Origin of the sequence: Streptomyces sp. NPDC057010 (assembly GCF_042673805.1) — a bacterium.
Classification (GTDB): domain Bacteria; phylum Actinomycetota; class Actinomycetes; order Streptomycetales; family Streptomycetaceae; genus Streptomyces.
Window position 1 is genome coordinate 1 of sequence record NZ_JBHUSC010000026.1, and the last position, 53,924, is coordinate 53,924.

Sequence of the window (53,924 nt, forward strand, 5' to 3'; positions counted from 1 at the left end):
GCCCCGGCCCGCCGGACGGGTGCATTCGGTGTGTGCGCCGCCGACATGCGACGATGTGCGGCATGTCGCAGCCGCCCCCCAACCGGAGCTCGGCGTCTCCTCCGCCCGCGCGCCCGGACGCCTCCATGTCGCTGCTGACGCACGTGATGGACCACAGTCTCGACGAGGGCTACGCGGAGGCCTCGGCCCGGCGCGAGGCGGAGGGTACGGCGGGGCTGCCCCGCACCCTCAAGGCCAAGCTGGCGCTCGCCGCCGGGCTCGTGCTCGCCGCCATGGTCGTCACGCTCGGCGCCGCCGAGGCGCGGATAGCCGCGCCGGTGCTGGCCAAGGAGCGTCAGGAACTGATCGACCGCGTGGAGCGGGCCGACGAGCACGCGAAGACCCTGGAACGGGACATCGAGCACCTGCGGACGGACGTCGCCGACCGCCAGCGGGCCGCGCTCAAGCAGCCCGGCGGGGGACAGGGTGAGCTCGTGGCGCTGCTGGCCGGTGCCACGGAGGTCCGCGGGCCGGGGATCAAGCTCGTCGTGGACGACGCGAAGGGGTCCTCCTCGGGCGGTGGTGGCGGTCCGCGCGAGAGCGCGGGATTCTCGGACACCGGCCGGCTCCGCGACCGCGACATGCAGAAGATCGTCAACGGGCTGTGGCAGTCCGGGGCGGAGGCCGTCTCGATCAACGGGCAGCGGCTGACGGCGCTGTCGGCGATCCGGGCCGCCGGTGACGCGATACTGGTCGACAACAGGCCGCTGGTGCCGCCGTACGAGGTGCTGGCGGTGGGGGACAAGAAGCGGCTCGGCACGGCGTTCCAGGATTCGGCGGACGGCCAGTACCTGCACGTTCTCCAGGAGAGCTACGGGATCCGCTACACCCTGTCCGCCGCGGACGAGGTGCGGCTGCCGGCCGCGTCGAGCCTGACCGTACGTACAGCTACAGCAGCAGAGCAGCAGAAGGGTGCATCGTGATCGCGGTACTGGGCCTCGTGGTCGGAGTGGTGGTCGGACTTCTGGTCCGGCCCGAAGTGCCGGCCGTGGTGGAGCCTTATCTGCCGATCGCCGTGGTGGCGGCGCTGGACGCGGTGTTCGGCGGTCTGCGCGCGATGCTGGACGGCATCTTCGTGGACAAGGTCTTCGTGGTGTCGTTCCTGTCGAACGTGGTCGTGGCCGCACTGATCGTCTTCCTCGGCGACAAGCTGGGCGTGGGCTCGCAGCTCTCCACGGGCGTGGTCGTGGTCCTCGGCATCCGCATCTTCTCCAACGCCGCGGCCATCCGTCGGCACGTGTTCCGGGCGTGAGGCCGATGAGTACGAGCGATACCCCGCCCGAGCGTCCGGAGCGTCCCGAGGGATCGGAAGGTCCCGGGGCGGCGATTCCGCCGGTCCCGCCTGTTCCCGCCCTTCCCGCGGGGCCGTCCGCCGACGTCCCGCCGGCCGGGCCCGAGCAGACCGGCCGGCAGCGGCTCGCGGCCGGGCTGTGGCCGCCGCGGGTGAGCCGGGCCCAACTGATCGTCGCGGTGCTGCTGTTCGTCCTGGGCCTGGGTCTGGCCATCCAGGTGCGGTCGAACAGCGACTCCAGCGCGCTGCGGGGAGCCCGTCAGGAGGACCTCGTACGGATCCTCGACGAGCTCGACGGGCGGACCAAGCGCCTGGAGGACGAGAAGCAGAAGCTGGAGGACCAGCGCAAGGAGCTGGAGAGCAGCTCCAACCAGGCCGAGGAGGCCCGCAGGCAGACCGTGGAGAAGGAGCGCCAACTCGGCATCCTGGCCGGTACGGTGGCAGCGCAGGGCCCGGGCATCACGTTGAGGATCACCGATCCCAAGGGTCAGGTGCGGTCCGACCAGCTGCTGGACACGCTCCAGGAGCTGCGGGCGGCCGGGGCCGAGGCGATCCAGATCAACGGCGTGCGCATCGTGGCGGGCTCGTACTTCTCGGACGAGAGCGGTGGGGTCGGAATCGACGGTAGGAAGATCACACAGCCCTACGAGTTCCGGGTGATCGGCAAGGCCCAGGATCTGGAGCCCGCGCTCAACATCCCCGGCGGTGTCGTGCAGACGCTGGAGAAGGAACAGGCGACCGTCGCCGTCACACGGTCGGCGAAGATCGTTGTGGATGCCTTGCGGGCTGCGAAGCAGCCTGACTACGCTCGGTCGTCATCGTGAGGAAGCGGAGCGGAGAGTGGACCGGCTCACGCGGGAGGATGCCTGCGGGGGGTCGGCGCACCGAAGTCGCGGTGCGTGGTGGAAACTGTCTGGTGGTTACGGACGTTGTGAGAATGTCCGGGTCGGCAGGTTGTGCATTCGGAGTTCGTCCTGCCCCACGGGCGGGTCTGTTTCGGTCAAGGGGAATCGCCCGTGAAGTTGTTTGAGAAGTTGTTCGGCAAGAAGAACCGTGAGGAGAGCGGTGCGGCACGTCACCGCGCCGGCCACGGTGAGGCGGAAGGGCAGGGCGACCGGCCGCTCTTCCGGGATGAGGTCGCGGGCGCGGGCGACGATTCGGGCGCGTACGGCGCGTCGTCTGTTGACCCTGCTGGTTCCGGACGCATAGGTTTCGGTGAACCATCAACCTCTACTACGGGTGGAGGGTTTGCCCCCGACCCGTATGCGACCAACGCCTCCGCGGGGCAGCCGCGGCGCGAGGAGCCGTCCATGTCGGCCGAGCAGATTTGCAGCAGGTGCGGACACCGCAGCGATGCGGCCAGTCGCTTCTGTTCCAACTGCGGGGCGCCGCTGCGGGCGGGTCTGACGCCGGAGCGTGCCTCGGAGACCACGTCCACCATCTCGATCTCGGGCCTCGAGGCCTACGAGGCCGAGGTGTCGGGACAACAGCACGTGTCGTCCTCGCTGTCCCCCGAGGCCCAGGCCGCGGTGGAGGCACTGCCCCCGGGTTCCGCCCTGCTCATCGTGCGGCGCGGCCCCAACTCCGGCAGCCGCTTTCTGCTGGACGGTGAGCTGACCACGGCGGGCCGGCACCCGCAGAGCGACATCTTCCTGGACGACGTCACCGTCTCCCGGCGCCATGTCGACTTCCGCAGGGGCCAGGACGGCGGTTTCACCGTCTCCGACGTCGGCAGCCTCAACGGCACGTACGTGAACCGTGAGCCGATCGACTCCGTCGCCCTGCACAACGGCGACGAGGTGCAGATCGGCAAGTACCGGCTGGTCTTCTACGCGAGCCTGCGGAGCGCCTGACCCTCCCCCGGGCGCGGTCCGGGGGACCCCCAGAGGGAAGGTCCCATGCTGCGCACCACGACGGGCGGTGCCGGAAAGAACGGCGCCGCCGGCTCGGCCGGGCGGCTGGTGAGCATCGGTACGGTGCTCACCACGCTGCGTGACGAGTTCCCCGAAGTCACGATCTCGAAGATCCGTTTCCTGGAGGCGGAGGGTCTCGTCGAGCCCCGGCGCACGCCCTCCGGATATCGCAAGTTCAGCACCGAGGACGTCGAGCGGCTGGCCCGCATCCTGCGGCTGCAGCGCGATCACTACCTCCCGCTGAAGGTCATCCGCGAGCAGCTCGACGCGGTCGCGCGCGGTGAGCAGGTCCGTATCCCGGCGCCCACCGCGCACGGGGACGCCGTGGATCCCGCCGGCCCCGCGGCCGTCTACGGCGAGGTGGGCCGGGAGCGGCCGACCGCGGCCCGGGTGGGCCGCGCGGAGCTGCTGGCCGCCGCCGAGGTGGACGAGGTCCAGCTCGTGGAGTGGGAGTCCTACGGGCTGCTCGCCGAGGCGCCCGGCGGCGGTTTCGACGCGGAGGCCGTCACCGTGGCCCGGCTGGTGGCCGATCTCGGGCGGTTCGGGCTGGAGCCGCGGCACCTGCGCGCGATGAAGGCCGCCGCGGACCGGGAGGCGGGCCTGGTGGAGCAGGTCGTGGCACCGCTGCGCCGGCACCGCAACCCGCAGACCAGGGCGCACGCCGAGGCGACCCTGAAAGAGCTCGCGGGGCTGTCCGTACGGCTCCACGAGGCGCTCGTACAGACGGCCCTCGGGGTGCGTCTACCGTGATGGAGGGGGCCCCGACTACCCAAACCGGCCGGGCACGTCCTAGGGTTACTGTGTGAACGAGCTCGACGTTGTGGGTGTCCGGGTGGAAATGCCCTCGAACCAACCGATCGTGCTCCTGCGTGAAGTGGGAGGCGACCGGTACCTCCCCATCTGGATCGGTCCAGGGGAGGCGACCGCCATTGCCTTCGCGCAGCAGGGGATGGCCCCTGCCCGGCCGCTGACGCACGACCTGTTCAAGGACGTGCTGGAGGCGATCGGCGAGGAGCTCACCGAGGTCCGGATCACGGATCTGCGGGAGGGCGTCTTCTACGCGGAGCTCGTCTTCGCCAGCGGGGTCGAGGTGAGCGCGCGGCCTTCCGACGCCATAGCGCTGGCCCTGCGGACGGGGACGCCGATCTACGGCAGTGACGGCGTGCTCGACGACGCCGGGATTGCCATTCCCGACGAGCAGGAGGACGAGGTGGAGAAGTTCCGCGAGTTCCTCGACCAGATCTCGCCCGAGGACTTCGGCACCGGCCCCCAGCAGTGAGCCGCCGGCCGCGCCGCTCGTGTCGTCCTCGCAGGACTTTCAGCCCATTCGAGTAGCCTTTCCCCGCAAAGGGATACGGGAAACCACTCTCAGGGTGATTATCACTCGGCGTGCCGAGTGTGGCGATCGTTGACGCACCCCTGGTGACTGCCTACCTTCAAGGTGGCAGGTCAAGGACGGAGGGTCGGCGTGAGGATCACGGGCGACGGTACGACCGGGGGCATCCCCGTACGGAGTGACGGTGGACCGTACCCGCTGCACGGCAGCGCGGCCGGTTCCGCGCGCCGTCAGCCGGAGTCGACGCCGGTCGGACCGGTGGGGGGCGACCCGGCGCCCGAGCAGATCGGCTACCGCGGGCCGACGGCGTGCGCCGCGGCCGGCATCACCTACCGGCAGCTCGACTACTGGGCGCGGACCGGGCTGGTGGAGCCGAGCGTGCGGCCCGCCTACGGGTCGGGCACGCAGCGGCTGTACAGCTTCCGCGACGTCGTCGTCCTCAAGATCGTCAAGCGCTTCCTGGACACCGGTGTGGCGCTCCAGAACATCCGCACGGCCGTGCAGCACCTGCGCGACCGCGGGTTCTGCGACCTCGAGCGGATGACCCTGATGAGCGACGGCGCCACCGTCTACGAGTGCACCTCGCCGGACCAGGTCGTGAGCCTGCTCCAGGGCGGGCAGGGCGTCTTCGGCATCGCCGTGGGCGTGGTGTGGCGGGACGTCGAGAGCGCGCTGTCGCAGCTGCACGGGGAGCGCGTGGACACCGGCGAGACCCTGATCGGGCACAACCCGGCCGACGAGCTGGCCGCTCGCCGCAATCGCGCCGTCTGACCCGCGGGGCGAAGATCACCGCGTTGTCAGTGGCGTAGGGCAGCATCGGGGTGTGAGAGCCGCGCCGACCATCCTGCATCTGGACATGGATGCCTTCTACGCCTCCGTCGAGCAGGCGTCGAAGCCCAGCCTGCGCGGGAAGGCCGTCATCGTCGGCGGGCTCGGGCCGCGGGGCGTCGTCGCCACCGCCTCGTACGAGGCCAGGCGCTTCGGAGTGCATTCGGCGATGCCGATGGCGCAGGCGCGGCGGCTCTGCCCGAACGGCGCCTACCTGATACCGCGCTTCAGCCTCTACCGCGAGGTCAGCGACGTGGTGATGGCCCTGCTGCGCGAACTGTCGCCGCTGGTGGAGCCCCTGAGCCTGGACGAGGCCTTCGTGGACCTGGAGGCGGGCGGGACCGCCTTCGACTCGGCGACGGCCAGGGCGACGGGGGAGCGGCTGCGGGCCGACATCCGGGCCGCCACGGGCCTCAGCGGCTCGGTGGGTCTGGCCGGGTCGAAGATGCTGGCCAAGGTCGCCTCCGAGGAGGCCAAGCCGGCCGGTCTGCTGCTGATCGAGCCGGGCACCGAGCGGGAGCTGCTGGCGCCCATGTCGGTGCGGACCCTGCCCGGCGTCGGGCCGGCCACCGGCGAGCACCTGCGCCGCGCCGGGATCACCACGGTGGGGGAGCTGGCGGAGGCCGGCGAGGACGAGCTGGTCCGGATGCTGGGGCGCTCGCACGGCGTCGGGCTGTACCGGATGGCGCTGGGGCTGGACGACCGGCCGGTGGTCGCGGAGCGGGACGCGAAGTCGGTGTCGGTGGAGGACACCTTCGACGTGGACCTGCACGACCGCGTGCGGATCCGCGGCGAGGTGCAGCGGCTCGCCGACCGGTGCGTGCAGCGGCTGCGGGGATCCGGGCATTCGGGGCGCACGATCGTGCTGAAGGTGCGCCGGTACGACTTCTCCACCCTGACGCGCTCGGAGACCCTGCGGGGGCCCACGGACGACCCCGCGGTGGTGCGGGAGGCGGCCGCCCGGCTGCTGGAGGGTGTGGACACCACGGGCGGCGTGCGGCTGCTGGGGGTGGGGGTGACCGGCCTGGCGGACTACACGCAGGAGGACCTGTTCGCGCAGTCGCAGGCCGAGGAGACGCGGGCCGCCGAGGCGGAAGGGGAGGGCCGGGAGCCCGGCGGTGCCGTCCTCGCGGTGGGCGGGGGTGTGGAGGCCCTGGCGGCCGCCGACCAGGCGCCGGGGCCGTCAGCCCCGCCCGGGGCGCCCGGCGGGGCCGAGGCCGCTCCCGAGCGGCGGTGGCCGGCCGGGAGCGACGTACGGCACGCGGTGTACGGGCCCGGGTGGGTGCAGGGCAGCGGGGTCGGGCGGGTGACCGTACGGTTCGAGCAGCCCGGATCGCCGCCCGGCCGGGTGCGGACCTTCCGGGTGGAGGACCCGGACCTGGAGCCGTCCGATCCGCTGCCGCTGGTGGGGGACGGAGCCGGAAGGGACGGTCTAGGGGCGGTCTAGGGGCGTCCTAGGTGGTGTCGTCGCCCGCCAGTCGGCCGAAGTCGTGCTGGAAGTCCGTCGGGAGGGTCACGTCCAGGCCGTAGTGGTGGTAGAGCTGCAGCTCCTGTTCGGGGGAGAGGTGGCGGCCGACGCCGAAGTCGGGGGCGTCCTTGATCAGGGAGCGGTCGAAGGGCACCCGGAGGGTGTCGCCCACCAGCTCGCTGGGCTCCAGCGGCACGAAGGCGTCCCGGCTGAACAGGCCCGTGCGGACGGCGGCCCATTCAGGGACGCCCGTGGCATCGTCGAGGTAGACCTCGTCGACGGTGCCGATCTTGGCGCCGTTGCGGTCGAACGCCTTGCGGCCGATCAGGCTGCGCGGATCGATGTCGGTCTGCACGGTCCCTCCAAATGGTCGCAACTCCTCCGTAAGCACTACAGAAGTGCATATCGGGAAAGCAGGCCACTCGGGGAGGCTCCAGATCCTCGCTGGTAGGCTGGGTGACGGCTGTCGACCCTGTGCGGGAGAGTCCTCCGAGTGAGCGTGACGGAGGCGCCGAAGGAGCAAATCCTCCCCGGAATCTCTCAGGCATACGTACCGCACGGACGAGGCCACTCTGGAAAGCAGGGGCGGGTACCGGGCGCGCAGTGCCGGTTCCCCTCCTCACCGACGGTGAAAGCCGGACCGCACGGGCGACCCCCGTGAGGCCCGGTGAAACTCTCAGGTTGAGATGACAGAGGGGGAGGCCGTCCGGGTGCCCGCGCCGTGGTGCCCCTCGCAGGTCATACGACCAGGAGGCCTCCGTAATGACCGCCAACCGCATTCCGCTCTCCCAGCTGGAGCGAGGCATCCCCTTCGAGCAGCGCCACATCGGCCCGGATGCCGAGGCGCAGGCGAAGATGCTCGCCCAGGTGGGCTACGGCTCCCTGGACGACCTGACCGCCGCCGCGGTGCCGGATGTCATCAAGACCGCAGAAGCGCTGAACCTGCCCGAGGCGCGCACCGAGGCCGAGGTACTGGCCGAGCTGCGCTCCCTCGCCGACCGCAACCAGGTCCTCACCCCGATGATCGGTCTCGGCTACTACGGGACCTTCACGCCGCCGGTGATCCTCCGCAACGTGATGGAGAACCCGGCCTGGTACACGGCCTACACGCCGTACCAGCCGGAGATCTCGCAGGGCCGCCTCGAAGCGCTGCTGAACTTCCAGACCGTCGTCGCGGACCTGACCGGCCTGCCGACCTCCGGTGCCTCGCTGCTCGACGAGGGCACCGCGGCCGCCGAGGCCATGTCGCTCGCCCGCCGCGTGGGCAAGGTCAAGGACGGCGTCTTCCTCATCGACGCCGACGTGCTGCCGCAGACCATCGCCGTGATCGAGACCCGCGCCGAGCCGACCGGTGTCGAGGTCGTCGTGGCCGACCTGAGCAACGGCATCCCGGCCGAGATCGCCGAGCGCGGTGTCTTCGGCGTCCTGATCCAGTACCCGGGCGCCTCCGGTGCCGTGCGGGAGATCAAGCCGCTCATCGACCAGGCGCACGAGCTCGGTGCCATCGTCACCGTCTCCGCCGACCTGCTCGCCCTGACCCTGCTGACCTCCCCGGGCGAGCTGGGCGCGGACATCGCGGTGGGCACCACGCAGCGCTTCGGCGTCCCGATGGGCTTCGGCGGACCGCACGCCGGTTACATGGCCGTCCAGGCCAAGCACGCCCGCTCGCTGCCGGGCCGCCTCGTCGGCGTCTCGGTGGACGCGGACGGCAACAAGGCCTACCGCCTGGCCCTCCAGACCCGCGAGCAGCACATCCGCCGCGAGAAGGCCACCAGCAACATCTGTACCGCGCAGGTGCTGCTGGCCGTCATGGCGGCCATGTACGCCGTCTACCACGGGCCGGACGGCCTGCGGACGATCGCCCGCCGGACCCACCGCTACGCGGCCCTGCTCGCCGCGGGTCTCCAGGCCGGCGGCGTGGAGATCGTGCACGGCTCGTACTTCGACACCATCACGGCCCGTGTGCCGGGCCGTGCGGCCGAGGTCGTCGCCGCCGCCCGCAAGGGCGGGGTGAACCTCTACCAGGCCGACGCCGACCACGTCTCCGTCTCCTGCGACGAGACCACCCTGCGCGCCGACATCGAGGCCGTCTGGGCCGCCTTCGGCGTCACCGCCGACATCGAGGCGCTCGACGAGACCACGGCCGACACGCTGCCCGAGGGCCTGCTGCGCTCGGACGCGTACCTGACCCACCCGGTCTTCCACCAGCACCGCTCCGAGACCGCGATGCTGCGCTACCTGCGCAAGCTCTCGGACAAGGACTACGCGCTGGACCGCGGCATGATCCCGCTGGGCTCCTGCACCATGAAGCTCAACGCGACCACCGAGATGGAGCCGGTGACCTGGCCCGAATTCGGTCAGCTGCACCCCTTCGCCCCGGTGGAGCAGGCCGAGGGCTACCTCACGCTCATCACCGAGCTGGAGGAACGTCTCTGCGAGGTCACCGGCTACGACAAGGTCTCCATCCAGCCGAACGCCGGCTCCCAGGGTGAGCTCGCCGGCCTGCTGGCCGTCCGCGCCTACCACCGCGCGAACGGCGACGAGCAGCGCACCGTCTGCCTCATCCCGTCCTCCGCGCACGGCACCAACGCCGCCAGCGCCGTGATGGCCGGCATGAAGGTCGTCGTCGTCAAGACCGCCGACGACGGCGAGGTGGACGCGGCCGACCTGCGCGCCAAGATCGAGCAGTACCGCGACGAGCTCGCCGTGCTGATGATCACGTACCCCTCCACGCACGGCGTGTTCGAGGAGCACGTCGCCGACATCTGCGCCCAGGTGCACGACGCCGGCGGCCAGGTCTACGTGGACGGCGCGAACCTCAACGCCCTGGTGGGCCTGGCCAAGCCGGGTCACTTCGGCGGGGACGTCTCGCACCTGAACCTGCACAAGACCTTCTGCATCCCGCACGGCGGCGGCGGCCCGGGCGTCGGCCCGGTCGGCGTCCGGGCGCACCTGGCCCCGTACCTGCCGAACCACCCGCTCCAGCCGACGGCCGGTCCGGAGACGGGCGTCGGCCCGATTTCGGCCGCGCCGTGGGGTTCGGCGGGCATCCTGCCGATCTCCTGGTCGTACGTGCGCCTCATGGGCGGCGAGGGCCTCAAGCGCGCGACCCAGGTCGCGGTGCTCGGCGCCAACTACATCGCCAAGCGCCTGGAGCCGCACTACCCGGTGCTCTACACCGGCCCGGGCAACCTGGTCGCGCACGAGTGCATCATCGACCTGCGTCCGCTGTCGAAGGCGACGGGCGTGAGCGTGGACGACATCGCCAAGCGCCTGATCGACTACGGCTTCCACGCACCGACCATGTCCTTCCCGGTCGCCGGCACGCTGATGATCGAGCCGACGGAGTCCGAGGACCTCGCCGAGATCGACCGGTTCTGCGACGCGATGATCGCCATCCGCGCCGAGATCGAGAAGGTCGCCTCGGGCGAGTGGCCGCTGGAGGACAACCCGCTGGCCAACTCCCCGCACACCGCTGCGGCGCTGGGCGGCGAGTGGAACCACCCGTACACCCGCGACGAGGCGGTCTTCCCGGCCGGGGTCACGGCCGCCGAGAAGTACTGGCCGCCGGTGCGCCGCATCGACGGTGCGTTCGGCGACCGCAACCTGGTGTGCTCCTGCCCGCCGCTGGACGAGTACGACAACTGAGCCGACGCGCCTGGCGTGAGGTGACGGCATGAACAAGGGGCCGGTCCGGGAGGTTCTCCCGGACCGGCCCCTTCGTCGTCGTTCTCGTTGCTCCGTCGGCTAGGCCGCCGCGAGCGGGCGATGCGGGGCGATGATCTGGCCGTCGGGCAGCAGCTCACCGGTGTCCTCGAAGAGCAGGACGCCATTGCACAGCAGGCTCCAGCCCTGCTCCGGGTGATTGGCCACGGGGTGCGCGGCCTCCCGGTCGGCGGAATCGGCTGACGGGCAGGCTGGCTGATGCTGGCACATGGATGCGTTCTTTCGCTGCGGTGTGGTCTGCGTGCTACGGCTCGATACGTTGTTCATGGCCGTCCCCCTGGGTCATCCCCGCACCCGCGGGGAGCTTGTCATCAGTCTTCCCCCACGACAGCCGCTTCGCAGGCATTTCCCGCCGGCTGTCCTCATAGATTGATGACGCATCACCCGTGCGGGCGGTTCAGGCCAACTCCCCTGTCAATTCGGATGGTTCGCCACTGGTCCGAGCGGACTAGGCCGAATGGGCAACCCGGGTCACCGGGCAGGTCAGGCCGCCGGAGCGGCCAGCGAGGGCGGGACCGGCGCCGTCGCGGGGGTCAGCCGGTGGGTCATGACGGGCAGCAGCTCGGAGACGGGATGCGGCCGGTACGCGGCGATGCCGGGCGGGGCCGGGGCCAGCGGCACCAGCAGGTCCTCGCCGGCGGGCAGGCCGGCCGACGCGTCGGCGCCGACCGCACCGTGCAGCCACAGGGTCAGCATGTACAGCTCCGGTACGGACAGCAGCCGGGGCTGGTAGTTCGTGCCGAGGGACTCCGCCTGGCGCAGGGCGCGTTCGGTGGCGGCGACGTAGGGGCCCTCGAAGAAGTGCGAGAAGGCCCAGCCGTCCGGTGTCAGCCGGGTGTCGGCGGCCGCGACGTAGCGGTCGCCGCTGCGGATCAGGAACCGCCATCCCGTGAGCCGGGTGCGCGGCGGCCGGCCGCCAGCCGCCAGACCCGACATGTCCAGCCGGTCGAGGACGTGCACCGGGAGCGGGAGTTCGGCGGTCAGCGGCCCCTGGATCGCGCGCAGGGACGGGGTGTGCGCCTCATGGACGGCGGTGGGGGAACCGAGTGCCGCGAGGACGCTGCGCAGGGCGGGCGCGGGAGCCGGAGGGACATGCAGCGGCATGGTGGGTCGCCTCTCACTTGGGAGACCTGTGGAACGGGGGCAGGTGCGGACGGCGCTGTCGCATTCTGGGGCCAGAGGGGGGCTGAGGGGCAATGGCCGCGCGCCAACTCTCTGCCTCGTTTGCGGAGTTTATACGACATGTGTTCACGCAGTGTTTCGGCTAGCTGTCCCGCCTATTGCCGACAAGGCGCTTACCGGTCCCGCTGACATGGCATTCATGCCGGTTGCGCGCGAACGTTCCGCGCTGACCTCGGAGGTTACCGGAAGGGGGCTCGGCTGGAAAGCATCGGTTATTCGGGAGGGGCAAAGTCGAGGGGGAATGTGCGCGCGGGGAGTTGCCAGGTGAATGTGCCGAAGCTCCCTTCGGCCAAACCGGCGCGCGCTCCGCGCCACTCGCGCCCCCACCGGCGTTATGGATCACGCTGTCTGGGCATCATCGACCGTACACACGCGTCCGGGTGCCCCGGGCCAGGCCCACTCGAGGAGGGACGCTTCGATGGGGGAGAAGGTCGTGGCGGGCGGATTCGACCTGTCCGATCGCCAGCGGTATCGAAGGAAGCTTCACGAGTGCCTGGAGGGACTGGAGCGACTTCTGGCGGAGAAGAGGTTCGATCGCCCGAAGAACATGATGGGACTGGAGATCGAGCTGAATCTCGCGGGTGCCGACGGTTTGCCGAGAATGGTGAATGCGCAGGTACTGGAGCGGATTGCGAGTCCTGATTTCCAGACCGAACTCGGCATGTTCAACCTGGAGGTGAACGTCCTTCCCCACCGGCTCGGCGGCCGGGTATTCGACCAGCTCGCCGAGGAACTCAGCGCGGGGCTCGGCTACGCGCACCGGCAGGCCGCGGAGATCGACGCCGGGGTGGTGATGATCGGCATCCTTCCGACGATCTCCCGCGAGGACCTGGTCACCGCCAACCTCTCGGCGGTCGACCGCTACTCGCTGCTCAACGAGCAGATCCTGATGATGCGCGGGGAGGACTTCACCCTCGACATCGAGGGTGTGGAGCGGCTGGAGTGGACCTCCGGGTCGATCGTGCCGGAGGCCGCCTGCACCTCCGTACAGCTGCACCTCCAGGTGACCCCCGCACGCTTCGCGGACGTGTGGAACGCCGCGCAGGCCGTGACGGCCGTGCAGATAGCCGTCGGCGCCAACTCGCCCTTCCTGTTCGGGCGCGAGCTGTGGCGGGAGTCGCGGCCGCCGCTGTTCACGCAGGCCACCGACACCCGGCCGCCCGAGCTCCAGGCCCAGGGGGTGCGCCCGCGCACCTGGTTCGGGGAGCGCTGGGTGGACTCCGCGTACGAGCTCTTCGCGGAGAACGTCCGCTACTTCCCCTCCCTCCTGCCGATCTGCGACGAGGAGGAGCCGCTGCGGGTCCTCGCCGAGGGCGGGGTGCCGGCGCTCCAGGAGCTGGTGCTGCACAACGGCACCGTCTACCGGTGGAACCGGCCCGTGTACGGGGTCGCCGACGGGGTGCCGCACCTGCGGGTGGAGAACCGGGTGCTGCCGGCCGGACCCACGGTCGCCGACGTCGTCGCCAACGCCGCCTTCTACTACGGGCTCGTACGGACCCTCGCCGACGAGCCGCGCCCGGTGTGGACCCGGCTGCCGTTCGCCGAGGCGGAGGCCAACTTCGACGCCGCCTGCCGGTACGGGATCGACGCGCGGCTGCGGTGGCCGCGCCGTGGCCGGGGCGGCGGGCTGGCCGGCGTGTCCGCGGTGCGGCTGGTACTGGACGAGCTGCTGCCGATGGCGGCGGCCGGGCTGGACGCCTGGGGCATCGAGCCCGCGGACCGCGACCGCTACCTCGGGATCATCGAGGAGCGCTGCCGGCGGCGGGTGAACGGGGCGACCTGGCAGGTGGACACCTACCACCGGGCCCTGGCCTCCGGGCTGACCCGGGAGGAGGCGCTGGCCGCGACCACCCGGCGCTACAGCGAGCTGATGCACAAGGGCGACCCGGTGCACACCTGGCCCGTGGGCCTGGGCACACCCCCCGAGGAGGAGGTGGTGATCCCGGCGCAGCGCGGGGTCTGAGCCGCCGCCCGTCCCGCCGTTCCGCCGCGATGATCCCCTTGGCCCGCCGAGGAGGCAGTATGGGGAGGTCGGAAACGGAATCCCGCCGTGCGATCGCGCGGCGGGACGGCGGGAACGGGAGTCGGGCGTGCGCACGGAGCCGGAGCCGGTGGTCGTGGAGCTGGGCGGGGACGGGCCGCGTCCCGGAAGGGCGCTCCTGCGCACCGAGACGCTGCTCGTGCTGGCGCTGTCGCTGGGCGCGAGCGGGGTCTCGGCGCTCATCAGCTTCATCGGCTCGCTCACCAAGCCCGGCGGGCTCAAGGACCAGGCCGCCACGCTCAACGCCTCCCACGCCCCCGGCCGGCCCTGGCTGGACCTGGCCTGGCAGCTGTTCGGCATCGGCACCGCGCTGGTCCCCGTCCTGCTGGTGGCGCACCTTTTGACCCGCGAGGGGGCGCCGGGGCTGCGGGTGCTGGGCTTCGACCGCACCCGGCTGCTGGGGGACCTCGGGCGCGGTGCCCTGGTGGCCGCCGGGATCGGGAGCGCCGGGCTGGTCTTCTACCTGGGCGCCCGGGCCTCCGGGGCCAACCTCACGGTGGTGCCGGAGGCGCTGCCCGACGTGTGGTGGAAGTTCCCCGTGCTGATTCTCTCCGCGGTGCAGAACTCCGTGGTGGAGGAGGTCATCGTGCTGGCCTACCTGCTGCGCCGGCTCGACCAGCTGGGCTGGTCGCCGATGGCCGCGCTGCTGGCCAGCTCCGTGCTGCGCGGCTCGTACCACCTCTACCAGGGCATCGGCGGCTTCATCGGCAACGTCGTGATGGGCGTCGTGTTCGTGCTGGCCTACCGCCGCTGGGGCCGGGTGGGGCCGCTCGTCGTCGCGCACGCGCTGCTCGACATCGTGGCCTTCGGCGGGTACGCGCTGCTCGCCGGCAAGGTGGGCTGGCTGCCGACGCCGTGACGGCCGGGCCGGCCCGGCCTGCGGGGGTCACGGGGAGGTGAGCAGTTCCCCGTCGAGGACGGTGACCGCGTGTCCCGTCAGCAGGGTGCGCTCGCCCGCCAGGGTCACCCGTACGAGACCCTTGCGGGCGCCGCCCTGGAGGCCGGTCAGTTCGGTACGGCCCAGGCGCTCGGCCCAGAACGGGGCCAGCGCGGTGTGGGCGCTGCCGGTGACCGGGTCCTCGTCGATCCCGAAGGCGGGGAAGAACCCGCGGGAGACGAAGTCGTACCCGAGGGAGGGATCCTCGGCGGGCGCGGTGACGATCACCCCGCGCCGGGCGAAGGCGCGCAGGGCGGCGTGGTCCGGCGCCAGTTCGCGGACGGTCTTCTCGTCCGCCAGCTCGACGAGGAGGTCGCCGATGTGGTCGGCGGTGTCGTGCACCGAGAGGATCGGGGCGCCGCCGAGCGCGTGGTCGACGGCGACCGGAGGCGCGACCGGGGTCAGGGTGGACGTCGGGAAGTCCATGGTGATGGTGCCGTCCCCGGCGGCCTCGGCCGTGAGGATGCCGCACCGCGCGCTGAAGCGGATCCGGCCGGTGGCGAGGCCGCAGGTCGCGAGGACGTGGGCGGTGGCGAGCGTCGCGTGGCCGCACATGTCGACCTCGGCCGCGGGGGTGAACCAGCGCAGCGCCCAGTCGGCGTCCCCGCCGGGCGGCAGGGGGTGTGCGAAGGCGGTCTCGGAGAGGTTGACCTCGGAGGCGACCTGCTGGAGCCAGGCGTCCGGGGGGAACTCGCCGTCGAGGAGCAGGACTCCGGCGGGGTTCCCGTGGAAGGGGCGGTCGGTGAAGGCGTCGACGATTCGGATGCGCATCCCCCGACCGTAGGGCCGTTCCTCGATCACCGACAAAGGCCAATCCGGGGTGACTGGCCTTGTTCCGCGCTGTTCGCTGAAGAAGTTTCCGATATATCGTTGACGCATCGCGATGGATCAACGATAGTGGAGACATCGGACAACCGATGAAGCAGGGACAACGTGACGAAAGGAGCGCGGTCATGCGTTCACACGGACAGCACGGACATGAGCACGGACGGGGACACGGCCACTGCGGGCCCGATCGTCGGGAGGAGTTCAAGGGGCGCCGGGCCGCCTTCGGCCCGTTCGGGCCCGGTTTCGGCGGCGGCCCCTTCGGCGGGCGCGGGGGCCGCGGCGGACCGCGCGGCCGGGCCCGGCGGGGTGACGTGCGCGCCTCGATCCTGGCGCTGCTCGCCGACCGGCCGATGCACGGCTACGAGATGATCCAGGAGATCGGCGAGCGCAGCGGCGGGGCGTGGAAGCCCAGCCCGGGGTCGGTCTACCCGACCCTCCAGCTGCTCGAGGACGAGGGGCTCATCACCAGCGCGAGCGAGGGCGGCAAGAAGCTGTTCACGCTCACCGACACGGGCCGCACCGAGGCCGAGTCGGGCCCGGAGGCCCCCTGGGCCGACGCCGGGCGCGGCCTGGACTTCGAGGCGATGCACGAGATCCGCTCGGCCGGTGTCGGTCTGTGGGAGGCGTTCGGGCAGGTCTTCAAGACCGGCTCGCCCGAGCAGCGCGAGAAGGCCCTCGCGGTCATCAACGACGCCCGCAAGAAGCTCTACCTGATCCTGGCCGACGAGCACTGAGTGCGCGGCGGCCACCGGCAGCCGGCAGCGCGCCCCGCGCATCGTGCGCGGGGCGCGCTGTCGTGCGTACGCGAGTCTCCGGGGCGGGCGTCAGGCGACCAGGCCGGCCAGCTTGCGGAGGGATTCGTTCAGCGCGGCGGTGGCCGAGTCCTTGAGCTTGCCCGCCATCAGGGAGACGGCGGCGCCGGTGAACTCGCCGTCGATGCGGACGGTGGTGGCCCCGCCGTCCGGGGTCAGGGTGTACCGGGTCAGGACGGCCACGCCCATCGGGCCCTTCCCGGTGATGGCGAAGACCCGCTCGTCCTCCAGCTCCGAGACGGTCCACACGACCTCGGCGGGGAAGCCCATCATCTTCATGTTCTCCGCGAAGGTGGAGCCGACCGCGAGGGTCTCCGGGCCGCCCTTCGGGAAATTGGTGTGGGTCATGCTCCACTGGCCGTACGCGTCCCAGTCCGTCAGCTGGGACCAGACCTTCGCGGCGGACGCCTCGATGCGTGATTCCGCGGTGACTTCGGCCATGCGACCACCCCTTCTCGTCGGGTACGTGCGGCGGAACGTAGCCCCGGCGGGCGGAACATTCAATACTGACGACCAGTCAGATATCCCGGGGCGGAGTCCCGCGGTGTCGAGTGCGTCTCAACAGGTGTCATGCCTGTGACGGTACTGACCGGCCCTGTCATGATGGCCCGATGCAAGCGACAGGCAAGAACGCCGGACTGGGCCTCGCCCTGGTTTCGGCGTGCGCGTTCGGCGGTTCGGGAGTGGCGGCGAAGCCGCTGATCGAGGCGGGTCTGGACCCCCTCCACATGGTCTGGCTCAGGGTGGCCGGGGCGGCGCTCGTGCTGTCCCCGCTGGCCTGGCGCCACCGCGACCTCGTGCTGCGCAAGCCCGCCCTGATCGCGGGCTTCGGCCTGGTCGCCGTCGCCGGCGTGCAGGCCTTCTACTTCGCTTCCCTGTCCCGGATCCCCGTGGGCGTGGCCCTCCTGCTGGAGTACCTCGGGCCGGCGCTGCTGCTGGGCTGGATCCGCTTCGTGCAGCGCAAGCCCGTCACCCGGGGCGCCGCGGCGGGCGCCGCCGTGGCCGTCGTCGGCCTCGCCTGCGTGGTGGAGATCTGGGCCGGGCTGAGCCTGGACCTGCTCGGGGTGCTGTTCGGGCTCGCCGCGGCCTGCTGCCAGGCCTTCTACTTCGTCTTCGCCGACCAGGGCACCGACGGGGACGACGTGCCCGACCCGCTCGGCGTGATCGCGTACGGCATGATCATCGGCGCCCTGGTGATGACGGTGATCGCCCGGCCGTGGGAGATCGACTGGCAGGTGCTGGAGGGCCAGGCCTCCGTGGGCGGGACGATGCTGCCCGCGCCGGTGCTGCTCGGCTGGGTGGTGCTGGTCGCCACCGTCTTCGCCTACCTGACCGGCGTGGTCTCGGTGCGCAGGCTGTCCCCGCAGGTCGCGGGCGTGGTGGCCTGTCTGGAGGCGGTCGTCGCCACCGTGCTCGCCTGGGTCCTGCTCGGCGAGCACCTCTCGACCTGGCAGATCGCCGGCGGCGGGCTGGTCCTGGGCGGCGCCTTCATCGCGCAGTCCTCGCGGCCGACCCCGCCGGCCGCGGCGGATCCGGCCGTTCTGGACCACGAGACCACGGCCGCATAGGGTGGCGGGCATGCCGTCGACCGTGCTTCCGCCTCCCGCCGCCTAGCGCGGGCGGCCACTCTGCGAATCCACCCGGCCCGGGAGTTCCCGGGCGGGTGCGCGCTGCCCGCGAAGCGATGACCTGCCTCTTTCATCCTTCACGCATGCGCGGAGACTTCACGTGTCGAACCTTTCGCCCGCTGCCGGGCGCAGTCTGCTGTACCTCGTCGTCGCCGGAGCCGCCTGGGGCACCGCGGGGGCGGCCGCCTCCCTCCTCTTCCTCGCCAGTGACCTCGGCCCGCTCGCCCTGACCTTCTGGCGGTGCGCCGGCGGGTTCGTGGTGCTGCTGGGGGTGCTCGCCGTACGCCGGCCCCGCCCGGCGCCGGGGCGGGTGCGGCCTTCCGTGGGCTCCCTGGTGGCGACCGGGCTGATGTTCACGCTCTTCCAGGCCGCGTACTTCGCCGCCGTGCGCGAGACCGGCCTCGCGGTCGGCACCGTGGTCACCCTCGGGGCCGGGCCCGTGCTCATCGCCCTCGGGGCGCGGTACTGGATGGGCGAGCGGCTCGGGCGCGGCGGAGCGGCCGCCGTCGCGGGGGCGCTCGGCGGCCTGGCCGTGCTGGTCCTGGGCAGCGGGGGCGGTGAGGTGCGCCCGCTCGGTGTCGGCTGGGCGCTGCTGTCGGCCGCCGGATACGCGGCGATGACGCTGCGGGCCCGCTGGCTCGGACAGCGTGGCGCGGGCGGGGATCCCCTGGTCACCGCCGCGTGGTCGGTGGGGGTGGGCGCGCTGTGCCTGCTGCCGCTCGGCGCCGTCGAAGGGCTGCTGCCGCACACCGCCGAGGTCGGGCGGGTGCTCTGGCTGCTGGTGTACGTCGCGACCGTGCCGACGGCGCTGGCGTACGCGCTCTACTTCACCGGAGCCGCGGCCGTACGGGCCGCGACCGTCTCCGTGATCATGCTGATCGAGCCGGTGAGCGCGGCGGCCATCGCCGTCCTGCTGCTCGGGGAGCGGCTGACCGGCGCGGTGGTGCTGGGCACCGTACTGCTGCTGGCGGCGGTGGGGGCGCTGATCGCGGCCGAGGCGCGCAGGCCCGCGGACGGGCCGGCCGGTGATCCGGCGGGCCCGTCGGCCGTCGTGGCGCGGAGTCCTCAGAGCGCGGCGAGGTAACCCGGGGTGGCGATGCCGGGGGCCAGGTCCGCGGCGGGTACGGGGGCCCCGTACGCCGGCGCGACCGGGACCACGCCCGCCCAGTGGGGCAGGTCCATGTCCTCGGCGTCGTCGTTCGGCCCGCCGGTACGGATCTTCGCGGACACCTCGGTCAGGTCCAGGCGGATCACCGCCGTGGCCGCGAGCTCCTTGGCGTTGGCGGGCCGGGAGTCCGCGGAGCGACCCGGGACGACGTGGTCGACCAGGGCGTCGAGTGCCATCCGGCGCTCCGCCTCGTCGGTGACCTGGTAGGCGGTGCCGTGGACGACCACCGAGCGGTAGTTGATCGAGTGGTGGAAGGCCGAGCGGGCCAGCACCAGGCCGTCGACGTGGGTCACCGTCACGCACACCGCCAGGCCCGGGTCGGCCTTTCCGGCCGCGAGGAGGGGGCGGGAGCCGGTGGAGCCGTGGATGTAGAGGGCCTCGCCGACCCGCCCGTAGAGGGTGGGCAGGACCACCGGCGCGCCGTCGCGGATGAAGCCGAGGTGGCAGACGTAGGCCTGGTCGAGTATCGAGTGCACCGTCTCGCGGTCGTAGTGCGCCCGCTGGGGGGAACGCGTGGGGACCGTGCGGTCGGTGGGCGCGTACGCGTCGGTGACAGGCGTGGCGGTCATGCTGCGCTCTCCATTGCATTAGTGCATAATGTTCTTTGTGCTAGGAGACTATACAATCACAGGGCGGCGCGCATCCGAGATCGCGGCGAGCGTCGAAGCGGGTGTCGGCTCGGGGGCGCTCGCGCCGGGAGCGCTGCTGCCGCCGATGCGGGAGCTGGCCGGTGAGCTGGGCGTGAATCCCAACACGGTGGCGGCCGCGTACCGGACGCTGCGCGAGCGCGGGGTCATCGAGACCGACGGGCGGCGCGGCAGCCGGGTGCGGGCGCGGCCGGCGAGCGCGCCGCGGGACGCCGCGCGGATGGCGGTGCCGGCGGGCGTACGGGACATCACCGCGGGCAATCCCGATGTGGCGCTGCTGCCTCCGCTCGACGGGGCACTGGCGGCAGCCGCCCGGCGGTACGCGGCGGCGCCGACGCTCTACGGGGAGGACCCCGTCGTCCCCGAACTGGCGCGACTGGCCCGGGCCGATCTGGATGCCGAGGGGGTGCCGGGCGGGCCGATCGCGGTGACCTCGGGAGCGCTCGACGGGATCGAGCGGGTGCTGGCCGCCCACCTGAAGCCGGGGGACGCCGTCGCGGTCGAGGATCCTGGGTGGGGCAACGTGCTCGACCTGATGCCGGCGCTCGGACTGCGCATGCTGCCGGTGGCGGTGGACGACGACGGCCCGAAGACCGAGGCGGTGGCGCGGGCGCTGGCGGCCGGGGCGCGGGCACTGCTGGTGACCGCCCGCGCGCAGAACCCCACCGGGGCGGCGGTGGGTGCGCGGCGGGCGGCGGAGTTGCGGGCACTGCTGGCGGAACACCCCGGGGTCCTGGTCATCGACGACGACCACGGCCACGGGATCGTCGACCTGCAACTGCACCCGCTGGCCGGGGTGACGCGGCACTGGGCGCTGATCCGGTCCGTGGCGAAGGCGTACGGCCCGGACCTGCGGCTGGCCGTGCTCACCGGAGACCCAGTGACGCTGGACCGGGTGCGCGGGCGGCAGCGGCTGGGCCCCGGGTGGGTGAGCCGGCTGCTCCAGTACGCGGTGGTGGAGCTGTGGACTTCGGGAGCGGTGGACCGGGCGGTGGTGGCCCGCTCGTACGGGGAACGCCGCGACGGGCTGGTCGCTGCGCTGCGGGAGCGGGGTGTGGCGGCCCACGGGCGGAGCGGGCTGAACGTGTGGGTGCCGGTGGCCGATGAGACGGGGGCCGTGACCAGGCTCCTGGCCGCGGGCTGGGCGGTCTCGGCCGGAGCCCGGTTCCGGCTGGAGGCCCCGCCGGGGGTGCGCCTGTCGGTGTCGCTGCTGACGGCGGCCGATCTGCCGAGGCTGGCGGATGCCGTGGCCGACGCGGTCCGGCCGGGCGCGCCGGGGGTCCGCTACGACTGACCCCCCCGGGGGGCGCGGCCGGAGCCGGGGCGTCAGCCGGCCAGTTCCACGAGCGCTACCAGGAGGAGCAGGGCGCAGGCCAGGCAGACGGCCGCGCCGAGGAAGCGGAAGACGCCGGCCGTCACGGTCCGTTCGGGCGCGTCGAGGTGGCCCCGGCTGTGCCTGCGCAGCTCGGCGTTGGCCTCGCCCCGGCGCGCGAGGGCGGTCGCCGAGTTCCGCACGTCCAGCGCGAGCGCGCCGCCGAGGATCAGGCCGGTCAGGCTCAGGACCAGTAGGAAAATGCCGGTGTTCATATGGTGCCCCCCGGGCGTCGCAGTGATCGCCCGGACCGTAGCAGACGTCAGGCGGGGCGCCGCGGGCCGCGGCGGGTTTGGGTGAGGGCCGCGCCCGTCAGGACGATCGCGGCGCCGAGCGGGGTGTTCCAGTGGAGTTGTTCGCCGAGGACCAGGACGCCCGCCGTGGTGGCGATGACCGGGATGAAGTACGTGACCATCTGGGCGGTGGTCGGGCCGATCTCCGACACCAGGCCGTACTGCATCTGCAGGGCCATGCCGGTGCCGAGCGCGCCCAGGGCGATCACCGACAGGGTCGGCCAGAGGGGGAAGGAGGTCGGCGCGGCCGTGAACAGGCCGCTGACCAGCGTGAGCTGGAGCGTGGAGACGAGCAGCTGGCCGCCGGTCAGGGCCACCGGGGAGCCGGGGGTGCCGGCCAGCGTGCGCCGGACGTAGATCCAGCCGACGGGGTAGCAGAGCGAGGCCAGCAGGGCGAACGCGGTGCCCTTGGCGTCGACCCCGGAGAAGCCCTGCCAGGCGCCGAGGACCGTGAGCACGCCGAGGAAGCCCAGCCCCAGGCCCACGAAGCGGCGGCGCGTGGGCCGGTCCTCCGACAGGGCGACCAGGGAGAGCGCCATGCCCCAGAGCGGCGAGGTGGCGTTGCAGATGCCGGCCAGGCTGGAGGGGATGCTCAGCTCCGCGTACGCGAACAGGGAGAAGGGGGCGGTGTTGAGCAGGAGCGCCGCCACGGAGAGGTGGCCCCACGTCCGCAGGCCCCGGGGGAGCGGCTCGCGGCGGACCAGCAGGACGGCCAGGAGGGCGAGCGCGCCGAACAGGACCCGGCCCAGGGCCACCTGGAACGGCGCGTAGGCCTCGGTGCCCACCTTGATCAGCAGGAAGCTGAAGCCCCAGATGACCGAGAGGATCGCGAAGCGGACGCGCCAGTCGAGGAGGACGCCCCGGCGGGCGGTCTTCACGGCGGGTGGGGCGGGAGTGGAGAGGGTGGGGCGGCGGCGGGTGGTCGGTGCGCTCATGTGACTTACTGTGCTCGTATCAACTTCGTAGGACAAGCGAGACTTCCTGTGGGTGACGGCGTAGCATCGCTTACATGTTGAACCTGGAGCGCCTGCGCACCCTCGACGCCCTCGCCCGCCACGGCTCGGTCAGCGGGGCTGCCGACGGACTCCACGTCACCACCTCCGCCGTGTCCCAGCAGATGGCCAAGCTGGAGCGGGAGGTCGGCCAGCCCCTGCTGGCCAAGAACGGGCGCGGGGTCCGGCTCACCGACGCCGGGCGGCTGCTCGCCGATCACGCGGCGCGGATCATCTCCCAGGTGGAGCTCGCCCAGGCCGACGTGGAGGCCCAGCGCGGCTGCGCCGTCGGCGAGCTGCGCATCGGCGCCTTCCCGACCGCCATGCGCGGACTGCTGCCCCAGGCCCTGTCCGCCCTGCGCGACGGCCACCCGGAACTGCGGCCGCTGGTGCGCGAGCAGGAGCCCGAGGAGAGCATGGCCGCCGTGGTGCGCGGGGACCTCGACCTGGCGCTGGCCATCGACTGGCACAACAAGCGCATGCCGGTGCCCGCCGAACTCACCCGGACCCATCTGCTGGACGACTCCGTCGACATCGCGGTCCCGGTCGGCCACCGGCTGGCCGACCGGACCGGGATCTCCCTCGCGGACTTCGCCGACGACGACTGGATCTCCTGGAACGAGGGGCAGTTCTGCCACGAGTGGCTCGTCTTCACCCTCCGCGGTACCGGGATCGAGCCGCGCATCGCCCACATCGCCGAGGAGCACCACACCCAGCTGGCCTTCGTGGAGGCCGGGCTCGGGGTGTGCGTGGCGCCGAAGCTGGGCCGCGGCCCGGTGCCGGCCGGGGTCCGGCTGCTGCCGGTCTGCGACTCCGTACGCCGCCACGTGTACGCCGTCTGGCGTGCGGACGCCGACCGCAGGCCCTCGATCCGGGCCGCCGTCGAGTCGCTGCGGCAGGCCGCCGCCGCGCTCTGAGCCCTACAGCTTGCGGAAGTCCCACGAGACGATCGACTCGGGGGTGAGGCGGATCCAGGCGTGCCGCCCGTCGTGCGGCATCTCCTCCATGCCGAAGTTCTTGACCGGGAAGATCCGCTCCGCTTCGGCCAGTTCCGGGCAGGGCTCGCCGGTGCGCGGGGCCTCGCCCACGAAGACGGCGCTGCCGGACAGCTCCACGCCGCGCAGTTCGTCGTAGGACTCGCCGGAGTCGACGACCACCGAGATGCGCGGGTCCTTGCGCAGGTCGGACCAGCGCCGGCTGCGCGTGATCGAGTACAGCCACAGCGAGGTGCCGTCCCAGGCGAACCACAGGGCGCCCACGTGCGGGCGGCCGTCGGCGGAGACCGTGGCCACCCGGCAGGTCCGCTGCTCGCGCAGGAAGGCGTCCAGCTCCTCGTCGGTCATCATGATCCGGCGGCCCCGCCGCTGTCCCCGGTCCGAGCGTGTCGAGTCCTGCCGTGCTCCGGTCATCCGTCCCGCACCCCTTCACATCTGACTGTGTGTCAGGAATCATGCGGGCTCTTCCGTCGTCACGCCAGGGGGAGCCATGCAGGATCTCGATCCCGCCACCACCGCGCTGCTCACCGTCGAGTGCCAGAACGGCGTCGTGGGCGAGGAGAGCGCCCTGCCCGAGCTCGCGAAGGAGGCCCGGGAATCCGGGATGCTGGAGCGGGTCGCGGCCCTGGTGGAGGCCGCGCGCGGGGCCGGGGTGCAAGTGCTGCACGCCGTGGCCGAGCGGCGGCCCGACGGGCTCGGGGCGAACGACAACGCGCGGCTGTTCCGGGCCGCCGGGAAGCTGCCCGTGCGCCAGCTGACCGGCAGCAGCGCGGTGGAGGTCGCGCCCCCCATCACCGTGGCCGAGCGGGACCTCGTCGTCCGCCGGCTCCACGGGCTCTCCCCGATGGCCGGCACCGATCTGGACGCCCTGCTGCGCAACCTCGGAGTCCGCACCCTCGTCGTCACCGGGGTCTCCTCCAACATCGCCATCCCGAACACCGTCTTCGACGCCGTGAACCTCGGCTACCGGGTCGTGGTCCCGGCCGACGCGATCGCCGGCGTGCCCGCCTCCTGCACCGCCGAGGTGATCCGCAACTCCCTCGCGCTGGTCGCGGCCGTCACCACCGCCGAAGCGCTGCTCGCACAGTGGGCTCCCGCGCCCTGACCCCCGTACCCCGGGGACCGGACATACGCCCGGCGCCGTCGGGTAGGCGCCGCGCATGGACACGTACCGCATGACTCCCGAGGTCGCGGCGGCCGGACCCGGGCCGCTGCTGGCCGCAGTCGAACGCCTCGAACAGTGGCCCGGGGCCGACGTCCTGATCGGACGGATCCGCACGGCCGTACGGGCGGTGCCGCTCGGGCCGGCCCGCGACCTCCTCCACGGCCGACCGCTGGGCCACCCCGTCCACCCCCTGCTCGTCCAGGTCCCCATCGGCACCTGGCTCTCGGCCGCCGTACTGGACCTGCTTCCGGGCCGGCACGACGGCGCGCACGTCCTGATCGGCGCCGGGCTGGCCGCGGCGGCACCTGCCGCATGGGCCGGGTGGGCGGACTGGGCGGAGCTGCCGCCCGAGCAGGCCCGCACGGGTCTGCTCCACGCCCTCGGCAACACCGCCGGGATAGCGCTCTACGCGAGCTCCCTCCTCGCCCGCAGGCACGGCCGCATCCGGCGGGGCAAGGCGCTGGCGATGGCCGGACTCACCGCGGTCGGCGCGGCCGGCGCGCTCGGGGGCCACCTGGCCTTCCGCCAGGCCGCCGGCGCGAACCACGCCGAGGACGTCCCGCACCTCGTGCAGGACGGCTGGCACCGCGTCGGGCCGCTGGCCGGCTTCCCCGTCGGCCGGCCGGGGCGTGCCCGCGTCGACGGCGTGGACGTGCTCGTCGTACGCGAGAGCGAGGAAACCGTCCGGATCCTGGCCGAACGCTGCGCCCACATGGGCGGGCCCCTGTCGGAGGGGGAGGTCTCGGAGGGCTGCGTACGGTGCCCCTGGCACGGCAGTGTCTTCCGCCTCTCGGACGGATGGAACGTCGAGGGCCCGGCCACCTCCCCCCAGCCGGCTTTCGACACGCGCATCGTCGACGGCAACGTCGAGGCCCGGCTGCGCCACCTGCACCAGCCCCGTACCCGCTCCGGACGGCAGGCCGCGTGAGGATGCGCGCAGCAGGACTCACCCGGCCGCGGCGGGACCGCGGGGGGAGAGGTGGTAGACCGCGAAGGCCCGGTCGATGACCGGCATGGCGACGTTGCGCACGGCGATCCCGCCCGCGGTCATGCCGTGCTCGGTGCCGAGGTGCGCGTGGCCGTGGACGGCGAGGTCGGCTCCCTCCTCGTCCATCGCCTCCGCCAGCAGGTAGCTGCCGAGGAAGGGAAAGATCTCCAGGGGCTCGCCCGCGAGGGTGTCCGGCACGGGCGAGAAGTGGGTGAGGGCGATCCGCAGCGCGCTGCGCTCCTCCTGCAGGGTCCGCAGGGCCCGGCCCAGGCCCTCGGCGCAGGAACGGGTGTAGCGGATGAACGCCTTCATCTCCGGCTCGCCGAACTCGCTGCCGCTGCGCCCGGCGAAGCCCCCGCAGAAGCCCTTCGTGCCGGCGACCCCCAGCCTGGTGCCGTCGAGGTCGAGGAGCACGCCTTCGCCCTCCAGCACGTGCACGCCGGCCGCGCGGAGCTCGTCGGTGACGGCCTGCTGCTGGTCGGTCTGGTAGTCGTGGTTCCCGAGGACCGCGACGACGGGAACGGGCAGGCCGACCACCTCCGCGGCCACCACGCGGGCTTCTTCCGGGGTGCCGTGCCGGGTCAGGTCGCCGGCGAGGAGCAGTACGTCGGCGCAGTCGCCCAGGGTGTCGAAGGCGGGCCGCAGCATGCCGGCGCTGTCCGGGCCGAGGTGGATGTCCCCGACGGCGGCCACGCGGATCATGACAGGTCCTCGGAGTGGTCGGGCGGCCCGGCCCGGCTGACCGTGAGGTCGTCGTACCAGCTCAGACCCGCGAGTTCCTCCCCGACGACCCGCAGGACGGCCGCACGGCACCTCTCGTCGGGGACGCGGCCCCGGACCACGGCCATGAGACCGTGCGTCTCGACCCGTACGCCCAGTTCGGCGGTGTCCTCGCGGGCCAGCCGGTCGCGCAGGTGCTCGATGCGGTACTCGATGATCCCGGTGGAGGTCATGGTTCCTCCTGCGTTCCCTCCGGGCGGACGATGACGCGGAGCTTTTCGAGCAGGTAGAGGAACGCGTCGGACAGCGGGGCCGCCCGGTGGTCCCGGTCCAGCCGCTCCCAGTCGATCTGTTCGCGCAGCATGCGGGCCATGGGCAGCAGCTCCCCGAAGTCGCAGTAGTGCTCGCACAGCGCCGCGAGCCTGCTGTCCATCAGGTCGGTGGGCGCGAGGACCGGCATCCACACCGAGTCCACCGCCTTGACGCTCGCCCGCTCCAGGAGCTCCGTACTGACCGGGCGCCGGGCGAGTTCGAAGATCAGGTCGATCTCCTCCCCGCCCGAGCGGCCCTTGACCAGCCAGTCCTCCGGGGCCCGGCGCATGGAGATGCCGCCGACCTCCAGGGCCTTGATCGCCGCGTCGGCGTCCTCGGGCCGCACGCAGAAATCGGTGTCGTGCTGGAAGCGGGCCGGCAGGCCGTGGGCGAAGGCGGCGACGCTGCCGGCGAGGGCGAAAGGCTGTCCGGAGCGCTTCAGCAACGCTGCCACGTGCTTGGTCGTCTCCAGGATCGCCTGGGTGTGGTCCTTCGGCAACGGGCCCTCTTCCACCGGCACCGGGGCCCTCAGGCCTTCCGGCGGGACGATGCCCCCCAGGGGGCGGGTGGTTTGCGGGGTCACGGAGCGCCTCGATGGTTGACGTCGGCGGTGCCACGTCGCTACTGGGCCACCTACCCGTCCGGGCCCGTTGAAACCCTTGGGACGTGACGAGTGCGAGGGGAGGCGGCGAACGGCACCGAGCCGGGAAAAGCAGTGGATCATGCAGGGGGATCGCCAGCTAGCCTGGGCAAATGCTCACAGAAGTGATCGCGACCCGCTACGTCACGCCCCTGCGTGAAGGCGGCTCGCTCCCGGGGCTCGTCGAAGCCGACGACCTCGGTACCTACGTCATGAAGTTCACCGGAGCCGGCCAGGGCCGCAAGACCCTCGTCGCCGAAGTCATCTGCGGGCGCCTCGCCCAGCGGCTGGGCCTGCGGGTCCCGCGGCTGGTGCAGATGCAGCTCGACCCCGTCATCGGGCTCGGCGAGCCCGACCAGGAGGTGCAGGAGCTGCTCAAGGCCAGCGGCGGGCTCAACCTCGGCATGGACTTCCTGCCCGGCTCGATCGGCTTCGACCCGCTCGCCTACCGGGTGGACCCGGTCGAGGCGGGGCGCGTGGTCTGGTTCGACGCCCTGATCAACAACGTGGACCGGTCCTGGCGCAACCCCAACATGCTGGTCTGGCACGGGGACGTCTGGCTCATCGACCACGGCGCCACGATGATCTGGCACCACAACTGGCCCACCGCCGCGGCCGCGGCGGCCAAGCCGTACAACGCCTCCGATCACGTACTGGCCCCCGTGGGCCCGGACATCGCGGCCGCGGCGGCCGCGCTCGCGCCGCTGGTGACCGAGGAGCTCCTCACCGAGGTCGCGGCCGACGTCCCCGACGAGTGGCTCGTCGACGAACCCGGCTTCGACTCCACCGACGCGCTGCGGCGCGCCTACGTGGAGGCGCTGCTGCCGCGCGCGGCCACGATCCACGAGAGGATCACCATGGAGGCCGAGGTCAAGGAGCGGTCCGGTCCGCCGGGCTGGCTCGCCGAGCGCCTCCCTCCCCAGTCGGACAAGAACAAGCAGAAGAGCGGCAACGAGTGACCGAGCGGGACGTGTTCGAGTACGCGCTGGTGCGTGTGGTGCCCCGGATGGAGCGCGGTGAGTGTTTCAACGCCGGCGTGATCGTCTACTGCCGGGCGCGTTCGTACGTGGCGGCGCGCACCCACCTCGACGAGGCGAAGCTCCTCGCGCTGGATCCCGGGGCCGACGTGGCCGGGGTACGGGCGGCGCTGCGCGGCGTCGAGGGTGTGTGCGCGGGCGGCGAGTCCGCCGGGCAGGCTGCGGGGGACGACGCGGGACGGCGGTTCCGGTGGCTGATCGCCCCGCGGAGCACCGTCGTACAGCCGGGGCCGGTGCACACCGGCCTGACGGCCGATCCCGTCGTGGAGGTGGAGCGGCTGCTGGACCTGTTGGTCCGCTGACCGGGGTCCGGCCGGTGGGCGTTGACACCGGGTGCCAGGGATCCTAGCGTCTCCTCAGCTGAAGCTACTAAGCGGTTGCTCACCTCTGGGCGGCCGCCTCTCAAGGGCGAGGAGATCCAGCATGTCCACCACCGAGCAGCGCGTCGCGATCGTGACCGGGGCGGCCCGGGGCATCGGCGCGGCCACCGCCGTACGCCTGGCCGCCGAGGGCCGGGCCGTCGCCGTACTCGACCTCGACGAGGCCGCCTGCAAGGACACCGTGGAGGCGATCACCGCGGCCGGCGGCAGGGCACTCGCCGTCGGCTGCGACGTCTCCGACGGCGCGCAGGTGGAGGCCGCCGTCGCGCGCGTCGCGAGCGAGCTCGGCGCCCCGACCATCCTGGTCAACAACGCGGGCGTGCTGCGCGACAACCTGCTCTTCAAGATGAGCGAGACCGACTGGGACACCGTCATGAACGTGCACCTGCGCGGCGCGTTCCTGATGTCGAAGGCCTGTCAGAAGCACATGGTGGAAGCCAAGTTCGGCCGCATCGTGAACCTCTCCAGCAGCTCGGCGCTCGGCAACCGCGGCCAGGTCAACTACTCCGCCGCCAAGGCCGGTCTGCAGGGCTTCACCAAGACCCTGGCCATCGAGCTGGGCAAGTTCGGCGTGACCGCCAACGCCGTGGCCCCCGGCTTCATCGTCACCGAGATGACCGCCCAGACCGCCGCCCGCGTCGGCATGGGCTTCGAGGACTTCCAGGCCGCAGCCGCCACCCAGATCCCCGTCCAGCGGGTGGGCCGCCCGGACGACATCGCCAACGCCATCGCCTTCTTCACGGGCGACGCCGCCGGCTTCGTCTCCGGCCAGGTCATGTACGTGGCCGGCGGCCCGCTCAACTGACGAGCTCACGAAAGGCAGGGCGTACGGCCATGACGGACAGCAAGGAAAACGGCGTCGACAGCGGCAGGGTCGCGCTGATCACGGGGGCGAGCCGGGGCATCGGCTACGGCATCGCCGAGGCGCTGGTCGCCCGCGGCGACCGGCTCTGCATCACCGGGCGCAACGAGGAGGCCCTCAAGGAGGCCGTCGAGCGGCTCGGCTCGGACCGGGTGATCGGGGTCGCGGGCAAGGCGCACGACGAGGAGCACCAGGCGCTCGCCGTCGAGCGGACGATGGAGGCCTTCGGCCGCGTCGACTTCCTGATCAACAACGCCGGTACCAATCCGGTCTTCGGTCCGATCGCGGACCTGGACCTCGGGGTCGCGCGCAAGGTCTTCGAGACCAACGTGATCTCGGCGCTCGGCTTCGCGCAGCGGACCTGGCACGCCTGGCAGAAGGAGAACGGCGGGGCGATCGTGAACATCGCCTCGATCGCCGGCGTCTCCGCTTCGCCCTTCATCGGCGCGTACGGGATGAGCAAGGCCGCCATGGTCAACCTCACCCTCCAGCTCGCCCACGAGATGGCCCCCGGGGTCCGGGTCAACGCGATCGCCCCCGCGGTGGTCAAGACGAAGTTCGCGCAGGCGCTCTACGAGGGCCGGGAGCAGGAGGCCTCGGCCGCCTACCCGCTCGGCCGGCTCGGGCTTCCGGAGGACATCGGCGGGGCCGCCGCCTTCCTCACATCCTCACAAGCGGAATGGATTACCGGTCAAACGCTCGTTATTGACGGGGGAATGTTCCTCAATGCCGGAGTCCACTGACCGATAAACGGACGCATTGGCCTCCGATAGGGGGGTAAATGTGTACCGAATGTGCACGGAACCGGTCAAGTGCCCCGCGAAACCAACCCCTTGGATTCGTGGGGCACTGCGGTAGGGTCTGCCGCACCCCTGGCTGATCGAGGAGCGTGCACGTGTTCAACCGGACCAGATGCCTGCAGATCACTGCGGCCCTTGCGTCCATATCCCTGCTCGCCGGTTGCGGCATGCTCTCGGACGACAGCGCAGACGACGCCAAGCCCGTCATCGTCGGCACGACGAGTGCCCCGAGCACCCTCGATCCCGCGGCGGCATGGGACGGCTCCTGGGAGCTGTACCGGAACGTCTACCAGACGCTCCTGGCCTTCCCCACGGGCTCGACCAAGCCCCAGCCGGACGCCGCCCAGAGCTGCGAGTTCACGGACTCCGCGAGCCAGGCCTACCGATGTACCCTCCGCAAGGGCCTGAAGTTCTCCAACGGGGAGCCGCTCGACTCCAAGGCGGTCAAGCACTCCCTGGACCGGATCAAGACCATCGGCTCCATGACCGGCCCGAAGGACCTCTTCGGCAGCCTGGAGAAGATCGAGACCCCCGACCCGCTGACGGTCGTCTTCATGCTGAACACCTCGGACGCCACCTTCCCGTACGTCCTCGGCTCGCCCGCCGCCTCGCTGGTCGCGCCCAAGGAGTACCCGGCGAACAAGCTGCGCGAGGACGGCAAGGTCACCGGCTCCGGCCCGTACGTCGTCGACTCGTACAAGGAGGGCTCCGAGGCCGTCCTGACCCGCAACGACAGCTACACGGGCTTCGCCAACCGCCGCAACAACGCGGTCACGATCCGCTACTTCGCCGACTCCCAGAAGATGGTCTCCGCGCTCAAGGCGAAGGAGATCGACGCCACCTACCGAGGCCTGTCGGCCGCGGAAGTGCGGGACCTGCAGACCCCCGAGGCGCACGCGCTCGGCGTGCAGGTCGTCGAGAACGTCGGCGCCGAGATCCGCTACCTGGTCTTCAACCCCAAGGACCCGGCGGTCAGCAAGCTCCCGGTCCGCCAGGCCATCGCGCAGACCGTCGACCGCGGCGCGCTCGTCTCCAAGGTCTACCAGGGCACTGCCGAGCCGCTGTACTCGATGGTCCCGAAGGGGGTCGTCGGCCACAAGACGCCCTACTACGACAAGTACGGCCACGCGGACGTCAAGAAGGCCCAGAAGATCCTCAAGGACGCCGGGGTCGCCACGCCCGTCGACCTGACCTTCTGGTACACCACGGACCGCTACGGCTCCTCCACGGCCGACGAGTTCACCGAGCTCAAGCGCCAGCTCGACGAGAGCGGGCTCTTCCGGATCACGCTGCGCAGCCAGCCCTGGAAGGCATTCCAGGACGGCTACAAGCGCCAGGAGTACCCGGTCTTCGGCCGCGGCTGGTTCCCCGACTTCCCGGACCCGGACAACTTCATCGCGCCGTTCGTCGGCAAGGAGAACGCGGTCGGCACCCCCTACGAGCAGCCCCAGATCCTGACCGAGCTGCTGCCCAAGTCCCGCCGCGAGGGCGACCGGTCGGCCGGTGTGCACGAGTTCGAGCAGGCGCAGCAGATCTTCGCCGAGGACGTCCGGCTGCTGCCGCTGTGGCAGGGCAAGCTGTACGTCGCCGCGCGCGAGGACATCGCGGGCGCCGAGCGGGCGCTCGACCCGCAGACCGCCATGCAGATGTGGGAGCTGTACCGCAAGACCAGTTGGTAGCGGCCGCGGCGTTGTCAGTGGCCACCGGTAGGTTCTTCAGCAGTTGAACGGAACTTGTACCGGAGGTTGTCGCCGTGACCCAGATGCTGCCCGAGTCCTGGCTCCCCGTCCTCGGCGGGGAGCTGGACCAGCCCTACTTCAGGGAACTCACCGAGTTCGTCGAGAAGGAGCGGGCGAACGGGCCGGTCTACCCGCCCCACGAGCAGGTCTTCGCCGCCCTGGAGGCCACCCCCTTCGACCGCGTGAAGGTGCTGGTCCTCGGCCAGGACCCCTACCACGGCGCCGGCCAGGGCCACGGCCTGTGCTTCTCCGTGCGGCCCGGGGTCAAGACCCCGCCCTCGCTGCGCAACATCTACAAGGAGATGAAGGAGGAGCTGGACCTCCCCGTCCCGGACAACGGGTACCTGATGCCGTGGGCCGAGCAGGGCGTCCTGCTGCTCAACGCGGTGCTCACCGTCCGCGAGGCCGAGCCCAACTCGCACAAGGGCAAGGGCTGGGAGAAGTTCACCGACGCGGTGATCCGCGCGGTGTCCGAGCGGCCCGATCCCGCCGTCTTCGTGCTCTGGGGGGCCTACGCCCAGAAGAAGATCCCGCTCATCGACGAGGAGCGGCACGTGATCGTCAAGGGCGCCCACCCCTCGCCGCTCTCGGCCAAGAAGTTCTTCGGCTCCCGGCCCTTCACGCAGATCAACGAGGCCATCGCCGCCCAGGGCCATGAGCCGATCGACTGGCGCATCCCGGACCTCGGCTGACGAAGCCCCGCGCCTCGGCGCCAATGCCGGCGCCTCCGGCTAGCTTCTTGACGATCAGACCGGAGCAGGTCTGGCAGGAGCAAGCCGGAGGCCGCCGTGACGGAGCAGCAGGAGGCGTCTGAGGACGCCGTCATGACCAGGATCGGCCAGGCGGTCATCCTGCTGCACGCGGGCGACCGCGAGGAAGCCCGCAACCGGCTCGGGGAGATCTGGTCCGAGATCGGCGAGGAGGGCGACTCCCTCCACCGGTGCACCCTCGCCCACTACATGGCCGACGCCCAGGACGACCCAGCCGACGAGCTGGCCTGGGACCTGAGGGCGCTGACCGCCGCCGAGGCACTGGAGGACGGGCCCGGGCCCGGCCCCGCGATGCGGGTGTTCTACCCGGCCCTGCACCTGAGCCTGGCCGCCGACTACCTCAAACTCCAGCGGCCGGACGCGGCGCGCATCCACCTGGCACGGGCCCGCGCGGCCACCGGCGCCCTGTCCGACGACGGCTACGGGAACGGCGTGCGCGCCGCCATCGCCCGGCTCGAGCGGCGCCTGGCCGGGGAACCGGGCGGGGGGCCCCGGCCGTTTCCCGAACAGTCCCCGTGAACCCGTAGGCCCGTAGGCCCGTACGTGTGTGAGCCGTCGGGCCGGTCAGTCCCCCTCGACGCCCGCGCAGATGCGGGCCTCCGGGCTGTCCGGGTGCCAGCGCCCGTGCCGGCGGCCCAGCGCGCACACGTCGGCGGGCCGCACCGGCAGCTCCTTCACCAGCTCGCGCCCGGCCCCCGCGCCGGGCCCGCTCCCGTCGGAGCGGGCCGCCGGCCGGCCGGGAGCCGCCTCGGCGGGCTTCCGGGGCTCCGGGATGTCCGGAACCGGCGGCGCCGCCTTCCCGCGCCCGCCGGGGGCCTCCCGTACGGGACCCTCCGCGGACCCGTGCTCCGCGGCGGAGGCCGAGGCCGCGGGCGCGGGCCGGCCGGGCCGCTCCGGCACCGCCTCCAGGGCCTCCAGCGCGGGCGCCCGGACGACGACCGGAGCGGCTCCCGGCCCGCCGCGCGGCTCGTGGTGCGGCGGGACCCCGGAAGCGGGGGCCCCCGCCGGCTGCACGGGGCCGGGACTCACATTCACACAGCCGGAGACGGCCGAGACGGCGCAGGCGACTCCGAGCAGCAGCGTTGTCGTGGTTCGGGTTGGATGCACTCGCGCAACTCTGGCGGGCGAGGACCGCGTTGTGAAAACCCTGGGCCCATATTCACCCCGCACGGGTGACGGGCGACCCCCTATTCGCCGGTGGCGCCGTCCGTGTGCTCGCGCAGGCCTTCCGGGCCGGCTCGCGGCGAACCGGCCCCCCGCCACCAGGGATTAAGCTGCGGGCGTCCCACAAGGAACGAACCTGGAGGCCCCCGGTGAAGGTCGGCTGCATCGGACTCGGCGACATCGCGCAGAAGGCGTACCTGCCCGTCCTCACCACCCGCCCCGGAGTGGAACTGCACCTGCAGACGCGTACGCCCGCCACGCTGGAGCGGGTCGGCGCCTTCCACCGCATCCCCGCCGCCCACCGGCACACCGACCTCGACGCGCTGCTCGACCAGGGCCTCGACGCGGCCTTCGTGCACGCCCCGACCGTCGTCCACCCCGAGATCGTCACACGGCTGCTGGAGGCCGGCGTGCCGACGTACGTGGACAAGCCGCTCGCCTACGAGTTCGCCGAATCACTGAGGCTGGTGGAACTGGCCGAGGAGCAGGGGGTCTCCCTCGCCGTCGGCTTCAACCGGCGTCACGCGCCCGGCTACGTGCAGTGCGCCGACCACCCCCGCGACCTGATCATCATGCAGAAGAACCGCGTCGGGCTCCCCGAGGACCCCCGCACGCTGGTCCTGGACGACTTCATCCACGTCGTCGACACCCTGCGCTTCCTGCTCCCCGGCGAGGCCGACCACGTCGACGTCCGGGCCGTGGTGCGCGAGGGGCTGATGCACCAGGTGGTGCTCCAGATGTCCGGCGCGGGTTTCACCGCGCTGGGCATCATGAACCGGCTGTCCGGTTCCACCGAGGAGATCCTGGAGGTGTCCGGGCAGGACACCAAGCGACAGGTCGTCAACCTCGCCGAGATCATCGACCACAAGGGCCAGCCCACCGTGCGGCGCCGCGGGGACTGGGTGTCGGTCGCCCGCCAGCGCGGCATCGAGCAGGTCGTGGACCACTTCCTGGAAGCCGTCGCCGCGGGCAGGACGCTCAGCGCGCGCGACGCACTGCTCACCCACGAGCTGTGCGAGCGGGTGGTCGGCTCGGCTCTGGAGCAGGCCGCCTGAGCACTCGGACGCCGTGCGCCGCGCAGGCCGCCGCCAGCGCGGCGAGGGCCGCCGCCACCGGCCAGTCCCCGTACCGGACGTAGAGGGTGGCGCCCCGGGCGAGCGGGACCTCGTACACCGCCGCCGTGCTCGCGGAGGTGGGCAGGGCGGCCCCGATCCGCTCCCCGGACGGGCCGTGCACCACGCTGATGCCGGTGAGGGTGGCGTGCACCACCGGGCGGCCGTCCTCCGCCGCGCGCAGCGCCGCCAGCGAGGCGTGCTGCGCCGGGGCCCAGCTGTCCTGGAAGGTGGAGGTCGCCGACTGGGCGACGATGAGGTCGGCCCCCGCGCGGGTCAGGTGCCGGCTCATGTCGGGGAAGGCCGACTCGAAGCACACCAGCGGGCCGAGCCGGATCCCGGGCCGGCCGTCCGGGCGGGGCGGCAGCGTCATGACCACCGGCGCGTCGCCGCGCACGCGGTCCTCGCCGGCCGCCTTGCCGACGGAGGTGGCCCAGCCGAGCAGGGACCGCGCCGGCACGTACTCCCCGAAGGGCACCAGCCGCATCTTGTCGTACCGGTCCCCGGTCGGCCCGTCCGCGCCGACGAGCACCGCGCTCTTGCGTATCCCGGGGTCGTCCGACCGCCGCGCGTCCACGTTGACCAGCAGCGGAGCCCCGACCTCCGCGGACAGCGCGGCCAGTCGGCGCGCCAGGTCCGGCCGGGCCGCCAGGTCCTCGCCGACACTGCTCTCGCCCCACACCACCAGGTCGACCGGCTGCCCGGCCAGCGCCCGCGTCAGCCGCTCCCCGGTCGCGAACCGCCGCTCCGCGCCGGTCGAGCCGTCGGCGCCCTCCGCCATCACGCCCGGCTGTACGACCGCCACGCGCAGGGTGCCCGACACCTCCGGCCGCGGCACCCACAGCCACACCGCCCCCGTCAGCACCACGCACCCCGTCACCCCCGCCACCGCCGGGACCCGCGCCCCGGGGGCGGTGACCAGCAGCACCAGGGCGCAGTTCACCGCCACCACCAGCAGGCTCACCAGCCACACCCCGCCGACCGACGCCAGCCGCAGCGCCGGCGGCACCTGCCACTGGCTCGCCCCCAGCAGCCCCCACGGCCCGCCCAGCCCCTGCCAGGACCGGGCCAGCTCCGACAGCAGCCACCCCGCCGGTACGAGGACCAGCGCCGCACCCGCCCGGCCCGGGCCCGGGAGCCCGCCGAGCAACTCGCGCACCAGCAGCGCCCACGGGATCCACAACAGGCCCAGCAGCGCGGCCAGCGGCACCAGGAACACGTGCAGGCTGGGCAGCAGCCAGTGGTGGACGGCCACGATGAAGCCCGCACCGCCGAGCCACCCCTCCAGCGCCGCCCGCCGACCGGTGGGGGCCGACCTCAGCAGCAGCATCCAGGGCACGAGGGCGACGTACGCGAACCACCAGAGCGCGGGCGCCGGGAAGGCGAGCGCGGGCAGGGCGCCGGCGGCGACCGCGGCAGGCCCGCGCCACCGCGGGGACCATCCGCTCCGGATCATGGCGCGCCTCCGCTTCCAGTGTGGCCCTGCCGGACCGGCCCGGCCCGGCAGGGCAGGGGCGTGCTCAGGCGGACATGTGCCGCCACTTCTCGTGCACGGTGACCCGGGTGAGCCGCCAGCCGTCCCCGGTGCGGGCCAGCGCGAAGGTGTAGCGGCCGGCCGCGACGAAATTGGGCGCGGTGACCGTCCCGTCGAACTCCGGCCCCGCCAGCCTCATCGGATTGAGGAAGTCCGCACGGACCTCCGCGTTGTCGCCGGGCGAACCGCCCTGGTCCTCCAGCCGGACGAGCCGGTTGACGACCAGGTGCTGGCGCACCGGGAACAGCTCCATCGTCTGCGCGAGCCAGTCGGCCACCTCCCCGGCGGGGCCCTCGATACCGCCCGCGGAGCGGTAGTCGGCCCGCCCGGACGCGGTGAACAGGGCGCGGTACGCCGCCCAGTCGCCGTCGTCGACGGCCACCGCGTACCCCGTGACCACCTCGTCGATCGCCAGCCGGTCCATTACCGTCGCGAGGTCCACACGCTGCGTCATCGGGACAGTGTGGGGCTGCGGGGTCACGAGGCCAAGGGGCGTGCGCCGACCGGATCCTCCGACGGCCGGATCTTCGCGCGGCCGGTCAGTGACCGGCGTGCACCTCCCGCTGCCGGACCACGACGAGGAACGCGTCGGTGTCCAGGTCCATCACCACCTCGGCCGGCACGCCCTCGCGCATGCGCTGCGCCGCGTACTCCTCGGCGGGCCAGCTTCCCCGCGGACTTCCGGCCGGAAAACGCTCCAGAACCACTCGACCCATGGGACACCCCCTGCGTCTGACTTTCAGGTCTCTCCAGGCACAACGACGCGGAGGCCGCCCGGGAACGTTCCCGAGCGGCCTCCGGTTCACGCGAAGCGGTGGGGCGAGCCCTCCTACGAGCCGGACGCGCCGGCGTCCGCCTCCAGCATGCCCGTGCCGAGCAGCACGAACAGGGCGAGGCCGAGCACGATCCGATAGACCACGAAGGGCATGAAGCTCTTGCTGGAGATGAACTTCATGAACCAGGCGATGACCGCGTACCCGACGACGAAGGCGATGACCGTCGCGAAGATCGTCGGCCCCCAGGTGATGTGGCCGGGGCTCTCGACCACGTCCTTGATCTCGAACGCGCCCGAGGCCAGCACGGCCGGGATGGCGAGGAGGAAGGAGTAGCGGGCCGCCGCCTCGCGGGTGAAGCCGAGCAGCAGACCGCCGGAGATCGTCGCGCCGGAGCGGGAGACGCCCGGGATCAGCGCCATGGCCTGGCAGACACCGAAGATCAGGCCGTCCTTGACGCCGAGTTCCTTCAGCGTCTTGCGCTCGCGGACCGCGCGGTGGCGGCCGCCCTCCTCGTCACGTGCGGCCAGCCGGTCGGCCACGCCGAGCACGACGCCCATCACGACGAGGGTGGTGGCGGTCAGCCACAGATTGCGGGCCGGGCCCACGATCGCGTCCTTGAACACGAGGCCGAGGACACCGATCGGGATCGAGCCGACGATGACCAGCCAGCCCATCTTCGCGTCCTGCTCGGAGCGCAGCGCCTTGGTGAACAGCGAGCGGAACCAGGTGGACACGATCCGCGCGATGTCCTTGCGGAAGTAGATCAGCACGGCCGCCTCGGTGCCGATCTGGGTGATGGCGGTGAAGGCCGCTCCCGGGTCGTGCCAGCCGGCGAACACCGCGGTCAGCCGCAGGTGGGCGCTGGAGGAGATCGGGAGGAACTCCGTAAGCCCCTGGACGAGACCGAGGATTAGGGATTCGAACCAGCTCATGTCGGGGTGCGCTCGTCCTTGTGATCGTCGGGCAGTTCGGGTCCGATGCTAGGGCCCGTGCGGAGCGCCGGTGACCACTGGGGGGTGCTGAAGGGCCTGCTCGTACGGTGCTTCGTGGATCCGGGGCGGTGCCAGCCGGTGTCGCTTGCGCCACGCGACGGCCCCCGCGGCCCCCAGGGAGACGACGATGAAGCCGAACGAGACGAGGAACGCGGGCGATCCCGGGGAGGAGGCGTTGGCCCCCGCGATCACGTACGCAGCGCTGTTCGGGACGACGCCGACCGCCGTCGCGGCGAGGAACGGCACCCAGCCGCAGCGGGAGACCGCGGCGCAGTAGTTGGCCACCACGAACGGCACACCGGGGAAGATCCGCACGGCGAGCACCGAGCGGAAGCCGTGCCGGCTCAGCTGGCCGTCGGCCGCCCGGAGCCAGCGGCCGCGCAGGTAGGGGCGCAGGGCCTCCTGCCCCATGACCCGCCCGAGGCCGAAGGTGATCCCGGCGCCGAGCACGGTGCCGCCGACCGCCGCGACCAGGCCGAACTGAGTGCCGAAGACCGCTCCCGCGGCGAGGTTGAGCAGCGGGCGCGGCACGAAGGCCGCCGTGCACACGCCGTACGCGGCGGTGAAGAGCAGGACCGCCGTGCCGACCGGGAGCCCCGGCGGCCAGCCCTCCGACAGGATGCGCTGGGGCTCGTACAGCAGCACGCACACGCCGGCCGCCAGGAGCAGCACGACGAGCAGCGACAGCCGGGTCCACGGCGCCAGGAGGAGGGACATCCCGGGAGACTAGCCGACCCGCCCGGCAGCCCGCCGTAATCTGGGCCTCATGCTGTCGAACGGCCGGCGACCCCCGCGGGTTCCCCCGAGCGTCCTCGCGGACACCCTGCTGGAGCGGCTCACCGCGACGTACGCGGGGGCCGCGGACCCCGCACGGGCCCGGGCCATGGCCGCGTACATGAAGGACGTCGCCCCCTTCCTCGGCATCCCCACCCCGCTGCGCCGCGAACTGTCCAAGGCGGTGACCAAGGGCACCCCGGCCCCTGCGGAGACCGACTGCGCCGCGCTCGCGCTGCGCTGCTGGCGGCTCCCGCAGCGCGAGTACCACTACTTCGCCGTGGACTACCTGCGCCGCCACGTCCCGCGCTGCTCCTCCGGCCTCCTGCCCGTGGTGCGCCACCTGCTCGTCACCGTCCCCTGGTGGGACACGGTCGACCTGCTGGCCGCGCACACGGTCGGCCCGCTGGTCGCCGCCGACCCGGCGCTGACGTCCGTGATGGACGAGTGGATCGGGGACGAGGACCTCTGGCTCGCCCGCACCGCCCTCCTGCACCAGCTCCGCTACAAGGACGCCACCGACACCGGCCGGCTCTTCGCGTACTGCCGCCGCCAGGCCGGCCACCCCGACTTCTTCCTGCGCAAGGCCATCGGCTGGGCCCTGCGCGAGTACGCCAAGACGGACCCCGGGGCGGTACGCGCCTTCGTCGAGGCCGAACGCGGCTCCCTGTCCCCGCTGTCCGTGCGCGAGGCCCTCAAGAACCTCTGAGCGCCCGGAGGTTCGCCCGCGGAAATTCATTCGACGATCCGGGGGCGCTCCGGCAGGATCAGGGGCATGTCCAGGCACGCCTTCCCCGTCGCACCGTCCGCAGTCGCGGACGCGCCGAAGGCTGCCGTGACCTCCTTCGAGGCATTCGCCTTCGCCGCATTCGACGGCGCACGAAGCTGACCCTTCCCGGATCGTCCGGCGGACCCCGCAGGGGGAGGGTCGGTTCGGTTCAGGGGTCCCGTTCAGGCTTCGAGCAACGGGAAGAACACCATGGCCAAGACGGCCTTCGTGCGGACCAAGCCGCACCTCAACATCGGCACCATGGGTCACGTCGACCACGGCAAGACCACCCTCACCGCCGCCATCACCAAGGTCCTCGCCGAGCGCGGGGGCGCCTCCTTCGTGCCCTTCGACCGGATCGACCGGGCCCCCGAGGAGGCGCGGCGCGGGATCACCATCAACCTCACGCACGTCGAGTACGAGACGGACACCCGCCACTACGCCCACGTCGACATGCCCGGGCACGCCGACTACATCAAGAACATGGTCACCGGGGCCGCGCAGCTCGACGGGGCGATCCTCGTCGTCTCCGCGCTCGACGGGGTCATGCCGCAAACCGCCGAGCACGTGCTCCTCGCCCGGCAGGTCGGCGTCGACCACATCGTCGTCGCCCTGAACAAGGCCGACGCCGGGGACCCCGAGCTGACCGACCTGGTCGAGCTGGAGGTCCGCGAGCTGCTCACCGCGCACGGCTACGGCGGTGACGGTGCGCCGGTCGTACGGGTCTCCGGGCTCGGGGCGCTGGAGGGCGACCCGCGGTGGACCGGGGCGATCGAGGCGCTGCTGGACGCGGTGGACACGTACGTGCCGATGCCGGTGCGCTACACGGACGCGCCGTTCCTGCTGCCGGTGGAGAACGTGCTGACCATCACCGGGCGCGGGACGGTCGTGACCGGCGCCGTCGAGCGCGGCAGCGTACGGCTCGGCGACCGCGTGAGCGTGCTCGGCGGCGACGGCGAGACCGTCGAGACGGTCGTCACCGGGCTGGAGACCTTCGGCAAGCCGATGGAGTCCGCCGAGGCGGGGGACAACGTCGCGCTGCTGCTGCGCGGGGTGCCGCGCGACGGGGTGCGCCGCGGACACGTGGTGGCCGCCCCGGGCAGCGTGACGCCCAAGCGGCGCTTCACGGCGCAGGTGTACGTCCTGTCGGCGCGGGAGGGCGGGCGCACGACGCCCGTGGCCACCGGGTACCGGCCGCAGTTCTACATCCGCACCGCCGACGTGGTGGGGGACGTGGACCTGGGCGGGGCCGGCGTGGCCCGGCCGGGGGAGACGGTCACGATGACCGTCGAGCTCGGACGGGACGTCCCGCTGGAGTCGGGGCTCGGCTTCGCCATCCGCGAGGGCGGGCGGACGGTCGGCGCGGGGACGGTGACGGCCGTCCTGGACTGATCCGGAGCGATTGAACCGGCCCCTCCTGTGGTGACGGCGGACTGGCTGCGCCAGACTGCCGTCACCACAGTCATGCGCGGAGGGACGGGCGGAGATGGGCGGCGACACGGCACTGGTGCTCGGCGGCGGAGGACTCACCGGCATCGGCTGGGAGTCCGGGATGCTGTACGGGCTCGCCCGGGCCGGAGTGGACCTCGCGACCGCGGACCTCGTCGTCGGCACCTCGGCGGGCTCGCTGGTCGGAGCCCAGCTCACCTCGGGACTGCTGACCCCGCAGGAGCTGTACGAGCGCCAGCTCGGCGCCCCCGCCGGGGAACGCGCGGCCAGGCTCGGCGCCGGGCTCATCGCCCGGTACGCGGTCGCGATGGTGCGCTCGCGCGACCCCCTCGCCTACCGCAGGCGGGTGGGCGCGCTCGCGCTCGCCGCGGACACGGAGGAGGAGGCGGAGCGGCGCAAGGTGCTGGAGGCCCGGCTCGTCTCGCGGGAGTGGCCCGAGCGCAGGTTCGTGATCACGGCTGTGGACGCGGTCAGCGGCGAGCCCGCCGACTTCGACCGGGAGAGCGGCGCCGGACTGGTCGACGCGGTCTCGGCGAGCTGCGCGGTGCCGGGGGTGTGGCCGCCGGTGACGGTCGGCGGGCGCCGGTTCATCGACGGCGGGATCCGCTCGGCGACCAACGCGGACCTCGCCGCCGGGTACGCGCGGGTCGTGATCCTGGCGCCGATCGCCCTCGGGTCCGGGCTGATCCCCTCGCCCGCCGCCCAGGCGGCCCGGCTGCGGGCGGCGGGCGCGAAGGTGCTGCTGATCACCCCGTCCGCTCAGGCCCGCAAGGCCTTCGGGCGCAACGTACTGGACCCGGCGCGGCGGGACCCGGCGGCGCGTGCCGGGCTCGCGCAGGCCGCCGCGCACGCGGCGGAGGCGGCCGCCGTCTGGTCGGGCTGAGGGCGGGCCCGACAATGGTGGGGTGAGCGACGAACAGATTCCGGTGATCCGGGACGTGGGCCAGGGCACCGCCAAGCTGATGCCGGACGTGGACCGGGAGCGGGCCTGGCTGCTGACCGTCGACGGGGCGCCGCAGTCCTACGTGGACCTCGACGATCCCGGGCACCTGGAGTTCGAGTACGTACGCCGCCTCGCGCACGTCCTGGACTGCGCGGCGGATCCGGGGCTCGCGCTGGACCTGCTGCACCTGGGCGGCGGCGCGCTGACGCTGCCCCGGTACGCGGCGGCGACCCGGCCGGGATCCCGGCAGACGGTGGTCGAGTTCGACGCGGGGCTGGTGGAGCTGGTCGCGGAGTTCCTGCCGCTGCCCGAGGGGGCCGGGGTCACGGTGCACGCCGCCGATGCGCGGGCCTGGCTGGAGGCGGCGCCGTCGGGGAGCGCGGACGTGGTGGTGGCCGATGTGTTCGGCGGATCACGGGTGCCGGCGCAGCTGACGTCGGTGGAGTACGCGCGGGAGGCGGCCCGGGTGCTGAGGCCCGGCGGCCTGTACGCGGCGAACCTGGCCGACGGGGCGCCCTTCGACTTCCTGCGGGCGCAACTGGCCAACTTCGGGGCGGTGTTCGGGGAGCTCGCGCTGATCGCGGAGCCGGCGGTGCTGCGGGGGCGGCGGTTCGGCAATGCGGTGCTGCTGGCTTCGGACGGCGGGCTGCCGGTGGCCGCGCTGGCCCGGCGCTGTGCCGGTGACGCCTTTCCGGCGCGGGTGGAGCACGGGGATTCGCTGGCGCGGTTCATGCGGGGGGCGCGGCCGGTGTCCGACCCGGACGCGGTGTCCTCCCCGGTGCCGCCGGAGGGGGCGTTCAGCCTCGGCTGAGGGGCGGGCGGCGCCGCGTCCTGGGGCTCCGCCCCAGACCCTGCGCCTCAAACGCCGGCGGGGCTGAACATGCCCTGCGGGCAATCCAGCCCGCGCCAGGCAGGAGGCATCAGCCAAAATCCAGCCCCTCCGGCGTTTGAGGAGCGGGGTGCGGGGCGGAGCCCCGGATCTTGTAGCCGCGGCCGGGCACTCAGGCGGGCGTGTCCAGCCGCGCCGGCGTGTGAGGCGCGGGGTCTGGCGCGGAGCCCCAGGAGTCCTTGCGGGCCCGCCGGGTCACGTGCCGGACGTCCGGGATCAGCAGGACCAGGGCCGTGGCCAGGACGACCAGGGCCGCGCACCCCCACAGGGCCGCGGTGCGGCCGAAGGCCGATTCGGCCGGCCCGGCGAGCGCGGTGGCCACGGGCAGCATGGACACCGAGCCGAACCAGTCGTAGGCGGAGACCCGGGAGAACTTCTCCTCCGGGATCTCCTGGTGCATCGTGGTCATCCAGTTCACGCCGAACACCTCGATGGCCGTGCCGCTCACGAACATCACCGTGCACAGCCCCCACACGGGCAACGGCACGGCCAGCCCCGCCGACGGCAGCGCCAGCGGGAACACGCACAGGGTGCCGACCAGCAGCAGCCGGCGCGGTTTCCAGGCCATCATCAGGACGGCCCCGGCGATGGTGCCCATGCCGAAGAAGGCCAGGGCCAGCCCCCACGGAGCGGGTCCGCCGAGACGGTCCCGGGCGACCAGGGGACCGTAGACCGCCTCCGCGGCGCCCACGACGGCAACGACGACCGAGAACTGGAGCACGATGCTCCACAGCCAGGGACGGGTCCTGAACTCCACCCACCCCTCGCGCAGGTCGGCCAGGAGCCCGCCGCCGGGCGCCCGGTCGGCGACGTGGCCGACGTCGAGGAAGGCCCGTAGCGCGCCCGCGATCGCGAAGGCGGCCGCGTCCACGGCCAGGACCCAGCCCGGCCCGATCGCGGCGATCATCGCCCCGCCGAGGGCCGCCCCGCCGATCCCGGCGCCGTTCATGGCCATGCGGAACAGCGCGAAGGCCCGGTTGGCGTGCTCGCCGGAGACGGTGGACAGCAGCATGCCCTCGGCCGCCGGGTTGAAGAAGGCCGTACCGGTGCCGCACAGCGCGGTGAGCAGCATCATCTGCCACAGCTGGGGGTCCCCGGCGAGGACGAGCAGCGCGAAGGCGGCCTGCGAGAGGCAGTTGAGGGCGTTGGCCGCGACCATCACGCGGTGGCGCGGCAGCCGGTCGGCGAGCGCGCCGCCGATGAGGAGGAAGAGGACGAGCGGCAGGGTACGGGCGGCCGCGACGAGACCGACGTCGCCGCCGGAACCGCCCGCCTCCATGACCGCGAACGCGGCCGCGATGAGCGCTCCGTGGCTTCCGAGGTTGGTGACGACCGCCGCACCCGTCAGCAGGGTGTAGTTGCGGCCGGCCCAGGCGGGCCGACGACGGCGTACGGGCGTGCGGGTCGGGGAGGGGGGAGGAGAGCTCACCCACGGACTATCCCCGCCCCCGTCCGAGAAGCCAAACGGATTTGTCGGACCGGGGGCGGAGGGGAGGAGATCAGCTCGTGGTCAGGCGGACCGAGCTCAGGATCTTCTCCTGCGTTTCCTTGCTGACCTCGTCAGGGACGCCCGCCGCGCCGTAGAGGACCCAGCTGACGAAGTCGCCCTTGGCGTTCTTGAAGCTGAAGGCGATGGACTTGCCGTCCGAGGCGCACTTGTTCTCCTTGGGCAGGCCCGTCACGCTGGCCGTCGCCATGTGGCCCTTGAGGCCGGAGGAGGTGGTGTACTCCTTCGGGTCGGAGACCTTGGTGGTGCCCTTCGGCGCCTTCTGCGCGTAGCCGGCGAACGCCCAGTTGCCCGCCTCGTTGCGCACGGCCTCGGCGGTGTCCTTCGCGCCCTGGCCGCCCTTGGTGCCGGTGCCGGCCAGGGAGGTCGTCTCCTCCCGGCCGTCCTTGTCGGAGTCGACCTTGCACCAGTCTTCCTTGAGGTAGGCCGGGGCGGACATCATCACGACCGCGGAGCCGTCGTTCTTCACCTCGTCCTCGAACCCGATGGCCATGGTGGCGCTCAGGACGTTCCACTCCGGCGGGACGTCGAAGGCGGTGTCGTACTTCGGGTTGATGACGACCTTCCAGCCCGGGATCACGGGCTTGATGTCGCCGCCGGCCCGCGGGTTCGGGCTGCTCCCGGCCGGGGCCGGGGCGGAGGAGGCCGGCGCGGAGGAGGAGGCGGCGGGCGGCTTGTCGTTGGCCTCGGTCTTCTTGTCGTCCCGGGTCAGGACGAAGGCGCCGGTCGCCGCGGCCGCCACGACGACCGCGGAGGCCGCCACGATTGCCACCGTCTTGGTGGAGTAGGGGCTGCCGCCGCTCGGCGCGGCGGGGGCGGGAGCCTGCTGGGGCTGGCCCCAGGGCTGGACGGGCGGGGGCGTCTGGTAGCCCTGCTGCGGGTACCCGTAACCGGGCTGCTGCTGGTACGGGTTCGGCTGCCCCGGCTGCTGCTGGTACGGATTCTGGTGCGCGTCCTGGGGGTTCTGATCGCCCCCGGGCTGCTGCTGCTGTCCTGGCCACATGGCCGGTAACGATAGTGGGAGCGTGCGCCGGGAGCCACGGCCGCCCCCGGCATGGCTCTGGTCAAGCCCATCTACTCACGGGTAACATCGCGTTCCATGAGCGCAGATCAGATGAACGTGGGCGAACTGCTCGCCGCGACGGTGCCGATGGCCCGGACCCTGAACCTCCAGTTCCTGGAGACCACCCCCGAGCGCGCGGTCGTCCGGCTCCCGGACCAGCCCGACTACCACAACCACGTCGGCGGCCCCCACGCCGGCGCCATGTTCACCCTCGCCGAGTCCGCGAGCGGTGCGATCGTCCTGGCCGCCTTCGGCGACCAGCTCTCGCGCGCCGTGCCCCTCGCCGTGAAGGCCGAGATCGGCTACAAGAAGCTCGCCAAGGGCGTCGTCACCGCCACCGCCACCCTCGGCCGCCCGGCGGCGGAGGTCGTCGCGGAACTCGACGCGGGCGGCCGCCCGGAGTTCCCGGTCACCATCGCCATCCAGCGCGAGGACGAGGCCGTGACGGGCGAGATGACGGTGGTCTGGACGCTGCGCCCCAACGCGTAACGGTCCGCGCCGCGGCGGGCCGCGCCGCTAGAGTCCCTCGCACGACGACGGAGGGGTTTTCATGGCCAAGGTCAACATCAGCCTCGATGCCGAGCTCGTGGTGGAGGTGATGGTGCTCGCCGGGGTCGGTTCGCCGCAGGACGCGGTCGAGGCCGTCGTACGGGACTACATCGCGCGCGGGCACCGCACGGAGGCGCGCGTGCAGCTCCAGGACGAGCCCCGGCGGGACGCCGACAGCGTGCCGCAGCCGCCGCAGGGCTGAACCTGAGGCCCTCGGTGGCGCGTCTGGGGCGGCCCCGCGGGTGATCGGCGCACAGTGGGCGCGGGAGCGGTCCGGCGCGGGGCCGCTCCCGCCGAACCACGTCGCAGGGAGCGCCCATGAGCGAGGCCGTGTCCAGACGTTCCGCGATGCGGCTGCTGGGCGCGGTGGGTGCGGTGGGCGCGGCGCTGGGCGCCGGGGGCTGCGTGGCCCCCGTGCCGCCCGGCTCCGGGCTCCGCAACGGCGCGCCCGGAGCGCCCGCCCCCGCGCCGGGGCCCGGTGGGGCCGCGCGGATCGACGGGCTGCTGGAGCGACTCACCCTCGACGAGAAGACCGCCCTGCTGCACGGGGCCCAGGACCCGGCCCCCCTCGGACAGGCCGGATACGTCCCCGGGGTCCCCCGCCTCGGCATCCCCGCGCTGCGCTTCGCCGACGGGCCCGCCGGGGTACGCGTCGCGAAACCCGCCACCGCGCTGCCGGCGCCCGTCCTGCTGGCCTCCGCCTTCGACCCGGCGCTGGCCCGCGAGTACGGCAGGGTCATCGGCCGCGAAGGCCGCGCCCTCGGCCAGGACGTCCTGCTGGCACCCAGGGCCAACCTCATCCGCAGCCCGTACGCCGGCCGGAACTTCGAGTCCTTCGCCGAGGAGCCGCGCCTGACGGCCGACCTCGTCGGCGCGGTGGTCCGCGGGATCCAGGACGAGGGGCTCATCGCCGCCGTCAAGCACTTCGCCCTCAACAACCAGGAGCAGGGCCGCGACACCATCGACGTGATCGCGGCCGAACGTACCCTCCACGAGACCGAGCTACGGGGCTTCGAGGCAGCCGTCGCCGCCGGCGCGGGCGCCGTGATCGGCGCGCACAACAAGGTCAACGGTGCCTACGCCTGCGAGAGCAAGCCGCTCCTCGAGGACGTGCTGCGCGGGACCTGGGGGTTCGACGGCTGGGTGATCGCCGACCGGGACACCGCCCACAGCACCGTCGCCGCGATCGGCGCCGGCCTCGACATGGAACTGCCCGACGGCACCCACTTCGGCCGCCCCCTGCGCGAGGCGGTGCGCGGCGGCTCCGTACCCGAAGGCGCCGTGGACCTCGCCGTACGCCGGATCCTGAGCACCCTGGACCGCTTCGGACTGCTGGCGGCCCGGCCCGCTGCCCGGCCTCCGCGCGAGGCGGCCGCCGGTGCCCGGATCGCCCGCAAGGTGGCCACCGCCGGTGCCGTGCTGCTGCGCAACGAGCACGGCACCCTGCCGCTGACCGGGGCCGCCGCCCGCTCGATCGCGGTCATCGGCCCCACCGGCCAGGTGCCCTTCGTCGCCGGCGGCGGCAGCGCCCACGTCGTTCCCGACGGGGCGACCGCGCCGCTCACCGCCATCCGGCGGCGCGCCGGGAACGGCTCCACCGTGCGCTACGCCCTCGGTGAGGACCTGTACGGGCGCCCCCTGCCGCCCGCCCTGCTGACACCGCCCGCCGCGCTGGACGACCGGAGCGTGGACGCCGGGCGCGGCTGGACCCACGAGGGGGAGTTCCGCCTCGCCGCCGACGACGAGTGGACCCTGCTCGTCCACTACACCGGAGTGCGGCCCGGCGTCCGGCTCGACGGGGAGGAGCTGTTCCCCGTACGGGAGGGTGTGGCCGAGCACTTCGCGGGCGGACTGCTCGGCTCCGCGCCCGACGGAATGACCGTCCGCCGCCGCACCCTCGCCCTCAAGGCGGGCACCCACCGGCTCGCCGTGAACGCCCAGGGAGGGGCCAGGGGCCAGCGCTTCCGGCTGCGGCACATCACGAAGGCCACCCGCGCCGCGGATCTCGCCGAGGCGGTGAACACGGCGAAGGCGGCGCGCAGCGTGGTCCTGTTCGCCTACGCGGACGCCACCGAGGGCAGCGACCGGACCTCCCTCGCCCTGCCGGGCGGACAGGCCGCGCTGATCGAGGCGGTCGCCGCCGCCAACCCCCGCACCACGGTGGTCCTCAACACCCCCTCCGGCACGACCATGCCCTGGCTCGCCCGCACCGGGGCGGTCCTGCAGATGTACTACCCCGGCCAGGAGGGCGCGGGCGCCACCGCCGACATCCTCTTCGGGGACGTGGACCCCGGCGGCCGGCTCACCCAGACCTTCCCGGCCGACGAGCACGGGACCCCGGTCGGCGGCGACCCGCTGCGCTACCCGGGGGTGGGCGGCCGGCAGGAGTACGCCGAGGGCGTCCACGTCGGCCACCGCTGGTACGACGCGCAGCGCGTCACCCCGCTCTTCCCCTTCGGGCACGGGCTCTCGTACACGACCTGGCACTACGAGGACCTGGTGGTCCGGCCCGGCACCGCTCACGGCGAACGCGGCGGCCTGCGCGTGGAGTTCACCGTCCGCAACACCGGCCGCCGCAGGGGCACGGAGGTGGCCCAGGTGTACGTCGGCCCCTCCGGGGAGCTGAAGCTCGACCAGCCGGTGCGCGCCCTGGCCGGCTACCGGCGGCTCACCCTCGCCCCCGGGCAGGCGCATCGGGTCACCATCGTCGTCGACGCCCGGGCGCTGTCGTCATGGGATCCGGACCAGCACGCCTGGGTGGTGGGTTCCGGCCGCCGCGAGGTGTTCGCGGGCCGTTCCTCGCGCGAACTCCCACTGAAGGGAAAGGTGGTGGTGGGGAGCGGATAGGCTGCCCGTTCGGCGTGTCACAGGGGACGCGCCGGGACGACACGGGAGGACGTACCGGTGCACATCCAGGAATGGCTGGAGACGATTCCGGCGGTCAGCATCTATCTCCTGGTGGGTCTGGTCATCGGACTGGAGAGCCTCGGCATCCCGCTGCCGGGAGAGATCATCCTCGTCAGCTCGGCGCTGCTGGCCTCGCAGCACGGGGAGATCGACCCGGTGGTGCTGGGGATCTGCGCGACCGTGGGGGCGATCGTGGGCGACTCGATCGGCTACGCCATCGGGCGCCGGGGCGGCAAACCGCTGCTGGAACGCCTGGGCAGGCGCTTCCCCAAGCACTTCGGGCCGGAGCACGTGGCGCTGGCGGAGCGCTCCTTCGAGCGGTGGGGCATGTGGGCCGTCTTCTTCGGCCGGTTCGTGGCGCTGCTGCGGATCTTCGCCGGGCCGCTGGCGGGCGTGCTGCACATGCCGTACTGGCGGTTCCTGATCGCCAACGTCCTCGGCGGGATCCTCTGGGCGGGCGGCACCACGGCCGTCATCTACTCGGTCGGGATCGTGGCGGAGCCGTGGCTGAAGCGGTTCTCCTGGCTGGCCCTGGCCCTCGCCGTGCTGTTCGGGATCGCGGTGACACTGGTGATGCGCGCCCGGATGAAGAAGGCGGCCGCGGCGTCGGCCACCGGGGCCGAGGTCCCCGCGCAGGGGACGGCCCGGGTGCCGGCTGGCGAGTGACGGCGGCCGCGCGGACCGGCTGATCGCGGTCGGCGCCGCCGTCACCGAGCGGACGCCGCGGGAAGGGGAGCGGGCCGCCCGCCGCTCGGAGCCCGGCCGGCGCGTCCCGGAGTACGAGACCGTCCTGTCCGCACTCCGGGCCCCGCGGGACACCGGCTAGACGTCCGGGGTCACCGAGGCGCGGTGCTGCTTGGCGAGCTCCACGTACATCGCGGCGTTGATCCTGATGTGCTCGCGCTCCTCCTCGGTGAGCTCGCGCCGCACCTTGGCCGGGACGCCCGCCACCAGCGAGCCGGGCGGGACCACCATGCCCTGCGGGACCAGCGCCTGCGCGGCCACGAGCGAACCGGCGCCGATCACCGCGCCGTTCAGGACGGTCGCGCCCATGCCGATCAGGCAGTCGTCCTCCACCGTGCAGCCGTGCACGACGGCGTTGTGGCCGATGGAGACGCGTTCGCCGATCGAGACGGGGAAGCCGGGGTCCACGTGGAGCGTGCAGTTGTCCTGCACGTTGCTGTCGGCGCCGAGGGTGATCGGGCCGCAGTCGGCGCGCAGCACCGCCGAGTACCAGATGCTCGCGCCGGCGGCCAGGGTCACGTCGCCGACCACGACGGAGGTCGGTGCCGTGAAGGCCGTCGGGTCGACGGACGGCTGCTTCCCGCCCACGCCCGCGATGAGTGCCTGGCCCTGCGTCGCCTGGTGAGACGTCATGATCACTTCCTTGTTCTCCGGATGCCGCGCTAACGGCACCGTAGGGCACGCGCCCCGTCCGGCCCCGGATGGGGTGAAGATCACAGGATCCGGGTCCGGACGACCGCCCCCGGGCGCACTACCGTGGCCGGGTGCCGAAGAACCAGAACACGTTCTCATCTCTGACGGCTCTGGCCGCCCTGCGCCGCCGGCTGGCGAACCGCGCCGTCCACGCCGGCTGGCGCTGGATGCAGCAGGCCGGCGCGGTCACCGCGCAGACCCCGGGGCGGCTGCGCTTCGGCGCGATCGGGCACGGCACCCGGCTGGCGTTCCCGCAGGGCACGGTCTTCGGCGAGCCGTGGATCCGGCTGGGCGACTACTGCATCATCGGCGAGCAGGTCACCCTCACCGCCGGGATGATGCCGGACCTCGACCTCGGGACCGAGCCGATGCTGGTCCTCGGCAACGGGGTGGTCATCGGCCGGGACAGCCACGTCATCGCCGACGCCCGCATCACCATCGGGGACGACACCTTCTGCGGACCCGGGGTGTACATCACCTCCACGAACCACAGCTACGACGATCCGCACCAGCCCGTCGGCAAGCAGTGGCCGCGCAGCGCGCCGGTCGAGATCGGCCCGGGCTGCTGGCTCGGCACGGGCGCGGTGATCCTGCCCGGTGCCCGGCTCGGCCGCAACGTCGTCGTGGCCGCGGGGGCCGTCGTACGGGGCGAGGTGCCGGACCACGCCGTGGTGGCGGGGGCGCCGGCGCGGATCGTACGGCGCTGGGAGCCGGAGACGGGCTGGCAGCCGCCGCTGCGCACCCCGGCGCCGGTGCCGATCCCCGACGGGATGACCTCGGAGCAGCTGCGCGGCCTGGCGGAACTGGCCGAGGCCGAACAGGCGCGGCGCTAGGCCCTTCGCTTTAACCGGCCGCCAGCAGGACCGTGCCCGCCAGGGCCAGGCCGGCGCCCGCCGCCTGGACGGGGCGCAGGCGTTCCTTGAGCACGGCGAAGGCGGCGAGCGCGGTGATCACCGGGTACAGCGAGGAGATCACGGCGGCCATGGTGACCGGGCCGTTCTGGGCGGCGATGGAGTAGGTGCCGTTGGCCGCGACGTCCGCGAGGCCGACGAAGGCCAGGGCGGGCAGGAGCCCCCACAGGAGCCGCGGCCCCGTGCCCGCCGGGAGGGCCGGGGTGCCGCGCCGGGTCTGGACCCACAGGGCGCCGCCGCCGACGGCCACGTTGGTGACCCGCTGGACGAACAGGGCCAGGAACAGCCCGGTGACGGTGGTGGAGGCCTCCGCGATCAGTGCCATCACCGCGCCGAACCCGAAGGCCGCGACGAGGGTCAGGACGACGGCCTGGCGCTGGACGGGCGCACCGCGCAGTTCGGGCCCGCCCGCCAGGACGATGCCGACGACGGCCACCGCGATCCCCGCGAACTGGCCGACGCCGGGCCGCTCGCCCAGGAGCAGCCCCGCCGCGACGGGCACGACCACCCCGAGGGAGCCCAGTGGCGAGACCACGCCCATCGGGCCGAGGGCCAGCGCCTTGTAGAAGCTGAGCATCGCGACCGGCCCCACCAGGCCCGCGGCGACCGCGAACCACAGCTGCGGCCCCGCCTCCCGCCACGCGCCGGTGCCGAGCACGACCGCGCCGAGCACGAAGACCGCGACGATCTGGGAGACGACGACCACCGTCAGCGCCGGTATCCGCCGCGTCAGCAGCCCGCCGCCGAAATCGGCGAGGCCCCACAGCACGGCTGTGGCCAGGGCGAAGAGGGCGGTCATGGGCAGGACCTCGCAGTCGGAGTCGCGGTCGCAGTACAGTGCGGTGAACGGTGGGGTGCAGCATCGAATACACCGCACGGTAGTTCAGTCTAGTGGACTCTGTCATCCAGAATATTGGACGGAATGGTGTCGGATCTCGAACAGCTCACGCAGGCGCTGGCCCGGAACCTGAAGCGCTGGCGCGGAGAACGCGGCTTCACCCTGGAATCGCTCGCCGCCCGGGCGGGAGTGAGCCGCGGGATGATCATCCAGATCGAGCAGGCCCGTACGAACCCCAGCGTCGGCACCACGGTCAAACTGGCCGACGCCCTCGGGGTCAGCATCACCACCCTGCTCGACCACGACCGGACCCCCCAGGTCCACGTGGTGCAGCCGGGGCAGGGGGTGCGGATGTGGTCCACCGACGGCGGCAGCAGCGCGAGCATGCTGCTCGGAGACGACCGGCGCGGACCGGTCGAGATGTGGGTCTACCGGCTGGAGCCGGGCGAGGCAACGGCCTCGGATCCCCACCCGGCCGGGACCTTCGAGATGCTGCACGTCACGGCCGGGGAACTGACCCTGGAGGTCGACGGGCAGACGTACACGGTCCCGGCGGGCGGCGCCGTCTCCTTCGAGGCGAACCTGCCCCACGCCTACGGCAACGAGGGCCCCGAGCCGATGGAGATGACCCTGGCGGTGTCGATCCCGCCGGTGCGCGCGGTCGACGGCCACCGCTGACCGGGCGGGCTACAGGGCGGGGATCTCGATCGCCGGGCAGCGGTCCATGACCATGTCCAGCCCCGCCTCGCGGGTGCGGGCGAAGGCCGCCTCGTCGAGGACGTTCAGCTGGAACCAGACGGCCTCCGCACCCGCCGCGACCGCCTCGTCCGCGACCGCCCCGGCCAGCGTGCTGTTCACGAAGACGTCCACCACGTCCACCTTGAACGGGATCTCCGCCAGCGAGGCGTACCCGGGCTCCCCGTGGACCGTCTCGGCCTTCGGGTGCACGGGCACGACGCGTTTGCCGAACCGCTGGAGCACGCGGGCCACGCCGTAGGCCGCCCGGTCCTCGTTGTTGGACAGGCCCACCACGGCCCAGGTGTCGCCCAGCTCGGTGAGGATCCTGCGGATGGTTGCCGGGTCGCCGTGATCGCCGTACACGTGTGCCGCCTCCTGCTGTCTTCCGGCGGTCGCTCCGGTCCGCCGCTCCGCACCCTCAACCGAACGGACGCCTGTCCGATTCCCCGTAGGGTGGAGCGGTGAAGGCAGACCAGTACGTGACGGTGGCACGCGAGGGCGCGCACGAGTCCGAGATCAACCGTTCGCGCTTCCTCTGCTCGCTGGCGCCCGCCGCGACCGAGCAGGAGGCGCAGGAGTTCGTCGCGCGCATCCGCAAGGAGCACCCCGCCGCCACGCACAACTGCTTCGCGTACGTCGTCGGCGCCGACGCCTCGGTCCAGA

The 53,924-nt window shown here is 72.8% G+C and carries 60 protein-coding genes and 1 riboswitch (1 of these 61 running past the window's edge); of the genes, 37 read left to right on the forward strand and 23 right to left on the reverse strand.

What is annotated here, in order from left to right; all coding sequences use genetic code 11:
- The first annotated feature begins 53 nt into the window (after positions 1-53).
- From ACFTXQ_RS21575 to ACFTXQ_RS21610, 8 genes are all read left to right on the forward strand, one after another.
- On the forward strand, positions 54-962 hold the full coding sequence (locus ACFTXQ_RS21575; protein WP_382643235.1) for a DUF881 domain-containing protein: 909 nt from the start codon (positions 54-56) through the stop codon (positions 960-962).
- Positions 959-1,291: a small basic family protein gene (locus ACFTXQ_RS21580; protein WP_112452698.1), complete on the forward strand. Its 333-nt coding sequence runs from the start codon at positions 959-961 to the stop codon at positions 1,289-1,291. The genes ACFTXQ_RS21575 and ACFTXQ_RS21580 overlap by 4 nt, the downstream gene beginning before the upstream one ends.
- Before the next feature lie 5 nt (positions 1,292-1,296).
- Positions 1,297-2,154 carry a DUF881 domain-containing protein gene (locus ACFTXQ_RS21585; RefSeq protein ID WP_382643061.1) on the forward strand — a complete coding sequence of 286 codons (858 nt, stop codon included), beginning with the start codon at positions 1,297-1,299 and terminating at the stop codon, positions 2,152-2,154.
- 486 nt (positions 2,155-2,640) lie between these two features.
- Positions 2,641-3,183, forward strand: coding sequence for an FHA domain-containing protein (locus ACFTXQ_RS21590; RefSeq protein WP_382643062.1), 543 nt, complete (start codon positions 2,641-2,643; stop codon positions 3,181-3,183).
- 45 nt (positions 3,184-3,228) lie between these two features.
- Positions 3,229-3,993 (forward strand): MerR family transcriptional regulator, encoded by a 765-nt coding sequence (locus tag ACFTXQ_RS21595; RefSeq protein ID WP_382643064.1) that lies wholly within the window; start codon positions 3,229-3,231, stop codon positions 3,991-3,993.
- A gap of 52 nt (positions 3,994-4,045) precedes the next feature.
- Positions 4,046-4,522 (forward strand): bifunctional nuclease family protein, encoded by a 477-nt coding sequence (locus ACFTXQ_RS21600; RefSeq protein ID WP_382643066.1) that lies wholly within the window; start codon positions 4,046-4,048, stop codon positions 4,520-4,522.
- Positions 4,523-4,711: 189 nt separating this feature from the next.
- Positions 4,712-5,350 carry a MerR family transcriptional regulator gene (locus ACFTXQ_RS21605; RefSeq protein ID WP_382643068.1) on the forward strand — a complete coding sequence of 213 codons (639 nt, stop codon included), beginning with the start codon at positions 4,712-4,714 and terminating at the stop codon, positions 5,348-5,350.
- Positions 5,351-5,402: 52 nt separating this feature from the next.
- Entirely contained in the window at positions 5,403-6,854 is a 1,452-nt protein-coding gene (locus ACFTXQ_RS21610) for a DNA polymerase IV (protein WP_382643070.1), read from the forward strand.
- 7 nt (positions 6,855-6,861) lie between these two features.
- Here ACFTXQ_RS21610 and ACFTXQ_RS21615 read toward each other — a convergent pair whose 3' ends face one another.
- A complete protein-coding gene (locus ACFTXQ_RS21615) occupies positions 6,862-7,230 on the reverse strand; it encodes a PRC-barrel domain-containing protein (protein WP_382643072.1) in 369 nt (122 codons plus the stop codon).
- 112 nt (positions 7,231-7,342) lie between these two features.
- Positions 7,343-7,441: riboswitch (glycine riboswitch) on the forward strand.
- Positions 7,442-7,637: 196 nt separating this feature from the next.
- On the opposite strand from ACFTXQ_RS21615, the gene gcvP reads away from it, so the two are divergent.
- Positions 7,638-10,523, forward strand: a complete 2,886-nt coding sequence (gene gcvP, locus ACFTXQ_RS21620) for an aminomethyl-transferring glycine dehydrogenase (protein ID WP_382643074.1) — start codon at positions 7,638-7,640, stop codon at positions 10,521-10,523.
- 99 nt (positions 10,524-10,622) lie between these two features.
- Here the strand turns inward: gcvP and ACFTXQ_RS21625 are convergent, their stop codons facing one another.
- Together ACFTXQ_RS21625 and ACFTXQ_RS21630 are read right to left on the reverse strand one after the other, a co-directional pair.
- Complete coding sequence (locus ACFTXQ_RS21625) at positions 10,623-10,811, reverse strand: DUF5999 family protein (protein ID WP_285440842.1); 189 nt, start codon at positions 10,809-10,811, stop codon at positions 10,623-10,625.
- A 273-nt stretch (positions 10,812-11,084) separates the two neighbouring features.
- A complete protein-coding gene (locus ACFTXQ_RS21630) occupies positions 11,085-11,705 on the reverse strand; it encodes a hypothetical protein (RefSeq protein ID WP_382643075.1) in 621 nt (206 codons plus the stop codon).
- A gap of 496 nt (positions 11,706-12,201) precedes the next feature.
- On the opposite strand from ACFTXQ_RS21630, the gene ACFTXQ_RS21635 reads away from it, so the two are divergent.
- Positions 12,202-13,746: a glutamate-cysteine ligase family protein gene (locus ACFTXQ_RS21635; RefSeq protein WP_382643077.1), complete on the forward strand. Its 1,545-nt coding sequence runs from the start codon at positions 12,202-12,204 to the stop codon at positions 13,744-13,746.
- 127 nt (positions 13,747-13,873) lie between these two features.
- Positions 13,874-14,683 (forward strand): CPBP family intramembrane glutamic endopeptidase, encoded by an 810-nt coding sequence (locus tag ACFTXQ_RS21640; RefSeq protein WP_382643079.1) that lies wholly within the window; start codon positions 13,874-13,876, stop codon positions 14,681-14,683.
- 27 nt (positions 14,684-14,710) lie between these two features.
- Here the strand turns inward: ACFTXQ_RS21640 and ACFTXQ_RS21645 are convergent, their stop codons facing one another.
- The gene (locus ACFTXQ_RS21645; RefSeq protein WP_382643081.1) at positions 14,711-15,532 is read right to left on the reverse strand and encodes a PhzF family phenazine biosynthesis protein; all 822 of its coding nucleotides are present in this window, start codon (positions 15,530-15,532) and stop codon (positions 14,711-14,713) included.
- A 182-nt stretch (positions 15,533-15,714) separates the two neighbouring features.
- On the opposite strand from ACFTXQ_RS21645, the gene ACFTXQ_RS21650 reads away from it, so the two are divergent.
- Positions 15,715-16,323 (forward strand): PadR family transcriptional regulator, encoded by a 609-nt coding sequence (locus tag ACFTXQ_RS21650; protein ID WP_382643083.1) that lies wholly within the window; start codon positions 15,715-15,717, stop codon positions 16,321-16,323.
- Between the two features lie 90 nt (positions 16,324-16,413).
- Here ACFTXQ_RS21650 and ACFTXQ_RS21655 read toward each other — a convergent pair whose 3' ends face one another.
- The gene (locus ACFTXQ_RS21655; RefSeq protein WP_382643085.1) at positions 16,414-16,842 is read right to left on the reverse strand and encodes an SRPBCC family protein; all 429 of its coding nucleotides are present in this window, start codon (positions 16,840-16,842) and stop codon (positions 16,414-16,416) included.
- Between the two features lie 170 nt (positions 16,843-17,012).
- On the opposite strand from ACFTXQ_RS21655, the gene ACFTXQ_RS21660 reads away from it, so the two are divergent.
- Together ACFTXQ_RS21660 and ACFTXQ_RS21665 are read left to right on the forward strand one after the other, a co-directional pair.
- A complete protein-coding gene (locus tag ACFTXQ_RS21660) occupies positions 17,013-17,969 on the forward strand; it encodes a DMT family transporter (protein WP_382643087.1) in 957 nt (318 codons plus the stop codon).
- Positions 17,970-18,129: 160 nt separating this feature from the next.
- The gene (locus tag ACFTXQ_RS21665; RefSeq protein WP_382643089.1) at positions 18,130-19,113 is read left to right on the forward strand and encodes a DMT family transporter; all 984 of its coding nucleotides are present in this window, start codon (positions 18,130-18,132) and stop codon (positions 19,111-19,113) included.
- Here ACFTXQ_RS21665 and ACFTXQ_RS21670 read toward each other — a convergent pair.
- On the reverse strand, positions 19,095-19,766 hold the full coding sequence (locus ACFTXQ_RS21670; RefSeq protein ID WP_382643091.1) for a pyridoxamine 5'-phosphate oxidase family protein: 672 nt from the start codon (positions 19,764-19,766) through the stop codon (positions 19,095-19,097). The two genes, ACFTXQ_RS21665 and ACFTXQ_RS21670, sit on opposite strands and share 19 nt — an antisense overlap.
- Before the next feature lie 37 nt (positions 19,767-19,803).
- Between ACFTXQ_RS21670 and ACFTXQ_RS21675 the strand changes: the two genes are divergently transcribed.
- Positions 19,804-21,138 carry an aminotransferase class I/II-fold pyridoxal phosphate-dependent enzyme gene (locus ACFTXQ_RS21675; RefSeq protein ID WP_382643093.1) on the forward strand — a complete coding sequence of 445 codons (1,335 nt, stop codon included), beginning with the start codon at positions 19,804-19,806 and terminating at the stop codon, positions 21,136-21,138.
- Positions 21,139-21,170: 32 nt separating this feature from the next.
- Here ACFTXQ_RS21675 and ACFTXQ_RS21680 read toward each other — a convergent pair whose 3' ends face one another.
- Together ACFTXQ_RS21680 and ACFTXQ_RS21685 are read right to left on the reverse strand one after the other, a co-directional pair.
- A complete protein-coding gene (locus ACFTXQ_RS21680; protein ID WP_382643095.1) occupies positions 21,171-21,431 on the reverse strand; it encodes a hypothetical protein in 261 nt (86 codons plus the stop codon).
- A gap of 47 nt (positions 21,432-21,478) precedes the next feature.
- Entirely contained in the window at positions 21,479-22,444 is a 966-nt protein-coding gene (locus tag ACFTXQ_RS21685; protein WP_382643097.1) for a DMT family transporter, read from the reverse strand.
- A 74-nt stretch (positions 22,445-22,518) separates the two neighbouring features.
- Between ACFTXQ_RS21685 and ACFTXQ_RS21690 the strand changes: the two genes are divergently transcribed.
- Positions 22,519-23,418, forward strand: a complete 900-nt coding sequence (locus ACFTXQ_RS21690) for a LysR family transcriptional regulator (protein WP_382643099.1) — start codon at positions 22,519-22,521, stop codon at positions 23,416-23,418.
- A gap of 3 nt (positions 23,419-23,421) precedes the next feature.
- On the opposite strand, the gene ACFTXQ_RS21695 is transcribed toward ACFTXQ_RS21690, so the two are convergent.
- A complete protein-coding gene (locus tag ACFTXQ_RS21695) occupies positions 23,422-23,910 on the reverse strand; it encodes a pyridoxamine 5'-phosphate oxidase family protein (protein WP_382643101.1) in 489 nt (162 codons plus the stop codon).
- Between the two features lie 76 nt (positions 23,911-23,986).
- On the opposite strand from ACFTXQ_RS21695, the gene ACFTXQ_RS21700 reads away from it, so the two are divergent.
- Both ACFTXQ_RS21700 and ACFTXQ_RS21705 read left to right on the forward strand, forming a co-directional pair.
- Positions 23,987-24,601, forward strand: a complete 615-nt coding sequence (locus ACFTXQ_RS21700) for a cysteine hydrolase (protein ID WP_382643103.1) — start codon at positions 23,987-23,989, stop codon at positions 24,599-24,601.
- A gap of 55 nt (positions 24,602-24,656) precedes the next feature.
- Positions 24,657-25,589 carry a Rieske 2Fe-2S domain-containing protein gene (locus ACFTXQ_RS21705; RefSeq protein ID WP_382643105.1) on the forward strand — a complete coding sequence of 311 codons (933 nt, stop codon included), beginning with the start codon at positions 24,657-24,659 and terminating at the stop codon, positions 25,587-25,589.
- Positions 25,590-25,607: 18 nt separating this feature from the next.
- Here ACFTXQ_RS21705 and ACFTXQ_RS21710 read toward each other — a convergent pair whose 3' ends face one another.
- From ACFTXQ_RS21710 to ACFTXQ_RS21720, 3 genes are read right to left on the reverse strand one after another with little or no spacing between them, the layout of a single operon-like run.
- On the reverse strand, positions 25,608-26,351 hold the full coding sequence (locus tag ACFTXQ_RS21710) for a metallophosphoesterase (protein WP_382643107.1): 744 nt from the start codon (positions 26,349-26,351) through the stop codon (positions 25,608-25,610).
- Positions 26,348-26,602 carry a hypothetical protein gene (locus tag ACFTXQ_RS21715; RefSeq protein WP_382643109.1) on the reverse strand — a complete coding sequence of 85 codons (255 nt, stop codon included), beginning with the start codon at positions 26,600-26,602 and terminating at the stop codon, positions 26,348-26,350. Before ACFTXQ_RS21715 ends, ACFTXQ_RS21710 begins: the two co-directional genes overlap by 4 nt.
- Positions 26,599-27,180 carry a nucleotidyltransferase family protein gene (locus tag ACFTXQ_RS21720; protein ID WP_382643111.1) on the reverse strand — a complete coding sequence of 194 codons (582 nt, stop codon included), beginning with the start codon at positions 27,178-27,180 and terminating at the stop codon, positions 26,599-26,601. The genes ACFTXQ_RS21715 and ACFTXQ_RS21720 overlap by 4 nt, the downstream gene beginning before the upstream one ends.
- 254 nt (positions 27,181-27,434) lie before the next feature.
- On the opposite strand from ACFTXQ_RS21720, the gene ACFTXQ_RS21725 reads away from it, so the two are divergent.
- The 7 genes from ACFTXQ_RS21725 (at position 27,435) to ACFTXQ_RS21755 (ending at position 33,428) form a co-directional block, all read left to right on the forward strand.
- A complete protein-coding gene (locus ACFTXQ_RS21725) occupies positions 27,435-28,280 on the forward strand; it encodes a HipA family kinase (protein WP_382643113.1) in 846 nt (281 codons plus the stop codon).
- Positions 28,277-28,660, forward strand: a complete 384-nt coding sequence (locus ACFTXQ_RS21730; RefSeq protein ID WP_382643115.1) for a DUF3037 domain-containing protein — start codon at positions 28,277-28,279, stop codon at positions 28,658-28,660. The genes ACFTXQ_RS21725 and ACFTXQ_RS21730 overlap by 4 nt, the downstream gene beginning before the upstream one ends.
- A 121-nt stretch (positions 28,661-28,781) precedes the next feature.
- On the forward strand, positions 28,782-29,543 hold the full coding sequence (gene fabG, locus ACFTXQ_RS21735; protein ID WP_382643117.1) for a 3-oxoacyl-ACP reductase FabG: 762 nt from the start codon (positions 28,782-28,784) through the stop codon (positions 29,541-29,543).
- A gap of 29 nt (positions 29,544-29,572) precedes the next feature.
- Positions 29,573-30,343 carry an SDR family oxidoreductase gene (locus ACFTXQ_RS21740; RefSeq protein ID WP_382643119.1) on the forward strand — a complete coding sequence of 257 codons (771 nt, stop codon included), beginning with the start codon at positions 29,573-29,575 and terminating at the stop codon, positions 30,341-30,343.
- Positions 30,344-30,495: 152 nt separating this feature from the next.
- Entirely contained in the window at positions 30,496-32,079 is a 1,584-nt protein-coding gene (locus ACFTXQ_RS21745) for an ABC transporter substrate-binding protein (RefSeq protein ID WP_382643121.1), read from the forward strand.
- 83 nt (positions 32,080-32,162) lie between these two features.
- Positions 32,163-32,831: a uracil-DNA glycosylase gene (locus ACFTXQ_RS21750; protein WP_382643237.1), complete on the forward strand. Its 669-nt coding sequence runs from the start codon at positions 32,163-32,165 to the stop codon at positions 32,829-32,831.
- 96 nt (positions 32,832-32,927) lie between these two features.
- Positions 32,928-33,428, forward strand: coding sequence for a hypothetical protein (locus ACFTXQ_RS21755; protein ID WP_382643123.1), 501 nt, complete (start codon positions 32,928-32,930; stop codon positions 33,426-33,428).
- Positions 33,429-33,473: 45 nt separating this feature from the next.
- Here the strand turns inward: ACFTXQ_RS21755 and ACFTXQ_RS21760 are convergent, their stop codons facing one another.
- Complete coding sequence (locus ACFTXQ_RS21760) at positions 33,474-34,016, reverse strand: hypothetical protein (RefSeq protein ID WP_382643125.1); 543 nt, start codon at positions 34,014-34,016, stop codon at positions 33,474-33,476.
- 206 nt (positions 34,017-34,222) lie between these two features.
- Between ACFTXQ_RS21760 and ACFTXQ_RS21765 the strand changes: the two genes are divergently transcribed.
- Complete coding sequence (locus ACFTXQ_RS21765; protein WP_382643127.1) at positions 34,223-35,128, forward strand: Gfo/Idh/MocA family protein; 906 nt, start codon at positions 34,223-34,225, stop codon at positions 35,126-35,128.
- Here the strand turns inward: ACFTXQ_RS21765 and lnt are convergent.
- From lnt to ACFTXQ_RS21790, 5 genes are all read right to left on the reverse strand, one after another.
- Positions 35,073-36,641: an apolipoprotein N-acyltransferase gene (gene lnt, locus ACFTXQ_RS21770; RefSeq protein ID WP_382643129.1), complete on the reverse strand. Its 1,569-nt coding sequence runs from the start codon at positions 36,639-36,641 to the stop codon at positions 35,073-35,075. The two genes, ACFTXQ_RS21765 and lnt, sit on opposite strands and share 56 nt — an antisense overlap.
- 64 nt (positions 36,642-36,705) lie before the next feature.
- A complete protein-coding gene (locus ACFTXQ_RS21775) occupies positions 36,706-37,173 on the reverse strand; it encodes a nuclear transport factor 2 family protein (RefSeq protein ID WP_382643131.1) in 468 nt (155 codons plus the stop codon).
- An 85-nt stretch (positions 37,174-37,258) separates the two neighbouring features.
- The gene (locus ACFTXQ_RS21780; RefSeq protein ID WP_382643133.1) at positions 37,259-37,435 is read right to left on the reverse strand and encodes a hypothetical protein; all 177 of its coding nucleotides are present in this window, start codon (positions 37,433-37,435) and stop codon (positions 37,259-37,261) included.
- A gap of 113 nt (positions 37,436-37,548) precedes the next feature.
- The gene (locus ACFTXQ_RS21785; RefSeq protein WP_382643135.1) at positions 37,549-38,427 is read right to left on the reverse strand and encodes an undecaprenyl-diphosphate phosphatase; all 879 of its coding nucleotides are present in this window, start codon (positions 38,425-38,427) and stop codon (positions 37,549-37,551) included.
- A 48-nt stretch (positions 38,428-38,475) separates the two neighbouring features.
- Complete coding sequence (locus ACFTXQ_RS21790; RefSeq protein WP_382643137.1) at positions 38,476-39,204, reverse strand: TVP38/TMEM64 family protein; 729 nt, start codon at positions 39,202-39,204, stop codon at positions 38,476-38,478.
- A gap of 49 nt (positions 39,205-39,253) precedes the next feature.
- On the opposite strand from ACFTXQ_RS21790, the gene ACFTXQ_RS21795 reads away from it, so the two are divergent.
- From ACFTXQ_RS21795 to ACFTXQ_RS21810, 4 genes are all read left to right on the forward strand, one after another.
- Positions 39,254-39,970, forward strand: coding sequence for a DNA alkylation repair protein (locus ACFTXQ_RS21795; RefSeq protein ID WP_382643139.1), 717 nt, complete (start codon positions 39,254-39,256; stop codon positions 39,968-39,970).
- A 270-nt stretch (positions 39,971-40,240) separates the two neighbouring features.
- A complete protein-coding gene (tuf, locus tag ACFTXQ_RS21800) occupies positions 40,241-41,422 on the forward strand; it encodes an elongation factor Tu (RefSeq protein ID WP_382643141.1) in 1,182 nt (393 codons plus the stop codon).
- 94 nt (positions 41,423-41,516) lie between these two features.
- Positions 41,517-42,362 carry a patatin-like phospholipase family protein gene (locus ACFTXQ_RS21805; RefSeq protein WP_382643143.1) on the forward strand — a complete coding sequence of 282 codons (846 nt, stop codon included), beginning with the start codon at positions 41,517-41,519 and terminating at the stop codon, positions 42,360-42,362.
- 79 nt (positions 42,363-42,441) lie between these two features.
- Complete coding sequence (locus ACFTXQ_RS21810) at positions 42,442-43,233, forward strand: spermidine synthase (protein WP_382643239.1); 792 nt, start codon at positions 42,442-42,444, stop codon at positions 43,231-43,233.
- Between the two features lie 190 nt (positions 43,234-43,423).
- Here ACFTXQ_RS21810 and ACFTXQ_RS21815 read toward each other — a convergent pair whose 3' ends face one another.
- Together ACFTXQ_RS21815 and ACFTXQ_RS21820 are read right to left on the reverse strand one after the other, a co-directional pair.
- Positions 43,424-44,740, reverse strand: coding sequence for an MFS transporter (locus tag ACFTXQ_RS21815; RefSeq protein WP_382643145.1), 1,317 nt, complete (start codon positions 44,738-44,740; stop codon positions 43,424-43,426).
- Positions 44,741-44,810: 70 nt separating this feature from the next.
- The gene (locus ACFTXQ_RS21820) at positions 44,811-45,821 is read right to left on the reverse strand and encodes a hypothetical protein (protein WP_382643147.1); all 1,011 of its coding nucleotides are present in this window, start codon (positions 45,819-45,821) and stop codon (positions 44,811-44,813) included.
- A 96-nt stretch (positions 45,822-45,917) separates the two neighbouring features.
- Between ACFTXQ_RS21820 and ACFTXQ_RS21825 the strand changes: the two genes are divergently transcribed.
- The 4 genes from ACFTXQ_RS21825 to ACFTXQ_RS21840 all read left to right on the forward strand — a co-directional run bounded on the left by ACFTXQ_RS21825 (position 45,918) and on the right by ACFTXQ_RS21840 (position 50,003).
- Entirely contained in the window at positions 45,918-46,370 is a 453-nt protein-coding gene (locus ACFTXQ_RS21825) for a DUF4442 domain-containing protein (RefSeq protein WP_189973593.1), read from the forward strand.
- 61 nt (positions 46,371-46,431) lie between these two features.
- Complete coding sequence (locus ACFTXQ_RS21830; protein ID WP_382643150.1) at positions 46,432-46,632, forward strand: type II toxin-antitoxin system VapB family antitoxin; 201 nt, start codon at positions 46,432-46,434, stop codon at positions 46,630-46,632.
- A 116-nt stretch (positions 46,633-46,748) separates the two neighbouring features.
- Positions 46,749-49,277 carry a beta-glucosidase gene (locus tag ACFTXQ_RS21835; protein ID WP_382643151.1) on the forward strand — a complete coding sequence of 843 codons (2,529 nt, stop codon included), beginning with the start codon at positions 46,749-46,751 and terminating at the stop codon, positions 49,275-49,277.
- A gap of 57 nt (positions 49,278-49,334) precedes the next feature.
- Entirely contained in the window at positions 49,335-50,003 is a 669-nt protein-coding gene (locus ACFTXQ_RS21840; protein WP_382643153.1) for a DedA family protein, read from the forward strand.
- A 156-nt stretch (positions 50,004-50,159) separates the two neighbouring features.
- Here the strand turns inward: ACFTXQ_RS21840 and ACFTXQ_RS21845 are convergent, their stop codons facing one another.
- Positions 50,160-50,714 carry a gamma carbonic anhydrase family protein gene (locus ACFTXQ_RS21845; RefSeq protein WP_382643155.1) on the reverse strand — a complete coding sequence of 185 codons (555 nt, stop codon included), beginning with the start codon at positions 50,712-50,714 and terminating at the stop codon, positions 50,160-50,162.
- Between the two features lie 131 nt (positions 50,715-50,845).
- Between ACFTXQ_RS21845 and ACFTXQ_RS21850 the strand changes: the two genes are divergently transcribed.
- Positions 50,846-51,607 (forward strand): acyltransferase, encoded by a 762-nt coding sequence (locus ACFTXQ_RS21850; protein ID WP_382643158.1) that lies wholly within the window; start codon positions 50,846-50,848, stop codon positions 51,605-51,607.
- A gap of 10 nt (positions 51,608-51,617) precedes the next feature.
- On the opposite strand, the gene ACFTXQ_RS21855 is transcribed toward ACFTXQ_RS21850, so the two are convergent.
- Positions 51,618-52,484, reverse strand: a complete 867-nt coding sequence (locus tag ACFTXQ_RS21855; RefSeq protein ID WP_382643241.1) for an EamA family transporter — start codon at positions 52,482-52,484, stop codon at positions 51,618-51,620.
- 126 nt (positions 52,485-52,610) lie between these two features.
- On the opposite strand from ACFTXQ_RS21855, the gene ACFTXQ_RS21860 reads away from it, so the two are divergent.
- Positions 52,611-53,201 (forward strand): helix-turn-helix domain-containing protein, encoded by a 591-nt coding sequence (locus ACFTXQ_RS21860; RefSeq protein ID WP_382643243.1) that lies wholly within the window; start codon positions 52,611-52,613, stop codon positions 53,199-53,201.
- Between the two features lie 9 nt (positions 53,202-53,210).
- On the opposite strand, the gene ACFTXQ_RS21865 is transcribed toward ACFTXQ_RS21860, so the two are convergent.
- A complete protein-coding gene (locus ACFTXQ_RS21865) occupies positions 53,211-53,624 on the reverse strand; it encodes a CoA-binding protein (protein ID WP_382643160.1) in 414 nt (137 codons plus the stop codon).
- Between the two features lie 98 nt (positions 53,625-53,722).
- On the opposite strand from ACFTXQ_RS21865, the gene ACFTXQ_RS21870 reads away from it, so the two are divergent.
- Positions 53,723-53,924, forward strand: partial view of a YigZ family protein gene (locus ACFTXQ_RS21870; protein WP_382643162.1) — the 5' portion only. 425 nt of this gene lie beyond the right edge of the window; 202 of the gene's 627 nt are visible here — the first part of the coding sequence; the start codon lies at positions 53,723-53,725; its stop codon lies off the right edge, out of view.

Bases quoted from the DNA above. Each gene is read 5' to 3' on its own strand.
- ACFTXQ_RS21575 (WP_382643235.1), top strand. From the start codon at position 54: ATGTGCGGCATGTCGCAGCCGCCCCCCAACCGGAGCTCGGCGTCTCCT.
- ACFTXQ_RS21650 (WP_382643083.1), top strand. From the start codon at position 15,715: ATGCGTTCACACGGACAGCACGGACATGAGCACGGACGGGGACACGGC.
- ACFTXQ_RS21685 (WP_382643097.1), bottom strand. From the start codon at position 22,444: ATGAGCGCACCGACCACCCGCCGCCGCCCCACCCTCTCCACTCCCGCC.
- ACFTXQ_RS21795 (WP_382643139.1), top strand. From the start codon at position 39,254: ATGCTGTCGAACGGCCGGCGACCCCCGCGGGTTCCCCCGAGCGTCCTC.
- gcvP (WP_382643074.1), top strand. From the start codon at position 7,638: ATGACCGCCAACCGCATTCCGCTCTCCCAGCTGGAGCGAGGCATCCCC.
- ACFTXQ_RS21855 (WP_382643241.1), bottom strand. From the start codon at position 52,484: ATGACCGCCCTCTTCGCCCTGGCCACAGCCGTGCTGTGGGGCCTCGCC.
- ACFTXQ_RS21740 (WP_382643119.1), top strand. From the start codon at position 29,573: ATGACGGACAGCAAGGAAAACGGCGTCGACAGCGGCAGGGTCGCGCTG.
- ACFTXQ_RS21645 (WP_382643081.1), bottom strand. From the start codon at position 15,532: ATGCGCATCCGAATCGTCGACGCCTTCACCGACCGCCCCTTCCACGGG.
- ACFTXQ_RS21670 (WP_382643091.1), bottom strand. From the start codon at position 19,766: ATGACCGCCACGCCTGTCACCGACGCGTACGCGCCCACCGACCGCACG.
- ACFTXQ_RS21825 (WP_189973593.1), top strand. From the start codon at position 45,918: ATGAGCGCAGATCAGATGAACGTGGGCGAACTGCTCGCCGCGACGGTG.
- ACFTXQ_RS21725 (WP_382643113.1), top strand. From the start codon at position 27,435: ATGCTCACAGAAGTGATCGCGACCCGCTACGTCACGCCCCTGCGTGAA.
- ACFTXQ_RS21790 (WP_382643137.1), bottom strand. From the start codon at position 39,204: ATGTCCCTCCTCCTGGCGCCGTGGACCCGGCTGTCGCTGCTCGTCGTG.
- ACFTXQ_RS21695 (WP_382643101.1), bottom strand. From the start codon at position 23,910: ATGACCGGAGCACGGCAGGACTCGACACGCTCGGACCGGGGACAGCGG.
- ACFTXQ_RS21785 (WP_382643135.1), bottom strand. From the start codon at position 38,427: ATGAGCTGGTTCGAATCCCTAATCCTCGGTCTCGTCCAGGGGCTTACG.
- ACFTXQ_RS21715 (WP_382643109.1), bottom strand. From the start codon at position 26,602: ATGACCTCCACCGGGATCATCGAGTACCGCATCGAGCACCTGCGCGAC.
- ACFTXQ_RS21830 (WP_382643150.1), top strand. From the start codon at position 46,432: ATGGCCAAGGTCAACATCAGCCTCGATGCCGAGCTCGTGGTGGAGGTG.
- ACFTXQ_RS21635 (WP_382643077.1), top strand. From the start codon at position 12,202: ATGGGGGAGAAGGTCGTGGCGGGCGGATTCGACCTGTCCGATCGCCAG.
- ACFTXQ_RS21805 (WP_382643143.1), top strand. From the start codon at position 41,517: ATGGGCGGCGACACGGCACTGGTGCTCGGCGGCGGAGGACTCACCGGC.
- fabG (WP_382643117.1), top strand. From the start codon at position 28,782: ATGTCCACCACCGAGCAGCGCGTCGCGATCGTGACCGGGGCGGCCCGG.
- ACFTXQ_RS21705 (WP_382643105.1), top strand. From the start codon at position 24,657: ATGGACACGTACCGCATGACTCCCGAGGTCGCGGCGGCCGGACCCGGG.
- ACFTXQ_RS21710 (WP_382643107.1), bottom strand. From the start codon at position 26,351: ATGATCCGCGTGGCCGCCGTCGGGGACATCCACCTCGGCCCGGACAGC.
- ACFTXQ_RS21630 (WP_382643075.1), bottom strand. From the start codon at position 11,705: ATGCCGCTGCATGTCCCTCCGGCTCCCGCGCCCGCCCTGCGCAGCGTC.
- ACFTXQ_RS21835 (WP_382643151.1), top strand. From the start codon at position 46,749: ATGAGCGAGGCCGTGTCCAGACGTTCCGCGATGCGGCTGCTGGGCGCG.
- ACFTXQ_RS21700 (WP_382643103.1), top strand. From the start codon at position 23,987: ATGCAGGATCTCGATCCCGCCACCACCGCGCTGCTCACCGTCGAGTGC.
- ACFTXQ_RS21595 (WP_382643064.1), top strand. From the start codon at position 3,229: ATGCTGCGCACCACGACGGGCGGTGCCGGAAAGAACGGCGCCGCCGGC.
- ACFTXQ_RS21585 (WP_382643061.1), top strand. From the start codon at position 1,297: ATGAGTACGAGCGATACCCCGCCCGAGCGTCCGGAGCGTCCCGAGGGA.
- ACFTXQ_RS21780 (WP_382643133.1), bottom strand. From the start codon at position 37,435: ATGGGTCGAGTGGTTCTGGAGCGTTTTCCGGCCGGAAGTCCGCGGGGA.
- ACFTXQ_RS21845 (WP_382643155.1), bottom strand. From the start codon at position 50,714: ATGACGTCTCACCAGGCGACGCAGGGCCAGGCACTCATCGCGGGCGTG.
- ACFTXQ_RS21680 (WP_382643095.1), bottom strand. From the start codon at position 21,431: ATGAACACCGGCATTTTCCTACTGGTCCTGAGCCTGACCGGCCTGATC.
- ACFTXQ_RS21655 (WP_382643085.1), bottom strand. From the start codon at position 16,842: ATGGCCGAAGTCACCGCGGAATCACGCATCGAGGCGTCCGCCGCGAAG.
- ACFTXQ_RS21775 (WP_382643131.1), bottom strand. From the start codon at position 37,173: ATGACGCAGCGTGTGGACCTCGCGACGGTAATGGACCGGCTGGCGATC.
- ACFTXQ_RS21590 (WP_382643062.1), top strand. From the start codon at position 2,641: ATGTCGGCCGAGCAGATTTGCAGCAGGTGCGGACACCGCAGCGATGCG.
- tuf (WP_382643141.1), top strand. From the start codon at position 40,241: ATGGCCAAGACGGCCTTCGTGCGGACCAAGCCGCACCTCAACATCGGC.
- ACFTXQ_RS21750 (WP_382643237.1), top strand. From the start codon at position 32,163: ATGCTGCCCGAGTCCTGGCTCCCCGTCCTCGGCGGGGAGCTGGACCAG.
- lnt (WP_382643129.1), bottom strand. From the start codon at position 36,641: ATGATCCGGAGCGGATGGTCCCCGCGGTGGCGCGGGCCTGCCGCGGTC.
- ACFTXQ_RS21690 (WP_382643099.1), top strand. From the start codon at position 22,519: ATGTTGAACCTGGAGCGCCTGCGCACCCTCGACGCCCTCGCCCGCCAC.
- ACFTXQ_RS21820 (WP_382643147.1), bottom strand. From the start codon at position 45,821: ATGTGGCCAGGACAGCAGCAGCAGCCCGGGGGCGATCAGAACCCCCAG.
- ACFTXQ_RS21660 (WP_382643087.1), top strand. From the start codon at position 17,013: ATGCAAGCGACAGGCAAGAACGCCGGACTGGGCCTCGCCCTGGTTTCG.
- ACFTXQ_RS21625 (WP_285440842.1), bottom strand. From the start codon at position 10,811: ATGTGCCAGCATCAGCCAGCCTGCCCGTCAGCCGATTCCGCCGACCGG.
- ACFTXQ_RS21810 (WP_382643239.1), top strand. From the start codon at position 42,442: ATGCCGGACGTGGACCGGGAGCGGGCCTGGCTGCTGACCGTCGACGGG.